The sequence below is a fragment of the Acetobacterium wieringae genome (genome assembly GCF_001766835.1).
In the GTDB taxonomy this organism is placed as follows: Bacteria; Bacillota; Clostridia; order Eubacteriales; family Eubacteriaceae; genus Acetobacterium; species Acetobacterium wieringae.
The window spans coordinates 346,027-403,697 of record NZ_LKEU01000027.1 but is presented as its reverse complement, the minus strand read 5'-3'; the positions used below and the strand labels follow the sequence as shown (position 1 = coordinate 403,697).

The 57,671-nt window shown below is 45.5% G+C and carries 56 protein-coding genes, 3 tRNA genes, 1 other RNA gene and 1 riboswitch (2 of these 61 only partly in view); of the genes, 14 read left to right on the top strand and 46 right to left on the bottom strand.

The window, feature by feature from the left end; translation table 11 throughout:
- The 7 genes from ACWI_RS08690 to ACWI_RS08660 form a co-directional block, all read right to left on the bottom strand.
- Nucleotides 1–1,215: the 5' end (the start) of a type I restriction endonuclease subunit R gene (locus ACWI_RS08690; RefSeq protein WP_070371020.1), read on the bottom strand. The gene continues 1,941 nt to the left of window position 1, outside the view; only the first 1,215 of its 3,156 coding nucleotides appear in the window; the start codon lies at nt 1,213–1,215; its stop codon lies beyond the left edge, outside the window.
- A gap of 38 nt (nt 1,216–1,253) precedes the next feature.
- Nucleotides 1,254–2,468 carry a restriction endonuclease subunit S gene (locus ACWI_RS08685; protein WP_070371019.1) on the bottom strand — a complete coding sequence of 405 codons (1,215 nt, stop codon included), beginning with the start codon at nt 2,466–2,468 and terminating at the stop codon, nt 1,254–1,256.
- Entirely contained in the window at nt 2,461–4,011 is a 1,551-nt protein-coding gene (locus ACWI_RS08680; RefSeq protein WP_070371018.1) for a type I restriction-modification system subunit M, read from the bottom strand. The genes ACWI_RS08685 and ACWI_RS08680 overlap by 8 nt, the downstream gene beginning before the upstream one ends.
- 247 nt (nt 4,012–4,258) lie before the next feature.
- A tRNA-Ser gene (locus ACWI_RS08675) sits at nt 4,259–4,350 on the bottom strand.
- A 45-nt stretch (nt 4,351–4,395) separates the two neighbouring features.
- Nucleotides 4,396–4,484 (bottom strand) — tRNA-Ser (locus tag ACWI_RS08670).
- A gap of 83 nt (nt 4,485–4,567) precedes the next feature.
- The gene (locus ACWI_RS08665) at nt 4,568–5,629 is read right to left on the bottom strand and encodes a branched-chain amino acid aminotransferase (RefSeq protein ID WP_070371017.1); all 1,062 of its coding nucleotides are present in this window, start codon (nt 5,627–5,629) and stop codon (nt 4,568–4,570) included.
- Nucleotides 5,630–5,876: 247 nt separating this feature from the next.
- Entirely contained in the window at nt 5,877–6,953 is a 1,077-nt protein-coding gene (locus ACWI_RS08660) for a 3D domain-containing protein (RefSeq protein WP_070371016.1), read from the bottom strand.
- Between the two features lie 311 nt (nt 6,954–7,264).
- On the opposite strand from ACWI_RS08660, the gene mutY reads away from it, so the two are divergent.
- Complete coding sequence (gene mutY / locus ACWI_RS08655; protein WP_070371015.1) at nt 7,265–8,374, top strand: A/G-specific adenine glycosylase; 1,110 nt, start codon at nt 7,265–7,267, stop codon at nt 8,372–8,374.
- A gap of 3 nt (nt 8,375–8,377) precedes the next feature.
- Here the strand turns inward: mutY and amrA are convergent, their stop codons facing one another.
- The 5 genes from amrA to ACWI_RS08630 form a co-directional block, all read right to left on the bottom strand.
- Nucleotides 8,378–9,811: an AmmeMemoRadiSam system protein A gene (gene amrA / locus ACWI_RS08650; protein WP_070371014.1), complete on the bottom strand. Its 1,434-nt coding sequence runs from the start codon at nt 9,809–9,811 to the stop codon at nt 8,378–8,380.
- A gap of 27 nt (nt 9,812–9,838) precedes the next feature.
- Nucleotides 9,839–11,128 carry a phosphopyruvate hydratase gene (eno, locus tag ACWI_RS08645; RefSeq protein WP_070371013.1) on the bottom strand — a complete coding sequence of 430 codons (1,290 nt, stop codon included), beginning with the start codon at nt 11,126–11,128 and terminating at the stop codon, nt 9,839–9,841.
- A 177-nt stretch (nt 11,129–11,305) separates the two neighbouring features.
- The gene (locus tag ACWI_RS08640) at nt 11,306–11,500 is read right to left on the bottom strand and encodes a DUF6440 family protein (protein ID WP_070371012.1); all 195 of its coding nucleotides are present in this window, start codon (nt 11,498–11,500) and stop codon (nt 11,306–11,308) included.
- 126 nt (nt 11,501–11,626) lie between these two features.
- Entirely contained in the window at nt 11,627–12,856 is a 1,230-nt protein-coding gene (locus ACWI_RS08635; RefSeq protein WP_070371011.1) for a phenylacetate--CoA ligase family protein, read from the bottom strand.
- Nucleotides 12,857–13,368: 512 nt separating this feature from the next.
- Nucleotides 13,369–15,522, bottom strand: coding sequence for an ATP-dependent helicase (locus ACWI_RS08630; protein ID WP_070371010.1), 2,154 nt, complete (start codon nt 15,520–15,522; stop codon nt 13,369–13,371).
- Nucleotides 15,523–15,740: 218 nt separating this feature from the next.
- Here ACWI_RS08630 and ACWI_RS08625 point away from each other — a divergent pair, with 218 nt between their 5' ends.
- On the top strand, nt 15,741–16,049 hold the full coding sequence (locus ACWI_RS08625) for a hypothetical protein (RefSeq protein WP_070371009.1): 309 nt from the start codon (nt 15,741–15,743) through the stop codon (nt 16,047–16,049).
- A gap of 81 nt (nt 16,050–16,130) precedes the next feature.
- Here the strand turns inward: ACWI_RS08625 and ACWI_RS08620 are convergent, their stop codons facing one another.
- The 3 genes from ACWI_RS08620 to ACWI_RS18490 form a co-directional block, all read right to left on the bottom strand.
- Nucleotides 16,131–16,682, bottom strand: a complete 552-nt coding sequence (locus tag ACWI_RS08620; protein ID WP_070371008.1) for a permease — start codon at nt 16,680–16,682, stop codon at nt 16,131–16,133.
- Nucleotides 16,679–17,158: a permease gene (locus tag ACWI_RS08615; RefSeq protein ID WP_070371007.1), complete on the bottom strand. Its 480-nt coding sequence runs from the start codon at nt 17,156–17,158 to the stop codon at nt 16,679–16,681. Before ACWI_RS08615 ends, ACWI_RS08620 begins: the two co-directional genes overlap by 4 nt.
- A gap of 395 nt (nt 17,159–17,553) precedes the next feature.
- On the bottom strand, nt 17,554–17,964 hold the full coding sequence (locus ACWI_RS18490; protein ID WP_084633587.1) for a methyltransferase domain-containing protein: 411 nt from the start codon (nt 17,962–17,964) through the stop codon (nt 17,554–17,556).
- 119 nt (nt 17,965–18,083) lie between these two features.
- Between ACWI_RS18490 and ACWI_RS08605 the strand changes: the two genes are divergently transcribed.
- A complete protein-coding gene (locus ACWI_RS08605; RefSeq protein ID WP_070371006.1) occupies nt 18,084–18,944 on the top strand; it encodes a LysR family transcriptional regulator in 861 nt (286 codons plus the stop codon).
- Nucleotides 18,945–19,044: 100 nt separating this feature from the next.
- Here ACWI_RS08605 and ACWI_RS08600 read toward each other — a convergent pair whose 3' ends face one another.
- The 3 genes from ACWI_RS08600 to ACWI_RS08590 form a co-directional block, all read right to left on the bottom strand.
- Nucleotides 19,045–20,184 (bottom strand): 1-propanol dehydrogenase PduQ, encoded by a 1,140-nt coding sequence (locus ACWI_RS08600; RefSeq protein ID WP_070371005.1) that lies wholly within the window; start codon nt 20,182–20,184, stop codon nt 19,045–19,047.
- Between the two features lie 228 nt (nt 20,185–20,412).
- Nucleotides 20,413–20,678: signal recognition particle sRNA large type (ffs, locus tag ACWI_RS08595), an RNA gene on the bottom strand.
- A 62-nt stretch (nt 20,679–20,740) separates the two neighbouring features.
- On the bottom strand, nt 20,741–21,742 hold the full coding sequence (locus tag ACWI_RS08590) for a DUF3089 domain-containing protein (protein WP_084633586.1): 1,002 nt from the start codon (nt 21,740–21,742) through the stop codon (nt 20,741–20,743).
- A gap of 196 nt (nt 21,743–21,938) precedes the next feature.
- Here ACWI_RS08590 and ACWI_RS08585 point away from each other — a divergent pair, with 196 nt between their 5' ends.
- The 7 genes from ACWI_RS08585 (at nt 21,939) to ACWI_RS08555 (ending at nt 28,904) form a co-directional block, all read left to right on the top strand.
- Nucleotides 21,939–23,618, top strand: coding sequence for a 2-oxoacid:acceptor oxidoreductase subunit alpha (locus ACWI_RS08585; RefSeq protein ID WP_070371004.1), 1,680 nt, complete (start codon nt 21,939–21,941; stop codon nt 23,616–23,618).
- Between the two features lies 1 nt (nt 23,619).
- On the top strand, nt 23,620–24,471 hold the full coding sequence (locus ACWI_RS08580; protein ID WP_070371003.1) for a thiamine pyrophosphate-dependent enzyme: 852 nt from the start codon (nt 23,620–23,622) through the stop codon (nt 24,469–24,471).
- A 24-nt stretch (nt 24,472–24,495) separates the two neighbouring features.
- Nucleotides 24,496–24,930 carry a desulfoferrodoxin family protein gene (locus ACWI_RS08575; RefSeq protein WP_070371002.1) on the top strand — a complete coding sequence of 145 codons (435 nt, stop codon included), beginning with the start codon at nt 24,496–24,498 and terminating at the stop codon, nt 24,928–24,930.
- 288 nt (nt 24,931–25,218) lie between these two features.
- Nucleotides 25,219–26,454 (top strand): iron-containing alcohol dehydrogenase, encoded by a 1,236-nt coding sequence (locus tag ACWI_RS08570; protein WP_084633585.1) that lies wholly within the window; start codon nt 25,219–25,221, stop codon nt 26,452–26,454.
- Nucleotides 26,455–26,688: a MoaD/ThiS family protein gene (locus ACWI_RS08565; RefSeq protein WP_070371001.1), complete on the top strand. Its 234-nt coding sequence runs from the start codon at nt 26,455–26,457 to the stop codon at nt 26,686–26,688.
- A gap of 10 nt (nt 26,689–26,698) precedes the next feature.
- On the top strand, nt 26,699–28,699 hold the full coding sequence (locus tag ACWI_RS08560) for an aldehyde ferredoxin oxidoreductase family protein (protein WP_084633584.1): 2,001 nt from the start codon (nt 26,699–26,701) through the stop codon (nt 28,697–28,699).
- Nucleotides 28,692–28,904 carry a 4Fe-4S binding protein gene (locus tag ACWI_RS08555; RefSeq protein ID WP_070371000.1) on the top strand — a complete coding sequence of 71 codons (213 nt, stop codon included), beginning with the start codon at nt 28,692–28,694 and terminating at the stop codon, nt 28,902–28,904. The genes ACWI_RS08560 and ACWI_RS08555 overlap by 8 nt, the downstream gene beginning before the upstream one ends.
- 62 nt (nt 28,905–28,966) lie before the next feature.
- Here the strand turns inward: ACWI_RS08555 and ACWI_RS08550 are convergent, their stop codons facing one another.
- The 15 genes from ACWI_RS08550 to ACWI_RS08480 form a co-directional block, all read right to left on the bottom strand.
- Nucleotides 28,967–29,470: a GNAT family N-acetyltransferase gene (locus tag ACWI_RS08550; protein ID WP_070370999.1), complete on the bottom strand. Its 504-nt coding sequence runs from the start codon at nt 29,468–29,470 to the stop codon at nt 28,967–28,969.
- Nucleotides 29,471–29,601: 131 nt separating this feature from the next.
- Complete coding sequence (locus ACWI_RS08545; protein ID WP_175440922.1) at nt 29,602–30,069, bottom strand: GyrI-like domain-containing protein; 468 nt, start codon at nt 30,067–30,069, stop codon at nt 29,602–29,604.
- 249 nt (nt 30,070–30,318) lie between these two features.
- Entirely contained in the window at nt 30,319–31,224 is a 906-nt protein-coding gene (locus tag ACWI_RS08540; RefSeq protein ID WP_070370998.1) for an FMN-binding protein, read from the bottom strand.
- A 197-nt stretch (nt 31,225–31,421) separates the two neighbouring features.
- Nucleotides 31,422–32,006, bottom strand: coding sequence for a chromate transporter (locus ACWI_RS08535; protein WP_070370997.1), 585 nt, complete (start codon nt 32,004–32,006; stop codon nt 31,422–31,424).
- Nucleotides 32,003–32,596 carry a chromate transporter gene (locus ACWI_RS08530; protein WP_070370996.1) on the bottom strand — a complete coding sequence of 198 codons (594 nt, stop codon included), beginning with the start codon at nt 32,594–32,596 and terminating at the stop codon, nt 32,003–32,005. Before ACWI_RS08530 ends, ACWI_RS08535 begins: the two co-directional genes overlap by 4 nt.
- 10 nt (nt 32,597–32,606) lie before the next feature.
- Complete coding sequence (locus tag ACWI_RS08525; protein WP_139142341.1) at nt 32,607–33,293, bottom strand: 4'-phosphopantetheinyl transferase family protein; 687 nt, start codon at nt 33,291–33,293, stop codon at nt 32,607–32,609.
- A 157-nt stretch (nt 33,294–33,450) separates the two neighbouring features.
- Complete coding sequence (locus ACWI_RS08520) at nt 33,451–33,660, bottom strand: (Fe-S)-binding protein (protein ID WP_070370994.1); 210 nt, start codon at nt 33,658–33,660, stop codon at nt 33,451–33,453.
- 103 nt (nt 33,661–33,763) lie between these two features.
- Nucleotides 33,764–33,838 (bottom strand) — tRNA-Gln (locus tag ACWI_RS08515).
- 93 nt (nt 33,839–33,931) lie between these two features.
- Entirely contained in the window at nt 33,932–34,714 is a 783-nt protein-coding gene (locus tag ACWI_RS08510; RefSeq protein WP_070370993.1) for a TatD family hydrolase, read from the bottom strand.
- The gene (locus ACWI_RS08505; RefSeq protein WP_175440921.1) at nt 34,708–36,042 is read right to left on the bottom strand and encodes a CCA tRNA nucleotidyltransferase; all 1,335 of its coding nucleotides are present in this window, start codon (nt 36,040–36,042) and stop codon (nt 34,708–34,710) included. Before ACWI_RS08505 ends, ACWI_RS08510 begins: the two co-directional genes overlap by 7 nt.
- A complete protein-coding gene (locus ACWI_RS08500) occupies nt 36,032–36,610 on the bottom strand; it encodes an HDIG domain-containing metalloprotein (protein ID WP_070370991.1) in 579 nt (192 codons plus the stop codon). Before ACWI_RS08500 ends, ACWI_RS08505 begins: the two co-directional genes overlap by 11 nt.
- The gene (locus ACWI_RS08495; protein WP_070370990.1) at nt 36,607–36,792 is read right to left on the bottom strand and encodes a hypothetical protein; all 186 of its coding nucleotides are present in this window, start codon (nt 36,790–36,792) and stop codon (nt 36,607–36,609) included. The genes ACWI_RS08500 and ACWI_RS08495 overlap by 4 nt, the downstream gene beginning before the upstream one ends.
- A 68-nt stretch (nt 36,793–36,860) precedes the next feature.
- Nucleotides 36,861–37,670, bottom strand: a complete 810-nt coding sequence (locus tag ACWI_RS08490) for an aminotransferase class IV (RefSeq protein ID WP_070370989.1) — start codon at nt 37,668–37,670, stop codon at nt 36,861–36,863.
- 1 nt (nt 37,671) lies between these two features.
- A complete protein-coding gene (gene pabB, locus ACWI_RS08485; RefSeq protein ID WP_070370988.1) occupies nt 37,672–39,042 on the bottom strand; it encodes an aminodeoxychorismate synthase component I in 1,371 nt (456 codons plus the stop codon).
- Nucleotides 39,036–39,623, bottom strand: a complete 588-nt coding sequence (locus ACWI_RS08480) for an anthranilate synthase component II (RefSeq protein ID WP_070370987.1) — start codon at nt 39,621–39,623, stop codon at nt 39,036–39,038. Before ACWI_RS08480 ends, pabB begins: the two co-directional genes overlap by 7 nt.
- Before the next feature lie 255 nt (nt 39,624–39,878).
- A riboswitch (cobalamin riboswitch) is annotated at nt 39,879–40,047 on the top strand.
- A gap of 115 nt (nt 40,048–40,162) precedes the next feature.
- On the opposite strand from ACWI_RS08480, the gene ACWI_RS08475 reads away from it, so the two are divergent.
- On the top strand, nt 40,163–40,696 hold the full coding sequence (locus ACWI_RS08475) for an ECF transporter S component (protein ID WP_084633582.1): 534 nt from the start codon (nt 40,163–40,165) through the stop codon (nt 40,694–40,696).
- A 97-nt stretch (nt 40,697–40,793) separates the two neighbouring features.
- A complete protein-coding gene (locus ACWI_RS08470) occupies nt 40,794–41,525 on the top strand; it encodes a hypothetical protein (RefSeq protein ID WP_070370986.1) in 732 nt (243 codons plus the stop codon).
- 114 nt (nt 41,526–41,639) lie between these two features.
- Here the strand turns inward: ACWI_RS08470 and ACWI_RS08465 are convergent, their stop codons facing one another.
- From ACWI_RS08465 to aroF, 3 genes are all read right to left on the bottom strand, one after another.
- Complete coding sequence (locus ACWI_RS08465; protein WP_070370985.1) at nt 41,640–42,251, bottom strand: FUSC family protein; 612 nt, start codon at nt 42,249–42,251, stop codon at nt 41,640–41,642.
- A gap of 175 nt (nt 42,252–42,426) precedes the next feature.
- Nucleotides 42,427–43,320: a prephenate dehydrogenase gene (locus ACWI_RS08460; RefSeq protein WP_070370984.1), complete on the bottom strand. Its 894-nt coding sequence runs from the start codon at nt 43,318–43,320 to the stop codon at nt 42,427–42,429.
- A complete protein-coding gene (gene aroF / locus ACWI_RS08455; protein WP_070370983.1) occupies nt 43,320–44,330 on the bottom strand; it encodes a 3-deoxy-7-phosphoheptulonate synthase in 1,011 nt (336 codons plus the stop codon). The genes ACWI_RS08460 and aroF overlap by 1 nt, the downstream gene beginning before the upstream one ends.
- A 596-nt stretch (nt 44,331–44,926) precedes the next feature.
- On the opposite strand from aroF, the gene ACWI_RS08450 reads away from it, so the two are divergent.
- Both ACWI_RS08450 and metA read left to right on the top strand, forming a co-directional pair.
- On the top strand, nt 44,927–46,210 hold the full coding sequence (locus ACWI_RS08450) for an O-acetylhomoserine aminocarboxypropyltransferase/cysteine synthase family protein (RefSeq protein WP_070370982.1): 1,284 nt from the start codon (nt 44,927–44,929) through the stop codon (nt 46,208–46,210).
- Between the two features lie 29 nt (nt 46,211–46,239).
- Entirely contained in the window at nt 46,240–47,160 is a 921-nt protein-coding gene (metA, locus tag ACWI_RS08445) for a homoserine O-acetyltransferase MetA (protein ID WP_070370981.1), read from the top strand.
- Nucleotides 47,161–47,200: 40 nt separating this feature from the next.
- Here the strand turns inward: metA and ACWI_RS08440 are convergent, their stop codons facing one another.
- The 10 genes from ACWI_RS08440 to ACWI_RS08395 form a co-directional block, all read right to left on the bottom strand.
- A complete protein-coding gene (locus ACWI_RS08440) occupies nt 47,201–47,620 on the bottom strand; it encodes a hypothetical protein (RefSeq protein WP_070370980.1) in 420 nt (139 codons plus the stop codon).
- Nucleotides 47,621–47,937: 317 nt separating this feature from the next.
- Nucleotides 47,938–49,224 (bottom strand): S-methyl-5-thioribose kinase, encoded by a 1,287-nt coding sequence (gene mtnK / locus ACWI_RS08435; RefSeq protein ID WP_070370979.1) that lies wholly within the window; start codon nt 49,222–49,224, stop codon nt 47,938–47,940.
- 108 nt (nt 49,225–49,332) lie between these two features.
- Nucleotides 49,333–50,106 (bottom strand): ABC transporter permease, encoded by a 774-nt coding sequence (locus ACWI_RS08430; RefSeq protein WP_070370978.1) that lies wholly within the window; start codon nt 50,104–50,106, stop codon nt 49,333–49,335.
- Entirely contained in the window at nt 50,106–50,723 is a 618-nt protein-coding gene (locus ACWI_RS08425; RefSeq protein ID WP_070370977.1) for an ABC transporter ATP-binding protein, read from the bottom strand. The genes ACWI_RS08430 and ACWI_RS08425 overlap by 1 nt, the downstream gene beginning before the upstream one ends.
- 43 nt (nt 50,724–50,766) lie before the next feature.
- Entirely contained in the window at nt 50,767–51,591 is an 825-nt protein-coding gene (locus tag ACWI_RS08420; RefSeq protein WP_070370976.1) for a nitroreductase family protein, read from the bottom strand.
- 40 nt (nt 51,592–51,631) lie between these two features.
- Nucleotides 51,632–52,462, bottom strand: a complete 831-nt coding sequence (locus ACWI_RS08415; RefSeq protein ID WP_070370975.1) for an undecaprenyl-diphosphate phosphatase — start codon at nt 52,460–52,462, stop codon at nt 51,632–51,634.
- 228 nt (nt 52,463–52,690) lie between these two features.
- Entirely contained in the window at nt 52,691–53,938 is a 1,248-nt protein-coding gene (locus ACWI_RS08410) for a serpin family protein (RefSeq protein ID WP_084633581.1), read from the bottom strand.
- Between the two features lie 60 nt (nt 53,939–53,998).
- Nucleotides 53,999–54,574 (bottom strand): carbonic anhydrase, encoded by a 576-nt coding sequence (locus ACWI_RS08405; protein ID WP_070370973.1) that lies wholly within the window; start codon nt 54,572–54,574, stop codon nt 53,999–54,001.
- A 133-nt stretch (nt 54,575–54,707) separates the two neighbouring features.
- Complete coding sequence (locus tag ACWI_RS08400) at nt 54,708–56,624, bottom strand: HD domain-containing protein (protein WP_084633580.1); 1,917 nt, start codon at nt 56,622–56,624, stop codon at nt 54,708–54,710.
- Nucleotides 56,617–57,671: the end of a response regulator gene (locus ACWI_RS08395; RefSeq protein WP_070370972.1), read on the bottom strand. 1,936 nt of this gene lie beyond the right edge of the window; the window shows 1,055 of its 2,991 coding nt (coding positions 1,937–2,991); the start codon falls outside the window, past its right edge; the stop codon is at nt 56,617–56,619. Before ACWI_RS08395 ends, ACWI_RS08400 begins: the two co-directional genes overlap by 8 nt.

The window sequence follows — 57,671 nt, the reverse complement described above, 5'->3', positions numbered from 1 at the left end:
AATCGGTTCCTGATACTTGGCTGCAGTGTCAAACTTATGGACAAGTGACGTAATGATATCCGCTTTTCGATCATTAATCAAGGCGATCAGATTTCGACCGCTACTGGCTTTAGCTGCTCTAAGTCGTGAATGATTAAAGGTTTGATGGATCTGATCATCCAGATCAATTCGATCGGTAATTACCAGCACCTGGGGGTGGACATTTGCCATTTCTGAAAGGATATACCGTGCCAGCATCACCATGGTCAAGGACTTGCCCGACCCTTGAGTATGCCAAATAACACCGGACTGACGGTTCCCATTCTTATCAAGTTCTTCAATGGTTCGGATAATTTCTTTAACCGCAAAGTATTGCTGATATCGAGCTATCTTTTTCACCTTATTATCATAGAGGGTGAAGAATCTGATCATATCCAATATCCGCTTGGGATGAAATAAGGCTACCATACTTTTGTCCTGATCAGTTGGAATGCGATTAAAGACGGCCTTATTCAGCTCTTGCTCAAACCATTCGTATTCGCAGGATTCCGCAGCTTCTTTCCATAAAGACCAGAATTTACTTGGGGTATTCACTGTCGCATATTGAGTATCATTTTTATTGGTCGCCATGACGATCTGGACAAATTTAAAGAGATTTGGCACATAATCTTTACCCTGATTACGGATCATCTGGCTAATTCCCTGATCAACAGAAATGGACGCTTTTTTACATTCAATCACTGCTATGGGAATACCATTGACGAAAAGAACGATATCCGGCCGTACTGTCCCGGTTCCATCTTCTTTTTCAACTGAAAATTCCTCAACTATATGAAATACATTGTTTTCAGGATGTTCCCAATCGATATAGTTGATATTAAAAGAACGAACACCATCCGTGTCGGACACTATTTCAGCATAAGATCGGCCAAGCAGTAGAGAATCATAAATCTTCTCATTGGTTTTAATCAAGCCATCAGTAAGAGCTTCATCGATATCATCCATTGATTGTAAAATGTTTTTCTCAGAAAACTGCTGTATAACGCCTTTGTATTCATAGACATTAATAGCCTTTAAACGCTGATACAGGACGTCTTTTAAGATTACATTATGTAGATTTCCACGCATAGCTTGGGCTTCAGCTGAGGGAATCTTGCTATAACCCATCTTTACGAGAACCTCAAGTGCCGGAATTTGGGAGATATTCAGTTCATCATATTCTTTTGCTTTTTCCAAGTGACCACCTCATATATTCTGAATGATTAGTACGCTGTTTAGGATTGCACCCTGACAATGCCAGTTAATAAAAGTTGCATAAGGCCTTTTTTTTGGAGTTTAAGAGCTGAAAGTTCTTGTTCAAGTAGTTCGATCTCTCTATCACTCGTCTTTAGAAGTTTAGCAATTGTTTTCTGCTCTTCAATGGTTGGTTTTTGTATAGTCTCATTTTTATAATCTTTATAATAAACATGCGGGATTGTTGAACCTTTAATATATTTCTTGAAATCAATCAATTGCAATTGTTGATAAAGAAATTCAAAGTCTACATTCTTATTATTGATAATACATCCCATAGTTCCAATTACTGAAGATTCTTTAACTCCTCTACATAACCTTCCTGCACCTGCACCATCTTTGATTATTGCTATATAATCAACAAATACATTGCATTGATCGATGTACTTGTAAATTCCCGTAGCACTATAAACTGGATATAACTCAGGTCCTACATAATTTTCTAAAGAAGAAATACTAATATTTGAAGACTGGTATTTAGTTACATCACCTAATTTAATTTCTTTCCACTTTCCATTAAACCCAGGCAACCTGACTTCGCCGGTTAAAAGTTCCTTCATCAGTCCTTTTTTTTGCTGCTTCTTTTCTTCGATCAGTTGCTCTTTGAGCTCGATGGCTTTATCCCAAGTAGAGAGGATGTCAGTAATTTTTTGTTGTTCTGCTAAAGGAGGTACAGGTATTTTAAGTTTTAAAAATTCATCTTGGCCCAAAGTCTTATTTCTACCAGCGCCTCCTGGCGAAGCTAACTCTAACAGATTATTCCCCCATGGTGATTTAAAAAAATACGTCATAAAATCTAGATCTAATTTATTTCTTTTAGGTTTATACATTGGAAATCGATGAGAGGCTATCATTCCTATTTCTTTATTCGTAGTCTTTCCTATCGCCATTTCCCATGCAAATACAATATTTACTATAAAACAATCTGGTTCTATCCAAAACACTGATTTTTTCCCAAGTTCTTCACCGGTAACTACATTTTTGTAGAATATCCCTTTACCATGAGATCTAATCCCAATTTGTCTATATTCACATTTAGGTTCAACTTTCACAGGCTTTTTTATTTTTTCAATCAAATCACTTATTGCTTCAAAATTCCAATTTTCCGGGATAATTCTATTTTTTTCTATTTTATAACCTTCTAATAACTTACCTTGCTTTATACATTTTATTCTCTCTTTCAGTTCTTTACTCACCTATTATGCCCCCTAATCCGAGCTCCGCGAGATACTTAGCCATCTGAATTTCAACTTCAGCTAATTCCACCTTTATATTAAAAATATTCTTTGCCACTTTATCCATATCAATAAATGATTCTTCTTCAAAGGTATCAACATAGCGGGGTATATTCAGATTATAGTCATTTTCTCTGATTTCCTCCCGAGTGGTGACATAGGTAAATTTATCAATAGTTTCATATTTCTCATAGGCATCTATAATTCGCTGGATATCTTCTTCTCTAAGCTTATTTTGGTTCTTGCTTTTTTCATACATGCCTTCCTTTGAAGCATCAATGAAAAGAACCTCATCTCTGTTCCGATTTTGCTTAAAGACCAAAATACAAGCCGGTATGCCGGTACCAAAAAAAAGATTTGCTGGCAGGCCGATAACAGCATCTAGCAAGTTCATATCAATGATATTCTTCCGGATTCTGCCTTCGCTAGCTCCTCTAAACAGGACACCATGTGGAAGAACGGTTGCCATTCTACCCCCTTCAGCCAAAGAATTGATCATATGGAGTACAAAGGCGTAGTCACCTTTTGATGATGGTGGCACACCCCATTCAAACCGTTTATAAGGGTCATTTCCTTCACTCATTTTAAAGGTCTTATCATCGCCCTCACCGGCAAAACCCATGGCCCATTTATCTAGTGAAAATGGTGGATTTGCAACAACAACCTGAAATTTCATAAGCTTATCATTTTCTAAATGAAGCGGGTTTGAAAGAGTGTCTCCCCAGGCTATTCTTGCATCATCGATATTATGAAGAAACATGTTCATCCGGCATAAAGACTGGGTTTGTCCGTTTCTTTCTTGCCCATAGATCTGTGCTTTTCCTGATGGTATTTTTTTGAATGCCCGAATGAGAAGTGACCCCGATCCACAAGTTGGATCATATATGCGATCATTTTCTTCCGGTTTAACCAGTCGTGACAAAATTTCAGAGACTTCCGAGGGAGTAAAGAATTCCCCCCCTTTTTTTCCGGCATCCGAAGCAAAGTTTGCAATCATGTATTCATAGGCGTTTCCAATAACATCTTCTTCAATAAGTCGAGACGGTCTTAGATCCAGATCAACAAAATCTTCCAACAGGTTTTTAAGCATGGAATTTCGTTCTTTCGTGTTGCCAAGAACTGACTCCGAGTTAAAATCGATATTTTTAAAGACACTTCTTAACTTTGTTTTATTTTCTTCTTCGACGTGTGCCAGAGCCTTGTTGATTGTTTCCCCTATGTCAGATTGATTTCTTTTATCATAGATATAATCAAAGGTAGATATTTCATCTAGGACGAATCGTTCACGCTTCATTTGGCGATTAACCATTTCTTCATCGTTGTCGTATTTTTCCATTAACGCTTCTTTATGTTCTTTATATATATCACTAACGTATTTAATAAATAACATGACCAGGACATAGTCTTTATAAACTGATGAATCAATTTTCCCCCGGAACGTATCACAGGCTTTCCAAAGTGTGCTGTTAACCTCGTCCTGTGTGTACTTTTTAATTTCTTCCATTCCTAAACCCTCCGCTAAGTATTTGTGTCACAATTGCATTATTGATCAACATTCGCTCTAATATAACTTTAATTATACCATCGATGAAAGATATGAAGATATTCTATTTGAAATATTTTTTTCAATTTACGTCTCCTTATCATCTTAGATTTTTTAAATAATGTTCACTAAATTTATTGAACGCAAAAAAACCTGCTACTTTTGTAACAGGTTCTATCTAACATCAATTTTGATGCGTAGTTCATGGTGGCGGAGAAGGTGGGATTTGAACCCACGCACCGCGTTAACGGCCTATACCCTTAGCAGGGGCACCTCTTATAGCCACTTGAGTACTTCTCCAAAGGTAATAATGCAAATGTGATTATTTACTTTTCAAGCATTTGATGGCCGAGAGGGTGGGATTCGAACCCACGTGGGCTTGCACCCTAACGGTTTTCAAGACCGCCCCGTTATGACCACTTCGGTACCTCTCGTAATTCAAAATGCAAGACTAATATTACCAGTGAAAACGCCTATTGTCAAGTGTTTTGATAAACTTTTTTTAAATTTTTAATTTTTATAATTTAACAATCCAGTTCAACGGATCTTCCTTGTTGCCGGTTTGGACATCATAGAGGGTATCATATATTTTTTGCGAGTATTCGCCGATTTTACCGTCGTTAAAGGTCATCTCCACATCTTTCCACCCTAATGTGCCAATCGGCGCAATAACGGCCGCTGTGCCGGTGGCAAAGGCTTCGGTGATTTTTCCCTGCTGATAGGCCTGATATAATTCGTCGATGGTGATCCGACGTTCTTCCACGGTTTCGCCCCAGTGCTTTAATAGTTCGATCACACTTTTTCGGGTAATGCCGTTTAAGATCGTTCCCTCTAGTGACGGGGTAACAAAAACGCCATCGATTAAAAAGAAGACATTACTGGTGCCCACTTCTTCGATGTACTGTCTTTTTTCGCCATCCAGCCAGAGAATCTGTTCAAAACCCATTTCATGAACTTTCTGCTGAGCCGCCAGACCACCAGCGTAATTACCACCGCATTTGGCTTCACCGGTACCACCACGAACCGTTCGGGCAAATTCTGACTCCACATAAATGCGACTGGGAACCATCCCACCTTTATAATAAGATCCCACTGGCGACATGATAATCATAAATTTGTAGCGTTTGGAAACCCGCACCCCGATAAACGGATCGGTGGCAAAAACAAATGGCCGGATATAAAGCGATGTTCCCGGGGATTTAGGAATCCAGCTTTCATCCATCTTAACCAAGGCTTTTAAGGCTTCCAGCAAAAAATTCTCATCGATTTGCGGAATACACATCCGGGCATTGGAGCGGTTCATTCGTTTGAAGTTTTCATCTGGTCGGAACAGCTGAATCTCACCAGCTGGCGTTTTATATGCTTTTAAGCCTTCAAAAACTTCCTGGGCATAGTGAAGCACCATGGCTGAAGGCATGATCTCAATGGGGCCGTAGGGCTTAATGACGGCATCATGCCAGCCAATCCCTTCAGTATAGTCCATCTCAAACATATAGTCCGTAAATTCGACACCGAAGATCAACGAGTCCTCTTCTGGTTTTTCCTTGGGGTTTGCTGTTTTAACAATTTTAATTTCCATGTCTTCCTCCGAGTTCCATAGCAAAACAACACGCTATTTCGTATATAGGAGTAGTATAACAAGCATTGTATACAAAGTACAAGTGTATTTTTTTAGAATAATGTTTTTTCTGAGTACAAAAACGATATCTCTATTTTTTCCCAACATCACCTTTTTCGGTCCGCCATTTTACATTTGCCTCCAAACCACCATTGCTCCGCTAAAAATCGGCAAACAAAAAGACGATGAAAATCATCGTCTTTTTAAACTACTCAACAAAGTATATTTCAATGTTTTGTCGGCCCCAGGCTTCGCATTCAGCTTCGCTATCCATATAAATATCGATAATCCCATAGCCGACTGCGCCTCCCCGATCTTCAACGGTATAGATACCGCCAAGTGCCGGGATATAAACTTTAGTTCCGAAAGGAATTCCTCCCCAGGTGGCAATCGTTCGGCCTGACTGTGGCACAGTTCCCGAAGCGGTGTTATTGCCAGTGGCGGTGTAAGCAGTGGCACTGACTACCATACTCCCTTTAAAACCACTTTCCTGATTTATGCTTGTACTGCCGTCACCGGTAGCACTTTTTTCGACATTGACATTCCCAATAACCGAGGATACTTCTACCGCCTCCGGCATTGTTATGGTTGTCGAGGGACCCACTTCAATAATTTCTTCCACCGCTGGCATGATGACTTCACAGGTAATTACTTCCCGGCTGACTTCGACACCATTTTCGTAGCGGATCTTTTCTTTCTTGTTGGCTTTGCCGTTTTGTCCAACCTGAACAACAATTCGGGTGCCCATCGGCAACTCAGGATTTTCTCTGATGGTGGCCTTCATCGGCACATCTTTAATGCCAGTTGATTCCACGTAGGATATCCGGGTTACTTTGATTGTTCCGGTTTTCTCAGTTAATGGGGTATTTAATCCCGGTTCAACCTTGTCATCCTCATCCGGCTTGACCCCGTTCTCTTCAAGAACATCGCCAACAGTGGCACCGCCTGATAAGTAGGCAATGGTTTTTCCATCAACTTGGATATTTCCGGAAATCTTCTTTTCAATTGTTACATCAATGACATCTTTAAACAAGGTTGTCAACGGTACGCTATATTTATATTCGTCACTGACCGGAAGTTCATTGGCAATCAGAACTTCTTCCAGGGATTCGAGTAGTTTTCCATTGGCAGTGTATACCTTGCCTTCGAAGTTCACTGAAACTTCTTTTTCAACGGTAAAAGCACTGGAAACACCCACAACCAGAAGCAGAATCAAGGCTATGATTCCAATCTTGACGCCGGGATATTTCTTAAGAAAACCACCGGTTTCTCTCTCTCTATTCATAAATAAAACCTTTCATTTTGTCAAAATTGCATAAATAAAAGTTACACGTTTGTTACAGCAAGTTTACCATCCTACCCATTTTATGTCAAGTTTTTTGTGGCGTTTGCGGGTCTAAATGGTGACCCCATCCCAATTACAAACCGTGTTTTTGCCCATTCTAAGGCCATAATGGGGGATGGGGTAAATTCTTGTCCTGGCCTTTTGGGGCTGATTGACACTGGACAAGCTAGTTTTTAGGAAACTGTTCTATACTACATCTTGTGCCTTATTTTATACTTTGAATTGAATGAACTTTAACGAACGGAGACCAAATGCTCGATACCAAAATAAATCAGCAACAAATTGAAATATTACAGACCGATCTACTTAAATGGTTTGAAAAAGCGAAGCGGGATCTGCCCTTTCGCCAAACCCGGAACCCCTATTATATCTGGATTTCGGAAATTATGGCGCAACAAACCCAGATAGATACATTAATACCCTATTATAACCGATTTATAGCAACGTTCCCCACTGTTTTTTCCCTGGCGCAAGCCTCGGTCGATGAGGTCATTAAGACCTGGGAGGGTTTGGGTTATTATTCCCGGGCCCGCAACCTCCATCAGGCGGCCCGGATTATTGTCTCTGACTATGAGGGTAACATGCCCGAAACCTTTGCCAAACTGCTTAAGCTCCCGGGCATTGGCCCTTATACCGGTGGTGCCATCGCCAGCATTGCCTTTAATGAAAAGGTTAGTGCCGTGGATGGCAATGTTCTCCGGGTGATCAGCCGCTATGGCAACAGCTTTGATGATATTGGCGATGCCAAAACAAAAAAGCGGATGACTGGCTTTATTGAAGGTATTCTACCAGATGACGCTGGCGATTTTAATGAAGCACTGATGGAGCTGGGCGCCGTGATCTGTACTCCCCAAAGTCCCAAATGCCTGATCTGCCCGATCCGCAGTGGCTGTCAGAGTCATGCCGCCGGAACCACCGGACAGCTTCCGGTCAAAAAGAAAAAAACGAAGCAGCTCACTAAAAAAATGGAAGTTGGCATCGTCAAACAAAGCAGCTGTCTATTTTTTGTGCGCCGGCCGGATTCCGGTCTCTTATCCGGGCTGTGGTCCTTTCCGATTACCGAAACCGTGGCTGGTCATGGCCAGGACATCACAAAAAAGCTCGAAGAAAATTTCCCCGAGCTAAATGAACCTATCTTTATCGGCACCAACCGTCATGTATTCTCGCATATCATCTGGGAGATGTCCATCTATGGTTTTGATTTGGACAATGCAATCCGGGAACCCGTGTCAACTTCCCACCTCGTCTCCAACCAGGCGCACACACACGCAGACTATCAGTTTAAGGCGCTGTCTGAGATCGATGACCTGGCCTTACCCGTTGCCTTTTCAAAACTTTTAGATCAATTGACCAGTTTTTGATGTTTACTGATGCCGGATCACTTGAAAGCGCTGCAAAATCACATCGCTGTCACTTTCAGCGATACCGGCTTTTCGTTTGGCAATGGCAATCTGTTCTTCCGGCGTGTTGACCCCTTCCAGATCAGGCAGCAGCAAACCCCGATGGAGATCCTTCTCAACAATAACCCCATACTTTTTGGCATCCAGTTCAGCCATACTGTTAACCACTTCGGGCACACCCAGGACATCCACCTTGATTTCCAGCTCCATCAGTTCCTGCTCTTCCACCGGCATAAACCGGGGATCATAGGTTGACGCCTCAATGGCATTGCGGATGATCTCCTGAGCGATGCTTTCGGTCACCGGCCCGGTGGTGCCGATGCAGCCCCGCAGTTCACCATGCTTATGCAGCGAGACAAAAACCCCGGCCTGATTGTTTTCCAGTTCACCCAGAACATCATCTTCGATTTCAACCTGACTTTTGTAATGATCAAAATTCAGCTTCCGGCCCCGTTGCACCCAGGTATTGATGGTCGCTCTGGCCAATGCTACCAGGGGGCTTTCGTTTGAACGCCGTTCTTTATAGGAAAGCACTTTATCTTCTTCATAGCGACTAAGCAGACTGGGAATTTTTTTATCGGTCAAATCGATAAAGGCCGACATGTAACCAACCCCAAAAGGCCCTTCATAAGAAAAGACCGTGGCTTCGGTGTCCAGACCATCAGTGGCGCCCAATCCCATCACGATTGGTTTTAACCCGCATTGACCGGCAGGTTCATAGACCTGGTGGGGAACGGTTAGAATCGAGTAGTAATTTTTGGTTTTGATGCCAGTAACAATATTTTCGTCAAACAACGGCCCCATCGGATTAAAGGCATATGGCCCCTCATCTTTAAGACAGTGCGAAAGATCAGCAGAAACCAGAATCATCGCTTCTTTGCCCCGGGCTTCGATGGCTTCTCGTATTACTGTCCCCATTTTATAAAGCTCAATCAAACTCAGATCACCAATGGTTACATGGACAATCTTATAGCTTCGATAGTATTTTTCGATAAAATAAAGTGGTATCAACACCCCATGATCAAGCTCCAGACCAATTTTATACTCTTTGGCAATTTTATGATTCAAAAAAATAGTGTGGCAGTTATTTTTGGCAAAACCCACATTCAGCTCATCCAGCAGCCCCATATCGCAGTCTTTTGTCAGGCTGATCTCCGGATATCCAAAATTTCGCAAATCACCACTGATCTGATTTTCATAAACCACTGCTGCGCCATCGCGAAATACATTGCCGTGGGGTGTAATACAAACAATCACCTCCGGTTTAATTTCGGCCACCTTCAGCGCCAGATCCCGTAATCCCCGGATCGTTTTTTGTGCTTCATTTTCTCGGCCTTGCCCAACCTCCGGGATCAACACCGGCGGATGACAGGCAATACCCAATCCTTTTAAATACATTGTTTCACTTCCTTATTTGTGTTTTCTTTATTTGATATTATAAAACGCATCTTTCCCAGCGTAGTCACCCAGCAGACCCAGCTGTTCTTCAATCCGCATCAGCTGATTATATTTGGCCACCCGGTCAGTTCGGGATGGCGCCCCGGTTTTAATCTGTCCGGCATTGACGGCCACCACCAGGTCGGCAATGGTAACATCCTCGGTTTCACCGGAGCGATGGGAAACCACCACGGTATAACCGGCCCGTTTAGCCATTTCAATGGTATCCAGGGTTTCCGTCAGGGTGCCGATCTGATTAACCTTAACCAGAATTGAATTGGCCACCCCAGTGTCAATGCCCCGTTTAAGCCGCCCGGTATTGGTGACAAAAATATCGTCCCCAACCAGCTGCACCTTTTTTCCCAGCCGCTCGGTCATGATTTTCCAGCCATCCCAGTCCTCTTCGTCCAGACCGTCCTCAATTGAAATAATCGGATACTTGTCAATTAACATTTCATAAAACGCAATCATTTCCTCGGCAGTTTTTTCAACCCCTTCACCAGCCAAAAAATATTTTTTGGTTTCTTCATTATACATTTCCGAAGCTGCTACGTCCATCGCCAGTTGGACATCTTCACCTGGAAGATAGCCAGCGCCTTCAATGGCCTCTACAATCAACTGCAGCGCTTCTTCATTGGATTTGAGATTCGGGGCAAAACCGCCTTCATCGCCCACTGAGGTGGCCATCCCTTTTTCGCCAAGCACTTTTTTGAGCTGATGAAAGATTTCTGAGCCCATCCGCACCGCTTCCCGAAAGTCCCGGGCACCCACCGGCATAATCAGAAACTCCTGAATATCAACATTGTTGTCGGCATGTTCCCCGCCGTTTAAAATGTTCATCATCGGGGTCGGTAGCAGTTTGGCATTAACGCCACCCAGATATTTATAAAAGGGCAACCCTAATGATTTGGCCGCCGCATGGGCCGTAGCCATGGAAATCCCCAAAATCGCATTGGCACCCAGCTTACTTTTGTTTTCAGTGCCATCCAGAGAAATCAGCACTCCATCAACGGCTATTTGATCGGAAGCATCCATGCCCACCAGAAACTCCTGGGCATAAGCCACACTGTCGACCGCCTTTAATACCCCTTTACCCTGATAGCGACTGCAATCTTTGTCCCGCAGTTCCACCGCTTCAAAAGCCCCGGTGGAGGCCCCTGATGGAACAATGCTGCGGCCCATGGTGCCATCTTCCAGTATCACATCCACTTCAATGGTTGGGTTTCCCCGGGAATCCAGTATTTCTCTGGCAAAAATATCTTCAATATAAGTATTCATTTTTTCCTCCATTTTTTTATTCTGGTCTCTGCCAAACACTTCGGTGCTAAATTCTTGGGTTCAATTTTTTATATCCTTTTTTGTTTATACACCTATTTTATGGAAATAAACTTTTACCGGAAATAAAATGCATACAAAAACCCTGAAAAAGAAAATCTCTTTCAGGGTCTGGGTATTTTATTTTTCAGGGGCAACTAAAGGTTCACCTTCTTCATCAATCAGTACCGTGAGTCCGCCGCCAAATTCATCAAAATGATATAAGTAATTAATTCCTGTTTCGGTATCTTCAATGATCTTACACCCGGAACTCTCGCCAGTGGGTTCGTTGAGAACGATTTTGAATCGGTTTTTCTTTTGTTTTTTTGTTTTCATTTTTTTCTCCTCTTAAATCAAGGTGGCCGAATTCATTATACCCAATTCCGGATAAAAAATCAATTTTTCTGGCAACTTTTTAGAAAGACGGCTTTTCGAAACGATCTGATCCCCGGGGTTGTCTACTTAACTGAAACGACGATCAATGATCCGGATGCTTTTTTTCTCGGATCGGGGCAAGGAGCCAATCGAGCTGGCCTGGGGAATGACACTTAAGCCCACCCGGGATTTAAACTGACGTTTGACCTCCTCTTCGATTGCTTTTTGATCAATGCCGTTTAAGACTTCAAACGCCAGAACAACCCGGTCTTTACCGTCCTGATGATCGACCGTGGCCAGATATTCACTACTGACCCCCGCCACCGTTTTTAAGAGCTCGTCAATCTGGCCAGGGTAAATGTTGACCCCCTTGACCTTGACCATGTCGTCAGTGCGGCCAATAATCCGGTCATGGCGGGGAAAAACGGAGCCACAGGCACAGGGGCCGGGAATAAAGCGGGTGATATCATGGGTGCGGTAGCGCAACAGCGGTGCCCCCTCCTTTCGGAAGGTAGTGATCACCAGTTCGCCGTACTCGCCTTCCGGCACCGGTTTTAGGGTTTCCTGGTCAAGAATTTCAAAATACAGATAATCCGACCAGTAGTGCAGCCCGTCGTGTTCGCTGCAGTCAATGGAAATGCCCGGACCATAGATTTCGGTCAGGCCATAAATATCAAACAGCTCAATTCCCAGCTCTTCGGCAATCCGGCTGCGCATCTTGTCGCCCCAGCGTTCCGAACCGATGACACCCCGTTTTAAATGAATCTGATCGCCCAGATTCTGGTTGGCCACCTCTTCGGCCAGCAACAGAGCATAGGATGAGGTCGAGGCCAGCACCGTAGCTTTTAAATCGACCATCATCTGCAATTGTTTCTGGGTGTTCCCCGGCCCCATCGGAATCGCCATGGCGCCCATTTTCTCGGCCCCGGCCTGAAAGCCGATCCCGGCAGTCCAGAGCCCATAGCCTGGGGTAATCTGAATCCGGTCTTCATCGGTCATCCCGGCATAGTGATAACAACGGGCGAACATTTCCGCCCAATCAGCTACATCGCTGGCGGTATAGGGAATGATCACCGGCTGGCCGGTGGTTCCCGATGAAGAATGAATCCGTACCACCTCACTGTCCGGTACCGCCTGCAAACCGAGGGGATAGGCATTGCGGAGATCACCCTTATCAGTAAAAGGCAGCTGCTCAAAATCAGCCATGGTGTTAATATCATCCGCCACAATGCCAGCGGCTTTAAACCGTTGCTGATAAAAAGGACTCTTCTCTTCCAGTCGCTTGACCAGCGCTTGTAAATTTTTTAATGTTTCCATTGTTCTTTTCCTCTTTCCTGTAATAAAAAAAGACCCATCCCATTATTGTCTGCAACAATAAAAGGATGAGTCAAAATAACCCACGGTACCACCTTTATTCACAGGCTAATCTAACCTGTGCACTTGATCTGCAAATGCCATCACATCTGCCATCCCTTAACGTGGATGAAACGTTGTGAAATACTCAGGCCCTGCCCTTTCCTCACACCCTCAGGTGCCCATTATGCCAGTCCGCTTCCTGTTTGGCTCTCACCATCCCCAACTCGCTTTAAATGCGCTGCTGACTTTACTCCACCATCACCGGTTTGTTTTTTCTGAGTATAGCCCTAATTTATATTTTTGTCAAGAAAACATTGCTGATTTGACGATTTACAACAGCTGTACCAGTAACGACAAATCATGTTGTATGCATCACAGCGGACATGACGATAGCCTGTCCGAGTCTGCAGCATACAACAGATTAACAATTGACCGGTACGGCAGTTTGCCACAACCTGATTAAATACAACCCATCATTTAATCACACCGTTTTCCAGGCAGACAGCCAGATTCATTTTCTTTTCCCCGGCGCTCTCAAAATGGATACTGGCAATATTGCCGTTACGGGTCAGAATGGTACCGGCCCCAAAACGCTGATGGATCACTACCCGACCCTGCTGATAAGCCTGTAGATCGACGGTGGCGCCGCTGGCCGCACCGGTATGATAATCTTGCCATTTACCCTGCTGACGGCCAAAACTCTCACGATGCCGAAGCCCCGGTTTTTCGGTTGGCGATTTTTTTCGGGGCAGGCCATCAATTAAATAAGAAATAAATGGCGATGGTTTGATGTCCTTGTCCCGGTGTTTGACACAGAGAAATATCAGCTCCTGTTTGGCCCGGGTGGCGCCGACATAAAAGAGCCGGACTTCTTCGGCGTAGGCCTTGGCATCTTCCGGGGTATTGGAGACATTGGGAATCTGCCCTTCGGTGGCATCAATGATAAAGACCTTTTCAAATTCCAGCCCTTTGCTGGAATGGAGGGTCGACAGGGTCACTCGGGGTGTTTTCGCTTTTCTGGTTTGAGGCTCCTGCAGCTTTTCAGACAGCCTTTCCAACTTAGCAAAAAAGTCCGGAAAATTGTTAACCCGACCCCCGAGAATTTTAAGCACCGTCAGCTTCTGCTCTATACTTTCTTCTGATTGCCCGGAACTGATCCTGAAATTGAGATAAGAGCGGTACCCCAGGCTATCCAGAATCATCACAATTCCCCGCTGCGGCGGCACCGTCTGTAGTTTTTCAAACCCGGCCTTAAGCTCTTTGAGCCGTTTAACCTGCCAGGCCCGGTCGCCACTGATCTTGATCAGGGTGTCAAGGACATTTTCGCCAGGTTTATGTCGCCGCTCCAGCTGGTTGATGGTTTCCCGGGAGATGGCCGTATCCATCTTATAGTAAACCTGGGTGAATAAATTGATATCATCCGGATTAATTGCAAACTCATAAAAAAGCCGGATATCCTTAATTAGAAAATGACCGAAAAACTGTGGACTATGTTCCTTGATCTGATAAGTGATTCCAGCCACATCGAAGAGATCCACCAGGGGAATAGCCGACTCATTGTTGCGATAAAGCACCGCGATTTCCTTGCCTTCCCGGCGGATTGCTTCAATGATCAGCTGATACTGAGCGTCGCTGGACGTCACCCATTCCCGGGCAATTGGCACCCCAGTAAACGACCTGTCCCCAGGCACCACCATTTCTTTTTGGTAGCGCTCATGGTTTAGCTTGATAAAGGCATTGGCCTTGTCAACTATCTGCCGGGTGCTGCGGTAATTGGTTTCCATCAGCAAGACCTCGCCCTGGGGCCAGGTCTCTTTAAAGGTCAGTAAAGCCTCAGGAAAAGCGCCCCGAAAACCATAAATACTCTGATCCTCATCCCCCACCATAAAAAGATTCCCGTTTTTCCCGGTTAATAGTTCAATGATTTTAAACTGAATCTTTGACGTATCCTGGGCTTCGTCCAAATGGATATAGGTATACTTATTCTGAAAAAAGGCCAGCATTTCAGGGTACTTTTTTAATAGTCCCCAGGCATATTTTAATATGTCATCAAAATCCATCAGTTGTTCCTGGCGTTTATAGCTTTCATAGGCTTCATAGATTGCCAGAAAATCAACCTCCAGTGGTGGCAGCAGTTTTATTTCTGCCTCGGTCAGCATCATGTTTTTACAAAAGCCGATCCGTTGACAAATTTCGCCCAGTTCAACTTCCCCCGGATGCTCCTGAAAAAGCTGCCGGTATAACTCCCGGATCACCGGCGTGATATTCCCCAGTACCGTATGGGCCCGGCGTCGGTAGCTCCGCTCATAATGACGGATAACCCCCAAAGCAAAGCTGTGGATGGTGCTGAAATGGAGGGTTTTTGCCTGGGATTCGCCAAACAGTTTGGTATATCTGGCTTTTAAATCCCGGGCCCCCATCCGGCTGAAAGTCAGGGTCAGAATTTCCCCCGGATCGATTTGTAAAACCTCCAGCAAATAGGCGATCCGGCAGATAATCACTGTCGTTTTACCACTGCCCGGCACCGCCAGCAAGAGTCTCTGACCTCGGGTTCGCACCACCGCCTGTTCCTGCTGGAGATTTAGTTTTATTTGATAGGACTGTTTAAAGGTTTCAAAATTTTTCATGACCCCATTATAGCTGAAATATATTTTTTTATCCAGTCTATCAGCAGTCAGGCTATCACAATGTCTGCGTCAGCGCGCTAAAAAAAACCACATCGTTTCATTTCCCGACCACTAAAATTTGTTAAATCTTGATTTTCTAATAAATTACTCGTTTACAGCTATTCTTTTCGGGTATAATAAACTCAGAAACAATTTTGAAATAGGGAAGGAGTATGATTATGAGTTTTGAAGATGGAATGAAGGGGTTTACCTTTGGCATTATTTCTTTAATTTGTATTGGTGTCAATATCATTTTGACAACGATCGGTCTGAGTACCATCGCCTCAATTGTCAGCCTGGCTGGTCTAGTCACTGCCATCATGGCTTTTGTCTACGGCAAAAAAGAGTATGCCGCTGATCCGGATAATAAAAAAGCCAAGACCGGTAAAACCATTGGTCTGGTGCTGATTATTATCAACATCGTCTTTGCAGTTATTGCCATTGTGGCAATGATTGCACTGTTTGGCTTGGCAGCTTCACTGAGTTAAATTTTTCGAATCCACCATTAAATCAAAAGACACCTTCATCAATGAAAGGGTGTCTTTTTTATGTGGTGCTGCCACCGTTAGCTATTGATTCATCTTGCGGGCCAACTCATAGATCTGCCGCTCATCCGCATCGGTGAGAATTCTTTCCATACTATAGGCAATCACCAGTACCCCGATAACATCCATCACCAAACGGATCAGGGTAAACTGCCAGCCCATGGCCGCCACTTCAAAAAGCAGCAATGGTATTTTCATCGATGCCCAGGCCCCGACGATAATAAAAACATTGGCCAACCGACTGCCTTTGTTTAAGAATACCCCAGCCACCGGAAAGGCCCCGTAAAGCGGACCGGCGGCGGCAGCTCCCAGAAAGAATCCCAATAATACCCCAATAATCCCCGAATCTTTGCCCATGTATTTGACCATTGTTTCTTTTTTTACCCAGACATCCAATAGACCAATTAAAATAAAGATCGGCGGCAGTACCCCCAGCATTTCTAACACACTGCTGATTGCCAGGCTGTAGACCTGAACCCCCATGGCTGGTCTGACAGCCAGTATAACCAGGGTGACCGCAATCATTATCCCAAAAAAGCGATACCGCTTGACCAATTCGACGCTCTTCTTTTTCATGACAAAATCCCTCCAATGACCATTGCAACCAGAATCGAAAAGACCAATCCCATGCCATTTCTTAACAATGTGGCTTTTTTCCCAAAATATAAAACTTCAACCGGCATGGTCACAATTCCCACCATCATCAAACTGGATACAAAAGCACCGATTTGCATATAACCTGCGCCGTTTTGAAGTAGTGCCGCTGCCAGGGGAAAGGCCAGAAAACCCGGTATTAATGTAATTGAGCCAATCACTGTGGCAATGACCACCCCCACCCATCCTGAGTTTTCTCCGATCAATTGCGAAATTTGCTGCGGTGACAATAGGCTGAGGATCACCCCAATCAGCAACACAATCCCCAAAAATTGGGGCAAAATATTCTCAAAGGCTTTTAACGCCTTGATTAAGGCCATTTTTGTTTTTTCCCGGCTTTTGACCAAGGAAAAAACGAGCCCAATGGCCGCCAATCCATAAAAAACAATCGTCATCATATTTAATCCTCTTTTCCTTTTCTACATTCGATCCGGCTATTTCATCCCAATAAAAAATATCCGCTTAAATTCAAACAGAATCTTTCCGTCTTTCTGAACAGTATACCCCTTTTTTACCTCATTCAATACTTTATTATAGAATTCAGCCTTTTGATTCTCTGCGAATCGATTGGCATAAGGCCTTAAGCCGGTACTCATACAAAATTCTAAAATATCTTCATGGCCATTCATCTGATGAAAATAGTTTGTTTGCCATAATTCGATTTTAGAAAAATGATTGGTCAATATATCGTAATAAAATCCCGGTGCATAAGACCGGTGTAAATCTTTTTCAATTCCCTTGAATATATCTGGATCATATGTCTGCACGGCTTTTTTTATACAATCAGCAATCGTCATCGCCGAAAATAGGGGATTTGAACCGCTAATAATCCTTTTGGCAGCAACATGCCACTTAAGTTTTTTATCACCTTTGCCTGATTTTCAAACCATTGCAGGGCAGCGTTTGAAAAAATCAGATCAAACTGTCCTAAATCATCCATCGGTTTGCTGCAGTCTCTTTCCAGCCAGGTTACATCTTCCACCGTTTCTTTTGCTTGAGTTAACATTGATGGTGATGAATCTGCTCCGAAAATTTCAGCTTCTTTAAAGCGATTTCGCAATGGCAACGTACTCATTCCCGATCCGCACCCAATATCGATGATCCGTTTAAAGGAATCGCCTTCGATTCTATTTACCAGATCGATTGACGGTTGTGCCCGCTCTTTTTCAAATTGACGATACAGTGTTACATTCCAATCTTCCATCTTTGATCCTCCCGAGAATTCTTTTTTGGATTGATTGTTTAATTATAGTGGATATTGTATAATTTGTGAAATAGATCTTATCGATCTTATTAATTCGAATTATTGATCAAGGAGTTCTTATGGATACCCAGCATTTAAAAACATTTATCCAATTGTCATCCACCAAGAATTTTACGCAGACTGCCAAATTGCTTTTTGTGGCCCAATCCACCGTTACCAACCGGATCGCTGAGCTGGAAAAATCCCTGGGAAAACCGCTGCTGATTCGGGATAAAAAACAGGTTGTCTTAACACCCGAGGGACAATTATTTTTAGGCTATGCCAAGCGTCTTCTGGAACTGGAAGAAAGTGCCATCGAACAAATCAATGCCTCTAATTTTAGCCGCAAAGTACTACGTTTTGGAACCACCAACTCGATTTATGAAAATTATTTGTATCCCCTGATCCGTTCGGTGCTGACCAACGATCTGAATATGTCTACCAAAATCATTATTAATCATTCCTTTGAAATACTTTCATTTCTTCAGGACGGTTTAATCGACATCGCTTTTACCTATATTCCTTTTACCAAAAACGGCTATATTTGTACACCCTTCAAAGAAGATGAGCTGATTCTAGTAACCGCCAAAAGCAATGCCGATTTTGCTGGCGGCATTGTTCAGAAAGATCTGATTGCTCTTGATTATCTTTTCTGTAATTTTGCTCTCCAGAAAGTTGGGCTGTTCATCCGTGAATTATTTCCACCTCACCATCAATTCAAATTTGAAATTGACAATAGTAGTAAACTGATTCCCTTCTTATTAGATGGTATTGGCTATAGTTTTTTGCCTAAAAGTCTGATTTCTCATTACTTAGAAAACCACTCGCTGATTTCAATCCCGTTATTGGATTTCAACACCCCCACTATCAAAAGTTATTATACCTATAAAGAAGATGATGCCGTTGTTTTATCTAAAATCATTCCGTTGATTAAAGCCTAGTGGGTTATCGAAATAACCCCCTCAAGCAAAAAACACCCAGTTAAAGACAAAGGTCTTTAACCGGGTGTTTTTTGCTTGATACTTTTTTTTGGCAATTTATTTAGAATCCATAATAGGCCTGATCCATAACGCCTCCCAGTTTTTCTCTGGTCACTTCCACCGGGTTGGTCGTGGTGCAGATATCAGCCATGGCCTTGTCGAGCATTTCTTCCCGGGCGCCCAGATAATCCGCTTCCGAAACCCCTGAGGCTTTTAGCGAAGCGGGAATATTTAAAGAAGCACTGAGCGCTACCACACTGTTATAAAGGGTTTCGGTGGCGTTACCGGAGACATTCAAAATACCAGAACCACTTAACAACCGGGCATACTGATGCTGAACCTTTTCGTCCTGACCGTTAAATTTGATCACATAGGGCAGAACAATGGCATTGGCCAATCCATGGGGCAGATGGAACATCGCACCAAAGGCATGGGCAATACTGTGGGTAATACCCAGACCGGCACTGTTAAAAGCAATCCCGGCCATACAGGAGGCAATCTGCATGCTGCCCTTGGCTTCCAGATCGGAGCCATTCACATAACTGGGATAGAGGCTGCGGAAAACCAGTTCCACGGCCTTATTGGCATAACACCGGGCAAAGGGATTGTTCTGGGTGGAAATAAAAGCTTCAATGGCATGGGTCATGACATCCATTCCGGTTGCGGCGGTGGCCCCGGCTGGGACGCTTTCAATCAGCTGCGGATCAAGAATCGCCTCATCCGGCATCATCAGGATATCGGTTAAGGGAATTTTGGTATTCTTCTGTTTGTCGGTGATGACTGCATATTCGGTGACCTCAGAGCCTGTTCCGGCGGTGGTCGGAATAGCAATAAAAGTCGGTTTATGAACATAGCGGTCTTCGAAAAAGATCCGTTTGAAATTGACGCAGTAAAAAATAATCGCCTTGGCGGCATCAATGACCGATCCCCCACCAATGGCTATCAGCGCATCGGGTTTGTTCATGATGATATGCATCAGTCCTTTTTCGACGATTTCGGTAGAAGGATCAGACTCAATGTCAGCAAAAACATGATACGTAATCCCTTTGGCATCCAGTTCATCGGTCAATTTTTTTAGCAAGCCAAACTTGACCATCCCCTGGTCAGTGGCAATACAGACATTTTTAAAATTATGTTTCTCAATTTGTTTCAGGGAACCTTCCCCATAATAAATTGCTGGCTTCACTTGAAAAAATCGCATGGGTTTTTCCTCACATTCTTAATTTAAACTTTCGTTACGGTTCTTTCTGCCACAGCGGTATCCGATTCTGGTCAGATTGAACTTTTTTCATTATAGCAAGAATGCTTGTTAAAATATAGATTATCCCTAATTTTTATTCCATGATGACCATTAAGTATCATGATTCTGCCGCAACGCAAAAAGTCTATCGGATACCAAACTCTGTTTGACATTCAATAGACTTTTTTGTCGTGCACCCCACTTCGACTACCAATTTCCAAGCGTTACACAGGTAGTTGGCTCAAATCAGATAATCCTCCGGCACATAGAAGATCCTACTTACCGCTGCTTCATTCCTGACCTGACGGGGTTCATAAGTTTCTATTGCGAAGGGTCCAACTCTCAACGCCACTTTCCTCTGGCAGACCTCAAACCCTGGCGCCTCGATGGGGAATTCAACCCTGCTACAGCGGATTGCAGGTTACAAAGCACCGCTAACTCTCCATCTAGCACGACCTGTATATTATAGCCTATTAATTTGTAATTGACAAGACAAAATAAATCACTTAAGAAAGTCTCAGGATGCCTTGCTCAGATAATTAGCAATCCGCTGGGTGACGTTTTCCTGGAGGTTGCGATAAAAGAACTGGTAATCATAAAGATGGTACACGCCATCCGAAAAAATATCCAGCACCGGGGGATAATCGGCCACTGCGACATCGGTAACCCGAAGTGTACCCCGGGCGGGATCCAGATAGGCCCCAGTCAGGTTGGGAATCTCTTTGATGATGGCCCCGGTGTAGTCGGTAAAGACGGCCCCCCGATTTTCTGCAGCCGTTGCCGGGGTACTGTCGGTTTTCCAGTTCAAGGGATTAATCCCCAGGGTTTGGTCGGGAACAATTAGCGACGTTTCAACCCCCACCGCCTCGGAATTAAAGCTGACAATCACCCCGGTATCACCGGCCTGCTGGGCCATTTTCAGATGCGGATACTGAGCCAGATCCGCCGGCGTCACCCGCCAGCCAATTAAGTAGGCGGCCACCAGTTGCTCGCTTAAGGCCGGATCGGAAAATTTCTCTTCCAGCAACCGCAACAGCATTTCTGATCCCTGACTGAACCCAGCCAGCACAAAGGGGCGGCCCTGATTGTAATCTTCCATGTAAATATCAAAAGCTTGAGCGACATCGGCATAGGCCAGATCAAAATACGGCTCGGCTTTATCCGGATCCATAGTATAGGCATTCAGTCCGGCCTGGCGGTAATAGGGGGCAAAAAAATTGGCTGACCCGTCATACAGTCCCTTTTCCATGGTGGTAGCCCCCAAAAACTGGGCTTTGGTAGTTTCGTCGGTCAGATCCATGGAATGAACCTCAGCCGTGCCCAGATAAACAGTCGGCGCCACAAAAAATACATCGCACGCCTTGATACGGTCGCTTTCAATCGGCAAATAGGCCCAGTTCTCCGGCTTGCTGTAATCCACCGACACTGCTGACTGGACACAACCTCCCAGAAGCATCCCCATGAGAATCAGAACCGATAAAACTGCAAGCGATCGCTGGCGCTTTGTTTGTGTTGACATAATTTTCCCCCTTTTATTTCGAATTCATTGCTACTACCTATTCTATCTTTTTTGATCAGCCAAATCAAAACTTTTTAGCCATCCTGAATTAAAATGCAAGAAAATCAGAATCATTCTTTTAGAACTCCAATAATTGGGTAATCAGTAACAAAGCCTATTTTCTTTTGGGCTATTATCTTTGAATGGAGGGTTTTGTATGTATAACATACTTTTAGGCGGCGCCGCTGGCGATGGCATTGAAACAATGTCCGCAATTTTTGAAAAAATGCTGAAACAATCGGGTTGTCATCTTTTTACAATCCGTGATTTTATGTCCCGGGTCCGAGGTGGCCACAATTTCACCCAGATCCGCTTTGGTAATCAACCCTTTCACGCCCATCGGGACACCTTGAACGGAATCTTTGCCATCGATGAGACCACCTATTTGGAACACCAGTCCCGATTATCCTATGATGGCTTTATTTTATGCGATGAATCGTTAGCAATTGATGATTTCAGGGCCATTAAATGCCCCCTGAAAAAGACTGCTGCCAACCTTGGCAATCCCAAGGTTATCAACAGCGTGGCTACCGGAGCCCTGCTGAAACTTTTTGATATGCCCCTTGACCAGGCTGCGGATATTTTAAAAGCCAGTCTCCGGGATGATCTGGTCGAAGTCAACCTGTCCGCCATCAAAATGGGTTATGATTTATTAAACGCCACTCATCATCTATCGCCAGTTGAAACGTCAGAACAGCTTTTACTGTCCGGCAATACCGCCATTGGCCTGGGGGCGGTAGCCGCCGGAATCCGGTTTTACTCGGCCTATCCGATGTCACCATCGACCAGTCTGCTTGATTTCTTTAATGCTCAAAGTAGCGCCATGGCCATTGCCGTCGAACAGGCTGAAGACGAAATTGCCGCCATCAACATGGCCATTGGAGCCGCCTATGCCGGAGCCACTGCCATGACTGGCACCTCCGGCGGAGGCTTTTCGCTGATGGTGGAAGCCCTGGGCTTTGCCGGTATTGCTGAAATCCCGCTGGTGGCAGTTGATGTCCAACGTCCCGGACCGGCCACCGGTTTTCCCACCCGAACTGAACAAAGTGATCTGAAATTTGTCATCTCGGCCTCCCAGGGGGAATTCCCCCGGATGGTCATCGCCCTGCGGGATCATGCCGATTGTTTCTATCAGACTGCCCGGAGTCTGGCCCTGGCCAAGAAATACCAGCTCCCGGTAATTCTCTTAAGCGACCAGTATCTGGCCGATTCCACCACCACCGTCCCGCTTTTTGATGTCAATAAAATTGTCCACTTTGACCAACCAGGCCCGATGGTTCCGGCAACGGATGATTTGCCATATCAACGCTATGCCCTCACTGAAAACGGCATCTCACCACTGGCCATCCCGGGGAAAAGCCCGGCCCTGGTCCGGGTGGACAGTGATGAACATGATCCCTGGGGCCAGATTACCGAATCGGCAACCATCCGCAATCAGATGGTCAATAAACGGCAAAATAAACTAAACGCCCTAAAAGAAGAACTGATCGAACCGGAATTCTGGGGCTCCCATCAATGCCAGTCGCTGCTGGTAGGGTTTGGTTCCACCAGCGGAGCCATTAAAGAAGCCATTGATATTCTCAATCAGAACGAAAATAACTATGGGGCCCTGATTTTTGGCGATATTTATCCCCTGCCAACCGAACGGCTTCGTCATTTTGCCGCCCAGGTGGTCGATATAATCAATGTCGAACAAAACGCCACCGGCCAACTGGCATCGTTAATCCGGGAAGAAGCGCTGATCAACTGCGACCACAGCATTCTCAAATATGATGGCCGCCAGTTATCTGTAGACGATATTCTCAATGGTATTAAAAATCTTAAAGGAGGCTTTTGACATGAACAAACCAGCATTTACCACCTACGATACCGCCTGGTGCCCTGGCTGCGGCAACTACGCCATTCTCGAGACCCTCACCGGAGTGTTGAATCAGCTGGCTACCCCACCCCATCAGGTGGTTCTGGTCGGAGGGATCGGTCAAGCCGCCAAAACCAATCAATACATCACTGCCAATGGCTTTAGTGGGCTCCATGGCCGTTCTCTGCCAGCGGCGGCCGCCATTAAAATTGCCAACAATGATCTGACCGTTATTGTTAATACCGGTGATGGTGATTCCTACGGCGAAGGGGGTAATCACTTTCTTCATAACATTCGCCGTAACGTCGATATTACTCATTTTGTCCACGACAATCAGATCTATGGCCTGACCAAGGGCCAGCCCTCGCCCACCTCCGACCCCTGCGATCCGCTTCATAAAGCGGCTGCCTGTAACATGGGCGCAACCTTTAATCCACTGTTGGTTGCCCTGGCCGCAGGCGCCACCTTTGTGGCCCGTTCCTTTTCCGGCGACAAAAAACATCTGGCCGACATGATGGCCGCCGCAATTAAGCATCCCGGCTACGCGTTGGTCGATATCCTCCAGCCCTGTGTCAGCTTTAATAAAATCAACACCTTTGCCTACTACAAGCAACGGGTGAAACCCCTGGATGATCGCCATGATCCAACTAATAAACTGGCCGCCATCGAAAAGGCAATGGAATTCGGTGACACCATTCCGATTGGCATCCTTTATCAACAAGCCACCCCCACCTACGCCGATAAGCGCCCGGAACTTTTTGATAATATTCCCCTTGCTGATAAACACGTTCCCCAGAACGCTATCGAGACCTTGATTAAAAGCTATATCTAAAATCAAGAAGAAAGAGGTAATCGTATGGATCCCAAGTTATTTTACCAATGCAACGACTGCAACGCCGTGCTGTTGGAACTAAACGGCACCCTAACTCAATACTGCAATCACTCGCAGACGCTACTGGCCCCCAATACCGTTGATGCCACCAAAGAAAAACACCTTCCAGTGCTTGTTTTTTCGGACCACCAGCTTCAGGTTAAGGTAGGAAGCATTCCCCATCCGATGACAACCGATCACTCCATTTTATGGATCTTCGTCCAAACCCGAAACGGTGGCCAATATGTGCAATTGACCCCCGAACATCCGCCGGAAGTCTTTTTCACCGTCGAATCACTGGATGTTATCCGGGTTTATGCCTATTGTGATGTTCATGGCCTCTGGATGGTCAACAATGCCGAGCTGGATTATGAAGAAATTGTCTGCTCCCCTGAGTTCCCCCAGGGCTGTATTGAATAATAACCCGCCTTTTTTGGTGTCGTTACTGGTTTACTTAAGCCTTTATGATGACCTGTCATCACCGGGTTCCGGGTCGAAACCGACCCGATCCCGGATTTATCCCAAAAATGTCAAAATTCTTTATAAAAACTTAAGTTTCAGCCATTTAATTTCTTTATTTTTCGTTGTGATATAATGAATAACATATTTAAGCCAAGGGATGATTCCTGAACGATAATAAACTTGACCTTGTGCTTTCGATCCCTAAAGCTCTAATCAATGCTACCGTAACAAAATGGAGGTTATCTGATGCAAAGAGTACTTAAGACCATTCAAAATGCTCCTTACCGCAGTTCTCAGTTAGTCATGAAGCAAGTCGCCCAGGTGTTGCCCCTGCCGATTCCTCCGGTCCTCCAGGGCCCTGGCATGGTTCGCCGTTTTCCCGAAATCATTGCGATTTCCGGGGTGAATAAAGTTCTGGTTGTCACCGACAAACCCCTGCATAAAATGGGTTTGCTGGATTCCTTTTTATGTGCTCTGGAAACCAATGGCATCGACGCCATCGTTTTTGACAAGGTTCAACCCAATCCCACTTTCGAAAATGTCGAGGACGGTCTGGCTCTGTATTACAGTTCCAACTGCCAGGGTGTAGTCGCTTTTGGCGGTGGTTCTCCCATCGACTGCGCCAAGATTATTGCCGCCAAAGTCACCAACCGCAAAAGTATTGAAAAAATGCGGGGGCTGTTTAAGTTGACTCGGAGATTGCCGCCTTTTTTTGCCATCCCCACCACTGCCGGTACCGGTTCTGAGGCAACCATCTGTGCCGTAATCACCGATCTTAAAAATCATGAGAAATTTGTAATTAGCGATCCCAAACTGGTTCCCCTGGCTACGGTTTTTGATCCGGAGCTCAGTGTCGGTCTGCCCCCTTCCCTGACAGCCACTACCGGAATGGATGCCCTAACCCACGCAGTGGAAGCCTACATCGGAAAATACGACACTGCTTTTGTTAAAGAAAAAGCCCTGAATGCCACTGAAATTATTATCAATAATCTTGAAGATACCTATCATAATGGCCAGGATTTGGAGCTCCGTCTGAAAATGGCTCAGGCTTCCTTTGATGCTGGATTGGCTTTCACCCGAGCCTATGTGGGCTATGTCCACGCCATTGCCCATGCCATGGGTGGCTTTTACGGGGTTCCCCACGGTTTAGCCAATGCCATTATTTTGCCCTACATTCTTGAGTTTTCCAAAAAAGCCGCTGAAAAAAAACTGGCCGAACTGGCTTTCTATGCCGGTCTGGGCGAAGCCATGTATGATGACGAAACCCTGGCGGAACTCTTCATCGAAAAAATCAAATCGATGAACCTCCATATGGGTATCCCCACCACCATTTACGCTCTGAAGGAAAAGGATATTCCCGAACTGGCCAAGCGGATTCTAAAAGAAGGGAATCCCACCTACCCGGTTCCCCGGATCATGAATTATCAGGAATGCTGCGACATCCTGAGACTGCTTTGCCCGGAAAGAACTCCCGAGGCTTAGATGAAAGTCCAGGTCTTTCCCCCACCCCTTGCCAGCCTGACCCATCTGGATGAGGATGGTATGATGACATTACCCCCAGGCGCTCGATTATTGACTGTTTACCGCCAGCTGAAAATTCCCCTGGTGCTGCAGCCGCTGCTGATCTGCCATGTCAATTACCAACGAGTCAAATTAAGCACCCCGTTAAAACACGGCGATGTGATCAGTTTTATACTGCCCCTGGCGGGAGGATGAGAGGTATTTTTTGAAAGGTTATTGCGGAACAATCCTGATGGTGGATCTCTCAAATTCCACCTTTGACGAAATCAAAATTCCCGATACGGTATATGAACATTTTCTTTCCGGGGTCGGTCTGGGAGCCTATATTTTATACAAATATATACCTGGCGGAGCTGATCCCCTGGGGCCTGACAATATTCTCGGCTTTGTCAGTGGTCTCCTCACCGGCACTGGTAGTTTTATGACTGGCCGCTGGCTGGCAGTCTGTAAATCGCCACTTACCGGGGGCTTCGGTGACGCCAATTGTGGTGGCACCTTTTCGCCAGCCATTAAACAATGCGGTTATGATGGCATCTTTTTTAAAGGCCAGGCTCCCAAACCGATGCTGCTCTATATTGATAACACCGGCCCCCAGCTCATGGATGCCGGTATGCTCTGGGGGCTGGATACCGTCGCCACCGAAGCGGCCATCAATCAGATGATTACCGCCAACAAAAAGCTGGCAATTGCCACCATTGGCCCGGCTGGTGAACACCAATCGCAAATCGCCGGGATTTCCAACGATGGCGGCCGAATGGCAGCCCGTTCCGGGGTAGGTACGGTGATGGGTTCTAAAAAACTGAAAGCCGTTGTTCTGGCAGGTTCAAAGATGATCCGTTCTGAGAATCCAGAAACCCTCAGAGCCATCAGCCAGGACTATGCCCGAAAAATCAAAGCTTCCAACTTACCACCACTGACGACCGGGGCAATCTTACCTTTGATGGGCAAATCCATGGTTGCCACGGATAAAGCAATCCCCATCGACGGTATGTTATCCACGGCTATCATCAAAAAATGGGGAACTGGTTTTACCAATACGATGGGGATGTCCATGGGTGACACGCCTGTAAAGAATTGGAAGGGTTCGATCACCGATTTCCCTTATCGCAAGTATCGTCAAATGAATCCGGATCTTATTCAAAAACATGAAAGGCAGAAATATCACTGTTATTCCTGCGTCATCGGCTGTGGGGGCCTGTGCGATATCAGCGCGGTAAGCAAAGGTCGCTTCACCCATACCCACAAGCCCGAGTATGAAACAGTCGCCGCCTTCGGTGCCCTGCTTCTCAATAAAGACCGGGATTCCATCTTTATGATCAATGAGCTCCTCAATCGGGGTGGGATGGACAGCATCTCTGCGGGAAACACCATCGCCTTTGCTATGGAGTGTTATGAAAAAGGCTGGTTAAGTCCGAAAGTCACCGGCGGCCTGGATCTCTCCTGGGGCAATGCCGCTGCCATTATTACCCTGGTTGAACAGATGATTGCCGGAACCGGTTTCGGGGCAATTTTACAACACGGTGTTAAAAAAGCCAGTGAAATTTTAGGTGTCGAATCAGCGCCCCTGGCCGTCCATGCTGGTGGTCAGGAACCCGGTATGCATGATCCCCGGCTCGATCCAATCCTCGGTATTCATTATTCCTGCGACCCCACCCCCGGCCGCCACACCATCGGTGCTGGCAGCTATTACACCTATATGCGAATCTGGGAGGATGTCACCTGGGCGCCCAAGGTCAAACTGGGGGAGGATAAAAATAGCGAATACGAGGCGACCAATCAGGTCGGCCTCAAGTCCATGATTAATGCCTGCAACAAACAAATTCTGGATGGCTCCGGTGGTTGTTTTTTTGCGCTGGTCAGCGGACTGAATCACTTTAAACTATTTAACTATCTCAATGCTGCTACCGGCTGGAATAAGACCCCCAACGAATACATGACCATCGGTCTGCGGATGCAAACCCTGCGCCAGGCCTTTAACGTCCGGGAGGGGATCAATCCCAGGGATTTTAAAATGAATGACCGTCTCAGCGGCAAACCGCCCTTGACTGAAGGACCATTAAAAGGTAAGCAGTTTAACATGGATGAAATGATGAGCATTCACTACCAGTTTATGGGTTGGGACAAAAAAACCGGCATCCCCACCAAAACGACCCTGGAGGATCTGGGCTTTTGCGATCTGGAAATGGAGGGCATAACCCATGGCTGATAAGAAAAAACCGGTTATCAACTATGAACTCTGTATGGCCTGCGGGATCTGCTCCGGCGATTGCCCTTTAAGCTGCATTGTCCTACGAAAAACCGACATCGACAGCTACCAGAAAGCCTATCCGGTGCTGGATGAATACTATCGCTGTACCGGCTGCACCCGTTGCGCCAAAGCCTGCCCGATGGAAGCGATACAAATGATCTAATCAAAAAGATGCTGAATGATTTTTACCTCATCCAGCATCTTTTTGCCATTTTATTATTCTATTTATTTAATCAGGGCATACATGCAATAGTCAGTGATCTTACCGTTTTTGAATATCGCTTTCTTACAGATTCCTTCCAGCTGGAAGCCTGCCTTTTCCAGCGCTCTTCGGGAACCGATATTATCAACGAAAGGACGACTATAGATTCTAAAAATATCAAAATTGGCAAAACCATTTTCACAGGTTTGCATAATCGCTTTGGTCATAATCCCTTTTCCCCAGAAAGGTTCGCCCAACCAATACCCCAATTCGGCCGTCTTGCAGCTGACATCATCCTGCAGCAGCAATCCTACCGAACCAATCGGTTCATTGTCAATGACAATGGCTTTAATTGACTGTTTGGTCTGGTCACGGTGCATACACTGGTCAATAAACATATGGGCATCATCCAACGTGTAGGGTGATGGAAACGAGTTTCGCAAGAAGCAGGCAACCTTGGGGTTATTGGCATAGCGAACCAAATTTTCCGCATCATCCAGTTTCCAATCTCTTAATTCAAATTTCATCTTTCTTCCTCCTGTATAGAATTAGTCATGCTATGTCAAACCAATGCCCTGGTAAAAAAAAGAGCTTTTGTCTGGCAAAAACATGCGAGTTGACATTTTTTGACAGAGAAGTTACCTCTTTGTAAAGCTGATTATTCATTCTTAATCGGCATTACAATTTTAGTGAGCCATTCGCTTTCCGGAAACGCCGGATCATTATAATAATATTCGTAGGCAATTCCTTCCGGTTGACAGTGATTGGTCTCAAACCATTGTGCCATCTCCCCATAAACCGGTTCCATTTCGGCGTAAGGCCCCCGATACATACAAAAGATGGTTTTTCCTTCCGGAATCAGGCCCGGTTTGACATCGCCCTGTCCGGGAAATGGTTTGGCGACCGGAAATCCGATTTCTACATCAAGTTGCTGCATATCCATGTTATGATAAGCAACAAATGGTACATCAGTCATCAATTCCCCGATCTCGTTGAGATAGGCAACAATCTTTCCGTAGCTCTCACCGATTAACTGCGGCAATTCTTCGACCCTGGTAATCGTTCGAATAACCAGAGTGGGCTGTTCCCTCTGTTTGATCGTTTCAATATTTGACATTTTCGGCATGTCTGACCCTCCTTAAAATTTTTTAACTAAACTCAAATTGCGCTTTTTAAATATTGTTACCCTCTTTTTGCCTAAATATTGAAATAATTTTATATTAAAAAACACCCCTGTTCTTTAAATTTCATTCGTTAAGAAACTTAAAGAACAGGGGTGTCTTGTCGTTTATGACCACAACTGAAAAGACTTTCAATTGTCTAAACAGGTTATTCTGATTTTTTATTCGTGGTGACTAACATCAACTTTACCATCTTACAGGCTGGGTAAGGTTCCCGAAATCACGGCTGGCTCCAGCGCATTGATAACAGCCTGCATAATTCCCGTTGAGGTGTAGGTTGCCCCGGAAACGGTATCAACCAGCGGAGTCTGGGCGGCAATGATGGCGGCCGGTACCGCATCAATGGCCTTGCCATAATATTTGACATTGTTTTCATTATGAGAAACCACCGACACATCAGTAATCACATTTTCAGCCACCGTCACACTAACGGTCAGCTCCGGTCCGTAACCTTCGGCCACCCCGGTATAGGTGCCATCCTGCAAATCGACGCTGCCCAAAAATAGATTGGCTTTGGTCACCACCGTATCGGTCACCGAGGCATCCGGTGTCGTTACCGGGGTGCTTTCCGTTGTCGATGCACTGGAATTTTCTGTGGTTACGGAATTGCTCTGATCAGCGGCTGTCGCCGAAACCGTTTTTGTGCCATATAATTTTTCCACCGAAGCCTCCACTTCCTTTAACGAACTGTTAAAAAAAGCTTCTGGGCCCATGATTCCGCCAACCTCCCAAAGATGAACCCCCAGAAAAACAATCAGTACCACGGTTAACCAGCGGTGTGGTTTAATCCAGGCACACTTACCCCGCAGCATTTTTCTGAGAAAATAGGTTAGTCCCAACAGAACTCCCATGACCATACAGAGGGTTCCAAAGTTAAATGACAGAATTGCTCCCGAGGAAAAGAACCCATGAACACAGGCGGTGATCACAAAAGCGATTCCCATGGTTTTATGTGAATTTCTCAGATTTCGATTGATTTTTGCGATGAATTCATTTTTTCTGGTGCCCTTATTGACAATTCGCAATAAGTAGATGATGGCCAACAAAGCGGCAAAAATGACGCTTAGCCAGGCCGTTAATACATTAATGATAACAGTCATCTCAATTCCTCCTTTTTTATTTATCATAGCAGGCGATTATGACATCTTTGTGTCAATTTCATTAATATATCATGCTTTTGTGATGTTTCTGTGATCATCACACCCTTTTAATTATTCCTTAAGTCATTTCTGCCAAAATCGCATCGGCGTTTTTGACAAAAAAATAAGACCTACTGCATAGCAGTAGATCTCGGTACCTAATAAAACATCGGCACTACCCCAAAAAACAACATCCCCAAGGCCGCAGAGATCAGAATCAGTTTGATCGGATGGAGTTTGTAGCGGAAATAGACAAAGACACCAATACTAAAAATAATAATTTCCAGATATTGGAGACTGGCAAAGAAATCGCTGACCGAGTGAATTTTGGCCTCATGACCAATAAACCCACTGGACATCAACAGCAATACTGCCGAGGCAATCAACCCGATTACCACCGGTCGCATTCCATAAAGAGCGCCCTGCACCCATTTGTTCTGCTGAAAGTTGGTAAACGCTTTGGCAATCAGCAAAATAATGATAAATGAAGGCAACACCACCGCTGTGGTGGTGGTCAGTGCTCCCGGAAGCCCCCCCATCTCCATGCCCACAAAGGTGGCAATATTTACCGCAAAGGGCCCCGGAGTCGATTCCGCCACGGCAATAAAATCAGTCAGCTCCAATAGCGTCAGCCATCCGTGAGCCACCACTTCCTGCTGAATCAGCGGAATCATCGCATATCCGCCGCCGATGGTAAACAAGCCGATTTTGAAAAAGGTGATAAATAAATCGAGATACATCATTTTTTCACCTCGTCACGTTTATCATGCGCTTGTTTTCGGTTTAACCAGACCTGATATAAAAGGCCCGATACAGCACCACCCAGTAACAGGTAAATGACATTGATGTCAGTAAAGGAAGCTAGACAAAAGGCCAGCATCAAGATCAACACCGTCAGGGGTGTGTACTCCCCCTTTTTGCCCATTTTAACCACCGCCCCCAGAATTAACACAATAACCCCGGCCCGAATCCCTTTAAAGGCATACCCTACCCATTCCAGGCTTTGAAACTCCTGGAAGAACAGAGCAATTACACTGATAATTGTAAAGGACGGAATCACCACCCCAAGGGTTGCCAACAAAGAACCCCAAAAACCAGCCACTTTGTAACCAACAAAGGTTGCCGTATTGATGGCAATGACTCCGGGGGTGGCTTCGGCGATGGCAAAAATATCCAGAATATCCTCGCTTTTTATCCACCGATGCCGTTCGACTGTTTCGTATTCGATCAGTGGGATCATCGCATAACCGCCACCAAAGGTGAACAGACCGATTTTAAAAAAGGTAATGAACAGGGTTTGCAGTTTTTCCTTTTGATTTGTTGATATTCCCATTAATTCGCTCCTATAATGTGATCCATTCCAGACACTCCTGAAAAGCACCTGTATCCGTGACAGCCCAGATAACATAACCTTCCAGCTCCGGATAATTTTTAATCACCACGGATATTCTATCCCCTTCAGAGATGCTAGCCGTTGCGGCGGTTATTGCCGTTTCCCGGTGACAATCGATCGCAAAAGTATGTAGCGGTAAAGCAAAGCCCTTGCCAGTGTATTTCATATACGCTTCTTTTAGCGCCCAGAGATCATAAAAACCCTGCTGCTGTTTTTCCTGTGGCAAAGTCAGGAGCCAGTCTACTTCACTCGGGGCAAAAAAACGTTTAGCCAGCCTTAGTTTCGGCTGAGCCATTTTTTGAATGTCCACCCCCACCGGTCGGGAACCCAGACCGCAGACCACATAATCGCAGGAATGGGAGAGATTAAAGCAAATCTCCGGATAATCAACCAGCCATGGTTTACCAGCTGCTCCGGCCGAAAGCATAAGTGGTCCATCGATACCATAACTCTGGGCTACCGCCTTTTGCAATAATATTTCAGCACCCACCGATAGCGCCTTGGCTGCCGGGGTTTTTAACCGCCGGGCTTTTTTCTGCCGTTCTGTTGATACCGCCCTCAGGGCTGCTGCTAAACGGTGGGGTTTAGATAAGCTGCGGACATCGGCGATAAAAATCCGGTTTTTTTGGTTTTCCATTTCTTCTCCCTTGCTGACCTGATTCTTTCGTTGGCCAATCCCGCTTACCACAGGTCAATCTTCATCAGACGAGTCGGGATCATTTCTTTGTATCGATATTTAGATTATACTAAAAAAGATAAGAGCGGGCAAACAATGCTGATTGTTTGCCCGCTCTTTAGTCTCTGGTTACATCGATCAGTGTCTGAATTTCCTGGCGGTTTTTTTCATACTGGTCACCTCTAAGGGCTGAACAGCCGCCAATGTTCTTTTTACCCTGCAGCAGTTTTTCAGCAAAAGCCATACAGTTATTTTCACCACAATTTTTACAGTTGGTATGCGGCAAATACTCATAAATATCAAAAGCGCTGATTTTCTGATCCGTCATCTTGTTCTCCTGATTATTACTTTGTGCAACGGGTCTTTCCAGCTGCACAGATATAACAAAACCTGCTTTTTAAGGTATCTTAAAAAGCAGGTTAGCTTTCATTTGGCAGAGGTAGCAGGATTCGAACCTGCGAGTGATGGAGTCAGAGTCCATTGCCTTACCGCTTGGCGATACCCCTTTATTCATTTTCTGTCCCGAAGGTACGCTAAACATTTTATCTGAATTTACATTGATTGTCAAGGAAAATGAATAATTGATTTGCTTTTTTTATTTATTTCGTCTTTTCGCTGATACCAAACACTCTTTTGGCATTACAGGTGGTAATTTCGGCCACCTCTTCCACCGCCATCCCCCGGATCCGGGCAATTTCGGCCGCCACCAAACCCACATAGGCTGGCTCATTCCGTTTGCCGCGATGCGGGGTGGGTGTCAGATAGGGACTGTCGGTTTCGATCAGTAACCGCTCCAAGGGCATCATGGCGACGACTTCCGGCAGTTTCCGGGCGTTGCTGAAGGTCAGTGGCCCGGAAATCGATAGATGAAAGCCCATCTCCAGAAAGACCTTGGCCATTTCCACCGAGCCACTGTAGCTGTGCATGATGCCACCGTACTCCGGCGCAAAATATTCCTTTAAGATCCTAATCATATCCTCCATCGATTCCCGGTTATGAATCACAATCGGCAGCGCCACCGCTTTGGCGATGATCAGCTGGCGGATAAAGACCTCCTGCTGGACATCCCGGGGGGAATAGTCATAGTGGTAGTCCAGACCAATTTCGCCAATCGCCACCACCTTTTCTTTTTTTGCCCATTCCCTTAACAGAGCATCGTGTTTGTGAGCGTCGTAATCCTTGGCATCATGTGGATGAATCCCCACAGTGGCATAAACCATCGGGTATTTTTCACTCATGGCCACGGCCCGGAAGCTGGAGGCTTCATCCGCACCGGGATTAATGATCAACTCCACTCCGGCAGCCCGGGCGTTTTCCAGCACCGCTTCCCGGTCCTCGTTAAATTTCTGATCGTCAATATGAGCATGGCTGTCAATTAGCATTTGTGTATCTCCTTTGCTTTTTCCATTAAACTTTCTTTTTCGTTTTGATAAACTTCATCCATAACACCGGCCAGCAGACGGTTGAGAATCCGGCCGATTTCAGCCCCGTTGGTGATCCCCAGGCCAATCAGATCATGACCGTTAACAGCCAGATCTTTTAGTGAAAAGCAGGCCGCTTCGGCAATCACCTGATCCAGCAGCACTTCCAGTCTTTGCAGCGATGCCAACCGATCACGATACTCTGGCGCCTGGGCCAGGTTATCACCCCGCTTAATTGCAATCAGATCCCGAAACAGGGGCTCCGACAAACGGTTCAGCCACCGCTTGACACTCTTTTTATCAGACTCAATCAGGGTATCGTGGTATTTTATCAGCAGACAGACCGAATCAATAATACTTTTACGGATCCGCAGAGCAGTTAATCGCGCCCGGGCCATCGCTTCCGATACCTTGCTATGACCTTTAAAATGACCAACACCAGCTTCATCCCGGGTAAAGGTTGCAGGTTTTCCCAGATCGTGAAACAACATCGCCCAGCGCAACCGGGGCACCGGCGCCAAGGTTTCCATGGCCACCGCCGTATGGGTCAGGACATCATAGCAGTGGTGGGGATTCATCTGATCAAAGTTTTTAGCTGGCAACAGCTCCGGGATCACCACCCCCAGCACGGCGGTTTCTGCCAGGATGATTGCTTTGACATTTTTTCCACAGATCAGTTTATCCAGTTCAGCGGCAATCCGCTCGGCCGAAATATGACAAAGTTGTCCACAATTCTGCCGGATTGCCATGCCGGTTTCCATTTCCAGGGTAAAGCCCAGAACTGCGGCAAAACGCAGGCCCCGCAGAATCCGCAGGGCGTCCTCGGCCAGTCTCTGGTGCGGATCGCCAACACAGCGGATCATTTTATTCTTAATATCCTGACTGCCCGCAAACAGATCAATTAGACCTTTTTTAGGATGATAGGCCATCGCATTGATGGTAAAATCCCGCCGGGCCAGGTCATCGGCCAGATTTCGGGTAAATGCTACCGTATCCGGACGGCGATTGTCCGAATAATCACCTTCAATCCGATGGGTGGTTATTTCAATCGCCATTCCTTCAATCATGACGGTTACGGTACCGTGGCGGATGCCTGTTTCAACGACCCGATGGTCAGAAAAACAGGCGATAATTTCATCTGGGGTGGCGTCGGTGGTCATATCAAAGTCCGTCGGCGGGGTGCCCAGCAGAAAATCCCGGACACAGCCGCCCACCAGATATCCACAGAATCCACAGCTTTCCAGTTGTTTAAAGGCCTTTTCTACCGCAACCGGGAGATTAAGCTTCATTACTTCCCAGGCCGATCTCATCGGCCACGGCCCGCATACCCAGAATCGTTTCCTGCATCAGCTCGTCCAGCGAATAACCGGCCATTTCGGCGCCTTTGGTAACCACCTCCCGATTAACCCCGGCGGCAAAACTGGCAGTTTTAAATTTCTTTTTCACCGATTTCAGTTCCAGATCATTAACGCTTTTGGATGGCCGCATATAGGCACAGGCAGTAATCAGTCCGGCCAGCTCATCGGTTGCATAGAGAATTTTTTCCATCTGGTGGGTGGGCTCAACGTCAGCGCAAAGACCAAAGCCATGGCTGACCACACTATTGATAAAAGCGCGCTCGTAATCGTTCGCTTCCAGAATTTCGACCACTTTAACACAGTGCTGATCGGGGTACTTTTCATAATCCAGATCATGCAGCAGTCCGACAATGCCCCAGTACTCCGGATCTTCCCCTTCCAGTCTGGCAAAATGTTCCATCACCCCCGAAACCGCCAGGCCATGATTAACCAGAGATTCACTTTCATTATATTCTTTTAATAATGCCAGTGCTTTTTCACGATCCAATTGTGTACTCATTTTATCACCTCATGCTTTTTAAAATTAATTGATAACTTGCCATTTTCCAATGCCAAAACAACCATTGCCTTGGTTTTGCTATTTACTTCGCTTATTAAAGGTATTTTAACACAGTTTTCGTCCAATCGACAAAAGCTGGCACAAATTATTAGGCTTTTTTCATCAACAAAAAGCCCTGCCATGAATTTTTCTCTCCATGGCAAGGCTGGTGCTTAATTTCGTTAATTAATCATTCAAACTCTACAACTTCTCAACGCTGCCCCCAGGCTTGTTGAAATAACCCATCAATCCGGGCGGTCAGGGTTTCCGGGCCAATCCTGTAGCATCGTTCATCAACCTGATTCACCGACATGATTTCCATTAGTGAATTGGTGATAAAAACTTCATCAGCTGCCAGCAATTGATCCTTAGGATAATAACCCTCGGCAATCGGGATGTGATTAGCTTTTAGCAGCTCGATCACCCGGTTGCGGACAATCCCGGCCAACAGCCCGCAATCTCTTGCCGGGGTGTAGACGGTTCCGTTTTTGATCAAAAAGAGATTGGTCATACAGCCTTCGGCCAGATGGCCCTGGGTGTTATAAAAAATGGCTTCGCTAAAACCGCGAGCCTTGGCCTCATTTAAAATCAGCAGATTCTCGAGATAATTGTTGGACTTAATGCTCACCAGCCGGGATGTTTCATTGCGGATCGTATCACTGGTGCAAATCTTTAGACCCTGCTCAAACATCTGGCGGGTATAATGGTTTTCCCGGGCCGTAATCAGCAGGTTATCGGCGGTTAACCCCTTACTGAGGGTGACCCGCAGACCGCCGCGCTCCATCGCATTTTTGGCGATGATCTGCTGACACTCGCTCCGGATCTGCTCAGGATGAATGGTCAGCTTCAGGCCCATCACCAGGGCACTCTGCTTAAGCCGCTCCATATGATCATTAAAGAAAACCAGATTGCCCTGGGCCACGTTGATGGTTTCAAACACCCCATAGCCATAAAGAAAGCCCTGATCCAGAGGTATCTGGGGTTTCTTGGAAATTTCCCCGTTATAACAGACGTAATCCATTTTAATATCGTTTCAACGCATCCATCAGGGCGCGACCCTTATCGAAGGTTTCCTGATACTCAGACTCGTTGTCGGAATCCCAGACGATTCCGCCGCCGACCTGAAAATAGCCTTTGCCATCCTTACAGACAATCGTCCGGATGACAATATTCAGATCCAGATCACCGTTAAAACCAATATAGCCAATCGAACCGGTATAAATGTTTCGCTGGGTCGGCTCCAGTTCATCAATAATCTCCATCGCCCGAATCTTTGGTGCCCCGGTAATTGAACCGCCAGGGAAGGTCGCCTTAACACAGTCAATGGCATCCAATTCGTCCTTCAGTTCGGCCTTCACTGTGGAGACCAGGTGAAAAACGGTCTGATATTCTTCCAGCTTAAACAATTCCGGTACCTTGACGGTGCCGGTTTTGGCAATTTTACCGAGATCATTCCGTTCCAGATCGACAATCATCAATAGCTCGGCTTTGTCCTTTTCACTGTTGACCAGGGTCTCACGATTGGCCGCATCTTCTGCCGGAGTTTTGCCCCGGGGCATGGTGCCCTTGATCGGTCGGGTTTCAATGTTTTTTCCCTGAACCAGAATAAAACGCTCCGGCGAACTGGAGACAATCTGACCGACCCCAAAATCGATATAGCTGGCAAAGGGAGCCGGGTTGATTTTTCTAAGTTCACTGTATAATTCCAATGGGCTTAACTGTAAATCAGCATTAAAGCGCTGAGTCAGATTGGTCTGGTAAATATCTCCAGCTAAAATATATTCATGCACCGCATCCAGGGCTTTTAGATATTCCGGTTTGGTAAAATTACCCCGGAATTCGACATTTTCATTGATTTTAAAGTCCGAACGAATGGCGACCTTGGGATCACCGGCAAATCGAGCGGCTAAGCGGCTGACAATATCGGCTTCGTTTTCTTCAATCCCCAGAGCCGCCGCATAGGTTTTTTCTTCTTTATGATCGATAATCACAATGCCATCGTAAAAGCCCATAAAACAATCCGGGACATTAACATCATCCACTGCCGTCCGGGGGAAGGCTTCCAGATGATGACAAAGATCATAGCCAAAATAACCGACCGCCCCGCCAATAAACGGAAACGGCGATGAATAATCCATTTTATACTGTTTTAATAGTTTTTGCAGTTCATCAAAAGGATCGCCAGTAACCGTTTTCGTCTCCGTCTTGGTTTTAATGGTGATGTCTTTATCCTTGCTGGTAAAGACCAGCAGCGGATCCCCGCCGATAAATGAATAACGTCCCAAGCTGTCCGGGTCTCTCCCGCTGTCGAGGAAGAAACTGTAGGGCTCATCCTTAAATAAAAGATAGCTTTCAAAACTTGTTAGGTCGGTTTTTATTTCTTGTATTAGCATCGCACACCATTTTCTTTTGTCGCTTGAAAAAAGTTATCCAGTAATTCCATGCCCATTTCGGTGAGAATCGCTTCAGGATGAAACTGCACCCCTTCGATATGATAATCCTTATGGCGCATCCCCATAATCTCATTTTGATCGGTTCTGGCGGTAATCTCAAAAAAATCGGGAATATCCCGGTTTTCCACCACCAGAGAATGGTAGCGCGTCACCTTCAGGGGATTATTAAGACCGTCAAAGACTCCGACATTGTCATGGGCAATGGCATGAACCTTGCCATGCACTGGCTCCAGCGCTTTGGTAATCGTACAGCCAAAGGCCTGACCAATGATCTGATGTCCCAGACAAATTCCCAGAATCGGGATTTGTCCCTTAAAACGGTGAACCACATCCAGACAGATGCCGGATTCGTTGGGGGTACATGGCCCCGGCGATAAAACAATCATCGACGGTGCCATCGCAGCAATCTCGTCGAGAGTGATTTTATCATTTCTTTTTACGATCACCGTTTCATTGAGTCCCTCCAGATACTGGACTAAATTATAGGTGAAAGAATCATAGTTGTCGATCATTAGAATCAATTTTTATACCTCATAGTATTAATCATTTTGAGCTGTATTGTATCATACTCCAAGGGTTTTAGACAATGAATTATAGCTGGAATATTTGGCGATAATTTTCGGTTGGTCCGGTTTTTTCGGGTTTGATTTACACCAGAATTTACCCCCAATCCCGAAATTCTTAATTCCCGCTTTGCTTTTTTTACTTACAATGATTACTAGCCCCGGACAATTTCAATTTGACAAAGCGATTCCCGATGTGCTATTATTCTTCCAAGTAAATAAAGCTTTTTTGGTGCCTTGTAAAAGGAGAATAGGGAAACAGGTTAAAATCCTGTAGGGACCCACCACTGTATCGTTGAGCACTTGTCATCACCACCTCACGGGAAGGGACAATACTGCGATGAAACGGACTCAGGAGACCTGCCAAAAATGATTCCATTTGGACGACGGTAAAGTTCACATCTGTATTGGATGTGGGCTTTTTTGTTTGGCACCGGAATCGGTTCGTCTTTTCTTTGGCCATCAAATGCTTTATAATAAAAATCAAGGAGTTCGTTATGAAAATCAACACCCGACAATTAGTTTTTATGGCACTTTTAATTGCCCTTTCTTTTGTAGGCGCCCAGTTAAAAGTTTTTGGCACCATTGCCTTTGATTCACTACCGGCTTTTTTAGGCACCCTGCTGATGGGACCTGTGGCGGGCGCAATTATTGCGATTATTGGTCATCTTTTAACCGCCCTTACCTCGGGATTCCCGATGACCCTACCGGTTCACCTGGCCATTGGCCTGGGAATGGGGTTAATCATGGTAGCCACTTGGTATACTTATGTTTTTGTTAAAAAGGCCAGTAGCGAAATTGTCGCTCTGATTGTCAGCGTTATCGTTGCCGCCGTCTGTAACGGCCCGATCCTTTTGTTACTGTGTTCGCCGCTACTGATTCCAATGTTAACCTGGCCTGGAGTTATCGCAATGATGTTTCCCCTGGCGCTGGTCGGCGGCATCAACGCTCTGATTGCCGCTCTGATCTTTAAAGCCTTACCACTGTCAGTTAAAAATCAGGTCGCTTCGGTAACCTCAACCCAGGTTTAACTGGCTAGTGTTTACCCTACTGCCGCTATTACCAAATGACTCACCAAGCCCAGGACACTTTCACTATTAGCAAACCAATCCCCCAAAGGAGGATCTGATGAAAACTTATCAATATCGTGACCTGTCGGTCCTTGAGCTTCCCGATACCCTCCTGGTCACGGCCTGTGACAGCAGTGGTGGTGTCGGAGAGAAGCCCGGGGACGAATTGTGTGTTCCTACAAAATATATTTCGATTTTTGCCGCCCGGGTCTGTCTTTTTGAGCTGCTATCCTGCGGCACCGAGATTATCAGTCTTTCCAACACCATCGTCGGTGAAATGGAGCCCACTGGCGCTGCCCTGATCCAGGGAATTAAGGAAGAACTGGCGCGGGCTGGCATCGGGGAACTACCCATTAACGGTTCAACTGAAGAAAATTTCAAAACCTGTATGACCGGCTTTGGCATTTTTGTTGTGGGCATCGCCAAGCGATTACGAATCACCCCCTCTGCACCCGGGGATTTAGTGATCTGCATTGGCAAACCCAAATTCGGGGCCGCTCTTGTTCTCGAAGGTGATCCGGAAATCGCCGATTATCAGGATCTTAAAACCTTAACCGAAAATCCCGCTGTTAATGAGATTGTCCCCTGCGGCTCCAAGGGAATTTTATACGAAGCCACCAATCTTGCCGCCATTCATCAGTACCAATTTGAAGCGATGCCCAATAATCTGAATGTAGTGGATTCTGCCGGTCCGGCCACCACCGTAATTGCCAGTATCAAACCTTTTGCCTTACCCGAACTGGCGGCGGTCTTCAACGCAAAACTGACGGTAATCGGTCATCTTAAATAATTTTTTTTACTAAAAAAAGACCACCTGGTATTCGGGTGGTCTCTTTTTTAAGGGGAGGGGTAATTATATTTTAGTTTGTCCAGACGTCACAAAAATCCAGAATAAACGTAAAACCTATGGTTTGAATAGCATATACAAAAAACTTGATACTTTAAACTTCTGATGGTCATTACCCGGTTTTTCTGCCTCGGTGACCAGCTCTTTTTCTGTTTCTGATCCCTCATCAGCTGACTTTTCGTCGCATTCCGGAACCTTGATAAAACGATTGATTAAAAACGCCACAATGATCCCAAATGCTGTTTCCAGCAGCCTTAACATTGCCAGCATGTAGCTGCCAGCGTCCTGGGGATAGGTGGTCATGACACTGAGAAACATCACACAGGTAATAACAATGGCACCTGCTTTATGAAAATTATTACATAGATAGATCAGTAACATAATACCCAGCGGAATAATAGCCACATAGGCAAATTCATAAGGAATTAAGTTAGCGGCAAAAATGCCCAGCAGTCCCGCTGCTCCACCAAAGATGGTTCCCAATATCCGATTCCAACCAGTTTCGATGGAATTTTCAATGCTCGGCCCCATGGTAAGCACCGCTGCAATTGCAGCAAACAGTGGATTAAACTCCGGTCCCATTATTGCAAATACCACCACACAGATGAATACTGCCAGCACCGTTTTTATGTTTCTCATACCAAGGGATGGCAGATGACATAATTTCATGATCTTTTTGCTCCAATTATTTATTTAACTTTTACCCTCTTCGTTTTGTTCCCACTAAAAATTATGATTTCAAATGTTTCTTTACCTAGAGTATACTCCCATATTTAATTAAGTCAATAGCGTAATCATTTTCAGGCTGATGTAATAGTTTTCACAGCGCATCTCTTAAGCAAACTCACAGATTTTTTAAGCTTTTCGCCGCCCGAATCTCCCCCATGGCAATGCGTTTTTCCCGTACTGATTGAAGTCGATCAATCAATTCTTCCTTTTCATCCAAACGGATCATGTCTTTCATGGCAGCCAGGCTGGTCTCAAATTTCTCAATCTGATCAAGCAAATTTTTACGGTTGCACATAAACAATTCCGTCCACATGGGGGCATTGATCATGGCAATCCGGGTCAGATCACCAAAGCTGCCGCCCTCAAAATCAGTAATCGACAGATCATCCTCACAATCAACCAGGGCCGCCGCAATCACATGGCAAAGCTGGGAGGTGAAGGCTATTTTCTGGTCGTGAATTTCGGTGGTGGTTTCAACAATATGATTAAAACCCAGATCCGTAACAATGTCCCGGATCAACCCAATATTCTCCGGCTGATTGGAGGGTAAGGGGGTCAAAATATAATTCCGGTTCTTAAAGATCCGATCATCGGCCCCGCCGAAGCCTTCTTTTTCACTGCCGGCCATCGGGTGTCCGGGAATATAATCGATATCTTTGCGCAATAGATTGCCGAGGTTTTTAAAGACCACTTCTTTGACCCCGATAATATCCGTGACAATCGCCCCCGGCTTGAAGTCTTCCATGTACAGGGCTAAAAAAGCCAGGGTGTCCATTGGGGTCAGGCAGATAAACACCAGATCGCATTGGGGCAGCATTTTTTGAAGCCCCGCTGAGTCCCAGACCCCTTGATCAATCACGCCCTGATCCAAGGCCTTTTTAATCACCGACGGGTTTAAATCATGAGCCCAGATTTCTCGGGGCCCCTGCTTCCTGAGTCCCATGGCCAAAGCCCCACCCATCAGACCCAGGCCGATAAAGCCAACGATGGAATCTTCACGTTTTTTCATTACATCACCTTGTTCTCAAATTCGGCGTATTTTTTGACCGTGATCATAATTTTATGGAATTGTTCCGGGGTAATCGACTGTTCGCCGTCACACAGGGCTTCTTCCGGATTGTTATGAACCTCAATCATCACCCCATCGGCACCGGCAGCGATGGCGGCCTTGGTCAATGCTTCAACCGTCCAGGACAGCCCGGTGGCATGACTGGGGTCAATAATAATCGGTAAGTGACTCTTTTGCTTGAGCACCGGAATACAGCTGATGTCCAGGGTATTTCGGGTGGCGGTTTCAAAGGTGCGAATGCCCCGTTCGCAGAGAATTACCTTATCATTGCCCTCCTTCATGATGTATTCAGCCGACATCAGGAATTCCTGCATCGTCGATGACATCCCCCGTTTAAGTAAGATCGGCTTGTCAATTTTTCCCAATTCCCGGAGCAAATCAAAATTCTGCATGTTTCTGGCACCTACCTGAATAATATCGACATCTTCAAAAGCTTGCAAATGCTCCAGCGACATCAGTTCGCTAACAATTGGCAATCCGGTTTCTTTTCTGGCGATCTTAAGTAACTCCAATCCTTCATATCCCAAGCCCTGAAACGCATAGGGTGAGGTTCGTGGCTTGAAAGCTCCGCCCCGCAAAAAGGTTGCTCCGGAAGCTTTGACACTTCTGGCAATCGCTACAACCTGTTCTTCGCTCTCCACCGAACAGGGGCCAGCCATCACACTGATTGTCCCTTCACCGATTTTTCGGCCCTTGACGTTAATGATGGTATCATCGGGATGAAAGAGACGATTGGCTTTTTTATAGGGTTCCTGAACTCTAAGTACATTTTCTACAATACGGTTTGAACGGATTTTTTCCACATCTGCCAAGGTTGTATCCCCTACTATTCCTAGAATGGTGTGATCCACACCTTTTGAGTAATGAATGTTTAATCCCTGTGTTTCAATCATCTTGATTAACCTCTGAATATCTTCTTCTTTGGTGTTGGGTTTAACAACTATTATCATTTTCTTCCTCCATTAATTTACGAACTGATCACTCGGCCCCATTTTTATCTTCTGTGCACCGAAGACCACCAGAAAGCGCCTTACTGATTTCTGGTGATTCGCAGTCAGCATCCAAATTGCCAGCATGATCTTTGGCCTTTGACTTGCGAAAAAAAAGGAGACTTCCTAAGAAGCCTCCTAAAAATCAACTTTTATTCAATACACCGGTATCGCTAAAAATTTCTCATGGGTTGGGATTCTCAAAGGAACTTAATTGATTGTACGCAAAATAACCAAAGCTAAAAAACCAATAGCTTTGGGTGTTAACGTAATAATATTCATTTAAGTTTCTTCTTAACTCTGCCATGATATTCCTCTCAGGACACCTTACAACAAAGAAAATGAACTTTTCCACAACCTTGTTGACCTGTAACGTGTATTTTGGTTTATTATAGACCTAATTTTTATCAATGTCAAATAAATAGTGATTAAAAACGTGTTAATTTTTCATTCTTTGCTTTACATATTGACAAGATCTGGTTATTTATGTTATATTGCTTATAATTCCTACTGGAATGATATGTAATTTATTAATAATGATATAAGGAGATACGATTATGAAGGATACCCGAAAATTTGAAACGCTCCAACTCCATGGCGGTCAAAGCCCTGATCCCACCACCCATGCGGTGGCGGTTCCCATTTATCAGACCACCTCTTATGTTTTTGACAACAGCGAACACGCCCAAAGGCTATTTGGCCTGGAAGAACCGGGCAATATCTATACCCGGATTATGAATCCCACCACCAGTGTGCTAGAAGAACGGATGGCGCTTTTAGAAGGCGGCGTCGGTGCCCTGGCCTTTGCTTCCGGCTCGGCAGCCATTACTGCCACCATTCTCAATATCGCCGGTACCGGAGATGAACTGGTGGCCGCATCCACCCTTTATGGTGGTACCTACAATCTCTTAAGCGCCACCCTGCCCCGGCTCGGCATTACAACGACCTTTGTTAACCCGGATGACCCTGAGAATTTCCGCACTGCCATCAATGAAAATACCAAGGCCATCTATATCGAATCACTGGGGAATCCGGCTATTAATATTGTTGATGTCAAAGCCGTGGCCCAGATCGCCCACGATAACGGATTGCCACTGATCGTCGACAACACCTTTGCCACCCCCTACTTATTTAGGCCACTGGATTTTGGTGCTGACATCGTGGTTTATTCGGCGACCAAATTTATCGGCGGACACGGCACCACCATCGGCGGCATCATCGTTGACGGCGGCAGCTTTGACTGGGCTGGCAGCGGCCGCTTCCCGCTGTTTACCACCCCCGATGCCAGCTATCACGGCATTACCTACGCCACCGACATTGGTGCTGCGGCCTTTATTGTCAAAGCCCGGGTTCAGTTGCTCCGGGATACCGGTGCCTGCATCAGTCCCTTTAATGCCTTTCTACTGTTACAGGGTCTGGAAACCCTGTCGTTGCGCCTGGATCGGCATCTTGAAAACACTCAGAAAGTGGTCTCTTACTTGACCAACCACCCTCAGGTTTCCTGGGTTAACTATCCGTCGCTTTCTGATAATCCATATAAGTCTCTTTCTGACGAATACTTCAAAAAAGGCCCTGGTTCGATCTTCACCTTTGGCATCAAAGGCGGCATCGCCGCCGCCCGTAAATTTATTGATAGCCTGACCCTGTTTACCCATCTGGCCAACGTTGCCGATGCCAAATCGCTGGTGATTCATCCCGCCACCACCACCCATCAGCAATTGTCTGGTGATGACCTGATTGCTGCCGGTGTTACTGAAGATATGATCCGATTGTCGATTGGACTGGAACACAGTGACGACATTCTGGCTGATCTCGATCAGGCCTTTTCTCAGGCGCTTTAGTTTTTAATCAATCACCCGGAGGTGAACCAATGCCGATAAAAATACCCACTAATCTGCCCGCCAGCCAGATTCTGACCAATGAAAACATCTTCGTGATGGATGCTGACCGGGCCAGTCATCAGGATATCCGGCCCTTAAAAATTGCCATTCTCAATCTGATGCCGACTAAAATCACCACTGAAACCCAGCTGTTGCGGCTTTTAGGAAATACACCGCTGCAAATTGAGGTAACCCTACTGCAAACAAAAACCTATGAAAGTAAAAACACCCCGTCCGAACATCTGGGCTCTTTCTATTGTTATTTTGAAGATATCAAAGAGCAGCGGTTTGATGGCCTGATTATTACCGGCGCCCCGATTGAAACCCTGCAATTTGAAGCGGTAGACTACTGGGACGAGCTCACCGAGATTATGGACTGGAGCAAAACCAATGTCTTTTCCACCCTGCATATCTGTTGGGGTGCCCAGGCCGGACTCTATTATCATTATGGAATTGAGAAGTATTTGTTGCCCGAAAAAGCCTTTGGTGTTTTTGAACACCACCTGGAACAGGCCTATGTCAAACTCTTTCGGGGCTTTGACGATACCTTCTATGTGCCCCATTCCCGACACACCGGAATCCGCCGGGAACTACTTGAGGCCCATCCCGATCTGGAAATCATGGCGGCATCCCCTGAATCCGGGGTCTATATTGTCATGGCCCAAAACGGTCGCCAGATTTTTGTCACCGGCCACAGCGAATACGACCCCCTAACCCTAAAGGGTGAATATGACCGTGATGTTTCCCAGGGTAAACCAATCAATATTCCCATCAACTACTACCCCAATGACGACCCGACTCAGCCACCGGTGGTGCGCTGGCGGGGCCATGCCAACCTGCTGTTTAGCAACTGGCTGAATTACTACGTTTATCAGGAAACACCGTTTGAATTATCTAACGCAGCCTTTTAAGGGCATTATAAAAGCGCAGGCGACCTGCGCTTTTATTTTTTTACTTAACCGTAAATTCAGTAACCGTATCGGGATCTTCCCGGTCATCAATATAAATTTCAACAGCATAATTGCCTGGTGTGGTGACTAGCTCAGCGGGAAGGATTCCCCATAGAGGTGCATCGCTGACATCACCGTTATTGATGGTCACAGAATCGACTACCTGATCTTCCAGATACCAGATAAAGGTAATATCGGTATCATCCGGGGCGTTGTGGAGTTCCGCTGCTACATAAACGTCGGTATTGACTGGAAATGAAGTGACTTCATCAATCGGCAATGAACTGTCATCTACCCCGGTTGTCATCACTGCATTGCTGACGTTGGCTGATGTTGCGCTGCAGCTGGCCCCCATCAAAAGAACCGAAACCATCATAATCGTTATGGCCACAAGATAAAGTGTTAATTTATTTTTTTTCATGACTTTTTCCTCCTGAATGATAATTTTACGCGAATAGCTGGAATCCCCTTTCTGCCTGTTATCCTAAATTCTTAACTGCAGCTTGACCGGCTAATTTACTTGCAACCGATTTCAGACATGCTTTCAGTTACTCATCCGGCTTTTTATAACCCCTTGTTTCTCTTAGCCCTCCTTTTTTTATAAAAAAGATTTCCGTTCGTTCCAACCTATTTTCGTATTCTTATTCTACCACATTTCCGTAAAAATAAACATTCCCCTGCCGACATTTCAGCAAACAAAAAACTCAAGCCAAAAATCGCTTGAGTTTATGATTCCTTCTAATTTGCCTGGCCGCTTTTACTGCGGTTCTTTAACGCCTTCATCACATCAAAATAGCGGTAGGTAATGGTTTCGATTAAGGAAATGATGTCTTCTACCGATTCCATTTCTTCCCGTTTCATAACCAACGCATCAGCAATCAGCAACGACAGACGTCTTGCACAGTTGCGGCTGACCGGGTTTTTAATCACATCAAAATCCGGCAGTGGCACAATGTTACCGACACGACTGATAATCTGGCAACCAGCGAAACCGCAGACCTCTTTGATGTAGGTACGTAACAGCTCATCGCGATATTCGGTATACTCACGATACATTGGTTTAGCATCCTGATCCCAGCTTGCACAGTAAACCCGCTGATACTCGCTGATGAAATCGCGGATGTAGCCCAGTATTTCCTGACGATAGGCTTTCCGAGACGATTTGGTTCCTTCATCATGGTGGAACCAGGCAATATATTCATAGATCAGGTTCCCCAACAGATAGCCGCTATCAGATGAGGACGGCCCCATGAAGGGATATTCCATGTCAATGATCTTCATTTCATTTTCGTCAATCATAATGTTGGAGGTATGCAGATCGCCATGCACCAGACACTCACTCTTTTTCATGAAAATGCCCCGCAGCTTCAGGAGCTCAACCCGCAGTTCCCGTTTTTCCCAGAGCAGATCACTCATCACCAGATGATTGGGATCTCCCGGCGGTAAATCGACTTCCCCCTCAATAAAAGATTCCCGCAGGAACAAAATGGTTTCCATAATCACCCGCATTTCCGGGTTCATAAATTTACATGCCAGTACCTTGTGGGCAACCTGATCCAGATAGATCTCAGAGGTATAAAAATTCGATTTGGCCAAAAATTCACCCATCTGTTGGGGGAATTTAGGAAATCGTTTCCCCTTGGTCAATTCAAAACGCATAATTTTCAGGCGTCCGCAGTCTTCATAAATAAAAAGATTATTGTCTGGATCAAGGTGATACATTTCCGGCAGATATTCCGGAGTGATAGCCGTTCTTAACTTGATCATTTCCGATTCCAGCTGGTTGCGCTTGGCCGTCAGCGGAGCCCCTTCGCCAAATAGTTTCAGGTAGGGTTTGGCCTGTTTGAGAATAACCGATCGCCCTGTTTCATCCCATACCCGATAGATGTGATTGACAAAACCATCGCCGTCGTCTTCGCCGCCGCCAACTTCATAAACTTCAAGTTTGGCCGCAGCTGGAAAAATATCCGTATTTGCTTTGATGTACTCAATGACGGTACTGGGTGTTAAATCTTTATAGGACATCTGCTACCTCGCATTTTTAAACGAATTCAATATTTTATAGTTTATCACGTTGCGAGGGCGAAATAAATGAACTAATTATTTGACTAATGGGAATTTTTTGCATCGATTCTACCGGATTAACCGATCATAGTCATCAAAGGCCTGCTTCCGGGTTAATAAAATCGAGAAATGAATGCCGAAATAACGGGAAATCAGAATCGCACCCATGATCACAATCTGGTAGACAATGGCTGTCATCGGCATCGAACCGCCAAGAATCTGGCCCGTCATCATGCCGGGCAGGGATACCAGACCAATAGTTTCGGTGGAAGCAATGATGGGGTTCATACAGGCAATAACGGCTTCTTTATACCAGGGCAGGGTGGCTTCCCACTGATTGGCGGCTAAAGCCAGCCGATACTGATAGAGCCGTTCATTTTGCCTTAAGCCATTGTAAAAAGTATTGATGCCGATAATGTTGCCGCTGAGGCTGTTGCCCAGCAGCATTCCCATCAGGGGAATATAATACTGGGCGTCAAAGATGTTGTCCAGGCCGATGACAAATTGATTGATAAAGAGAATCATCCCCAGGTTGGGCAGACCAAAGCCGATGACAATCGGTAATAACTGTTTTTTGACGGTTAATCCACAGGTTTTAACGGTGGATAAACCGGCCGCCCCAATCATAAATAAAACATAAGCCGAGTTTACCCAGAGGTTGTTGAACAAGAAGATGTACTGCAGAAAAAAGCCCACCAGCACCAGCTGGATGGTCATCCGGAAGAGGGCATAAATCGTCCGTTTATTAAGGCCGATTCCCAGTTTAAAATTGATAATGGCCATCGGCAGCACAAAAATCAGCAGATAAAAAGGGGTATAAAAGGGTATTTCCTGAACGCCCATTACCAGCTCACCTCCCGGAGTCTCTGATTTTTATAAATATCGTCGTGGGAGACCACTAAAATGGTTTTGTCGTAGCTTAAAAGCAGCTCCACCATTTTTTTCTTCAGCTCCTGATCCAGACCGGTGGTAATTTCATCAAGAATCCAGATCTCCCGATCCAGCAGAATCCCCAGAACCAGGGCCAGCCGTTGCCGTTCGCCGCCGGAAAGGGCATCGATGTTTTTCTCGAGGGTATCTTCCGGCAGGGACATGGTTTTAAGCCAGTCCCGTAAAACCGTTTCCTGATAACTTAAATGACGGTTGACCGGAAAATTAAAAACGCTCGCGAAAACTTCACTGACTATTCCCCTGGGAATATCAGCATCCTGACTCACATAAGCAATTTTGCGGCGAATGTCATGAACCGTTTTCCCGGTCAGCCGCATCCCGTCAACCAGGATTTCCCCGGCTTCCGGTACCACAAAACCCAGCAGCATTTTAACCAGACTGGTCTTGCCCCGGCCGGACGGCGCACAGAGCAGAACCTTTTCCTGACGCTCAATTTCCAGATTAAAACCGGAAAAGATCGTCCGCTGATCATAGTTTAAGAAAATATTCCGAAATTCCAGATAGGCCATCTTTTACCTCATTTTAAACGCTGTTACACTCCGGCTGATCGCCTTATCGCCAGGATACTACCGGCTTCTTTCGGGGCACGGTGCGCTGATAAGAGACCTTGGGATAGCCCATCACCTGACAGGCAATCACTTGTTTGTTGGTCTCTTCAATCCCCAGAAAACGTCTTATTTTTTCGCTGTTGGCCGCAGCCCGGACAAAAAAGCCACTGTAGAACATTCCCAGTCCTTGGGCATGGGTCATCAGTTCCATCGACGATGCAGCCAGGCCACCATCAATGGGTGATTCCGAGACGATAATCACAACGGCTTGGGCATTAAAAAACAAATCGGTGGTTTTTTGCGGATTTGCCAGATAGCCTTCATACATCTGCAGCCACCGCTCCGCATAATAGGCAATCAGCGGTGGGGTCTTTTCCCTATCGGCCAGCAGCACTTTTCCCAGATTGTTAAGGCTTTCCAGGGCCAGTCCGGTCAACTCTGAAAGTTGATCCTGAACCACCACAAAAGACACCGGCTGACGGTTTCCGCCAGTTGGGGTAAATCGGCCAGCCTCAATAATCGTCTCCAGTTTTTCTTTTTCGATGGGCTGGTCTTTAAACTGTCGGACCGACCGCCTAAATTTAATGAAATTCAGCAGATTTTCCGGTTCGATGTCAAAGCTGGCGGCTTCATATTCCTTCACTTCGCTCATGTCGTAGTCGCTGATGCTGACGGCATTTACCGGACAGATGGCGATACAATGGCCGCATTTAATACAGGTTTTGTTAAGGACTTTGGCCTTGTCCGCTTCAATCACCAGATCCCGAGTAAAGCAATCTTCAACACATGCGCCACAACCAATACATTTTTCCTGATCAATCTTAATCATTTTTTCTTCCTTTCAACATCAAATGCCATTTCAAATTATCCTAATTACCGGTGATAAAGAAATAGAACAACACGATGACACCCAGTACAATGCGGTACCAGCCGAAAATTTTAAAATCATGCTTTTTAATATAGGTCATCAGAAATTTAATGGCCAATATGGAAGTAATAAAGGCCGAGATCATTCCTACTAATAATATTACCACTTCCCAAAGGGTAAAGGCAAAACCAAATTTAATCAGTTTTAATAAACTGATCCCGAACATGACTGGAACGGCCATAAAAAAGGTAAATTCGGCAGCCACCGTTCGGGATGTCCCCAAAATCATCCCCCCCAGAATGGTTACCCCGGATCGAGATGTCCCCGGTACAATCGATAAAGCCTGAAAGGCACCAATCTGCAGGGCCCGTTTATAACTGAGTTCCGATAACTTGACAATCTCCGGTTTACGCTTTTTGTTGTAATTTTCAATCACAATAAAAAGAATCCCATAGAGAATCAGCATCGCTGCCACAACGATTGAATTCATAAAATAGGTATCGAAGAGACTATCCAGCAGCAAATAGGCCAGGATTCCCGGAATACAAGCCACCGCAATTTTTGACCAGAGGATGACCGTGTTTTTACGGATCATTATTTTTTTATCTTTAAATGAAAACGGCACCAGTTTATGCCAATAGATATAAACCACTGCCAGAATGGCGCCCAACTGAACGACGTATAAAAACATTTCAATGAACGGGTCGGACATATTCAGTTTTATAAAATCATCCACTAATATCATATGCCCAGTGCTGCTGATTGGCAGCCACTCGGTTACACCTTCCACAATCCCCAGAAAGATTGCCTTTAAAATTTCTACAAACCCCATTTTTTCCTCTCTCTTGCCTGTAATTTTAAGTCGCTTTGTCTCGAAGACCGATCCGATTGCGATCACATCTCCTTGAAACAAAAAATAAACTCATATCATTTAGTTTACTTTTTTATGCCCGAAATTACAATGTTTTTATGGAATAATGCTGAAAACAGACCGGAATCTTAAATAAAACCAAAGAAAAAAAACCGGTGCTATCAGTCATAATAACACCGGAATTAATTATTATTTACTTGGGTCAAACACCGTTCCCATAAAAACAATGGCTCCGGTTTTGCTGTCCTGAATGACATAGAAAAATGGTCGGTCGAATTTAAGTTCAAAATCATAGGCAGGCATGCTGGTAACGCTGATTTCCACCGAGGTCACGGCGGCGGCTTCGGTACCGGCCTCATCTACCTGAACAAAGGTCTTGTGCTTAACATCGCTGATATAAATATCAGCTGCGGTGTCGGTTGCTGCCATTCCTGAAAAATCCGCTTTTCCCGGTTGGAAAGCAACTCCCATCCCCAGATCCGTTAAGGCCTGGTTCAATGAATTTTCATATTCCAAAGTAAACTTCGGCAGCATCAGGCTGCCCTCTTTTTTTTCAAAAAGACTCATCCAGTTTGACCAGTTATCCTGATTGAGCTGCTGCTGGAAGTCACTCAGGCTGGAATCTTCGTTGGGTAAAAATAACACCATGGCCATCTGCTCATTTTCACCATAGGGAAGCCGCAAGGCCTGAAAACTGGCTGTTTTTAAATAGTCAAAGGAACCGGTCTGGTACATTGTCGGCACCGTCACGCTCTGTCCATCAGCCAGAGTAAAACTCTGATCGCTGGTAAGATCCTTTTCAAAAGGACTGCTCCAGGCTCCTTTAAAATAGACGGCATTTATCAAAAACATGATCGTTTCCGGGTCAATGGGCGGGGTAACAATCTGATCAATATTGCCCTGAGTTTCATCTTTAACCCATTTGTTAATGACATCGGCCGACTTGGGATCAGCAAAATCCAATTTTTGGGCATCCGCCTGATAATCTTGCTTCACGGTTTTGACAAACGCTTCTGAAAATTTAAAGTCTTCCCTCATCCAGATCGAATTGGCAATATTTAAGGTCAGCTTGGGGTCTGTCGAGGTTAAAAAATACAACAGGGCCTGATTGTTTTCGTTTAGACGGTCACCATCAATGCCCTGAATATTTAAGGCTTTTGCCATCGCCTCCCGGGTTTCTCCGGTTGCGCCATTATAGGCCATTTCCATGGCCAGGGAGATGCCAACAGGTGAGATCATGCTGTTTTTCTTTTCCGTTGCCAGCTTTTTATAGAGATTGAATCCAAAGTCATTGGTCTTTTCAACCAAGGATGTGTCAAACGAATTCAACACCTCTGTCGATGGTTTTGATATCTCGTTTTTTTTGCAACCAGAGCCCATAAATAACAGAGCCGCCATTCCAAACACGCCCATCAGTATTAGCAGTTTTCGTTTCATCTTGGTCTCCTTTTTCTTTAACCCCACTGGCACACCATAACTACGTTTTACTTTAAGCGATTACCCGAAAAACTCCACGACTCCCGATTCCAGATTGTATTTTGCACCCAAAACCCTGACCTCGCCCGCATTGATTCGTTCATTAATGGCCTCACTTTGAAGAATTCTCTTAATGCTATTATCAATGTTAAGGTTTTCACATGTAGCAACATTTTCCTCGCCTACAATGGCTGGTTGTATTTCTTCCACAATCGATGTAATATACCCGTGACCATGCCCCTGCATGGCGGCAGCCACTGCCCCACAGTGATTATGCCCCAGCACCAACACTACGGATGTCCCCAAATGACCAACGGCATATTCAATACTGCCCAGTTCAAAATCACCAATCACATTGCCAGCCGTTCGAATCACAAACAACTCACCGATTCCAGCCGAAAAAATATGTTCCGGCGGCACCCGGGAATCCGAACAGGTCACAACTACCGCATCGGGTTTCTGACCCGCTTCCACATTTTTGCTTCGTACCTTTGGAGAAACATCACCAGGGTTTTTTTCCGCTGTCACAAAGACCTGATTCCCCTGTTGTAACTTCTTTATTACCGCTTCAATGACATCCTGTTTTTTTTCACACATAGCAAACCTCTTTTCAAATTTAGTCGTGATTTATATATTTCATTGAGTGATCTACTCAATGGAGGTTATCGACGCACTTGCTTAAAACCCTGCCTGGAGTTTTATCGTATCAACAATCGCCATTGAGTATTTTTTAATCAATCACTTGGGCGGGATACTCATTTAAAACTTTTTCGATAAAGACATTGGCGACTTCCGGATCAAACTGACTGCCAGCACATTTTTTTATTTCAGCCACCGCCTCATGAACACTCAACCCTTTACGATAAGCCCGGTCACAGGTCATCGCATCAAAGGCATCCGCCACCCCGATAATCCGAGCCTGGATTGAGATTTCTTCCCCCATCAGTTGTTTCGGGTAACCTTTTCCATCCCAGCGTTCCTGATGCTCCAGTACGTATCTGGCCAACTCTGAAAATTCGCTGGATGAACTTAAAATCCGATAGCCAATTTCAGGATGTCGTTGGATTTTTTTCCATTCGTCCGGATTCAGTCCCCCAGGTTTATTGAGTATTTTTTCATCGATCCCCATTTTTCCAATGTCATGAATTAATCCGGCGGCCTTTACCTGACTGATATCATCCTGATCAAAATTCATTTTTGCTGCGATTTTTTCGCAGATTTCACTGACTCGCTGAGAATGCAGCATTTCACGGCTGCTTTTTTCATAAAGCGTATTCATAATCAAATCGATGGTTCTGTTTTTAATGCTGGCACTTTCATAGAGTTTGTGACGATACATGTTATCTTCAGCGTTCTTTAGCACCTCCTGAATAGTCTGGTGACTTTCGGTTTTGGTTTCATAGCCAAACGAAATCGAGAAATCAATGTTTCCAACGGATTGTTCCAGTGCTGCGACTTTCATCCGTTTGACAATTTTTGCCGTTTGATCCTCATCCGTCTGGGGTAGCAGTACAATGAATTCATCCCCACTAAGCCGGGCCACCACGTCCTGATTCCGGCACTCTGCCTGGATGATCCCGGCCACTTTTTTTAGCAACTCATCACCCAAGGCATGCCCAAACGATTCATTAACCAGCTTTAAACCATTGACATCAGAAATAACCAGACTCAGCGGCAGATTTTCATCCCGATCAATGTTAATCAGGGCTTCTTCATAATAGCGGCGATTGTAAACCCCGGTGAGATAATCATGATTGCTTAAGTAGCGGATCTTTTCTTCGGTCTGTTTTCTTTCGGTAATGTCGGAAATAATCACCGCCACCTGCTGGGGCTCTGGGGAATAAGCCACCACTTCAAAGTATTTTGCAAACTGCTCAAAATACATTTCATAGCGCATTGATGCGCCTGTTTTGATTAGTTGCGCATATTTTTCAACCAGAAAATTCGTTGAATCGGGCATGATTTCTGATAGGGTTTTCCCCAGAATATCCTGACTTTTTAATCCGGTCAGCCGTTCAAAGCTGGGGTTAACATACAAAAAGTTGCAATCTACTGGTTTCCCATTATGATCGACCAGAACCTCATGTACGGCCAGGCCCTGCTCCATCTGAGTAATCAGTCGGCGGTTTCTTTCTTCACTGATTTTAAGGCTGTTAAGCAGTTCCATGGTCTTGATATGGGCGGCCTTCAGGGCCGCCGTTTTTTCTTCCACCATCTGGGTCAAGCGGCCTTGTTCGTCCTGCTTTTGACGGTTGGCGGCTTTTATTTTGACCATCGCCCGGAGTTGGGCAGTCAATTCTGATTCATCGATGGGTTTGGCTAAAAATGCTTCCGCACCAGACTCAAGCGCCAGAATACGATGCTCCCGATCCCCTTTAATGGCGGTGACAAAAACAACTGGAATTTCTTTTGTCTGAGGATCGCTCTTAAGTCTTTGACATACTTCAAAGCCATCCATTTCCGGCATCACAATGTCCAGTAGAATGACATCGGGATCTTCTGCCCCGGCAATCGCAATCCCCTCGATTCCGGTGGTGGCTGTCAGCACCCTGGCTTCGGAAAAGGCTTCCCGGATCAGTGCCCGCATGGTGATCAGATTATCCTGATTATCATCAATTGCTAAAAATTTCAATTGTCTATCAGCCATAGAGTACCTCCCGTATTACTTTTAAAAACTCCCGTTCAATGATCGGTTTTGGGATAAAGGCATCAAAGCCCTGGGCTAAAATTCCTTCCCGATCCTGGGTCATGGCACTGGCGGTTAACGCAATGATCGGGATCTTCTCCAATCCCGGCACGGCCCGAATCGCTTTAAAGGCCTGGACCCCATCAATTCCCGGTAGGGCAATATCCATCAAAATCAGATCGGGAACAAACTGTTTGGCCATCTCAATACTCTCCTGACCATCGGCTGCTTCCAACACCCGAAAATGATCGCTTAGCAAAGCTTTCACCGTGATCATATTGTCCGGGTTATCTTCCACCGCCAGCACCAATGGCTTACGCTGATCCGTCCGGGGTTTCCGGGGCTTAATCTCTTTTTTATGCGTTACCGGATAAAGCATGGAATCGATGGCTTTTTTGAGTTCATCCCGGTTGACATCACCTTTTTGAATCAATTGATGAATGTTATTTCTAGTCAGACAGTTGAGCTCATCCTGGGTAATATGCTTAGCAGTCAGAATCAGCACCGGTACATGCGCTGTCGCTTCAGCTTCCCGGAGGGTCTGAAGCAGTTCAAATCCATCAATTCCCGGCATCATCAAATCCAGAACCATGGCATCCGGAATCACTTCTTCCATGATTTCAAACGCTTCTTGGGCATTCCGGGCTACCTTAATCGTATGGCCGCTTTCAGCCAGCAAATCTCTAATCTGAATCACCGCCGGTTCGCTATCCTCAACCATCAACAGGGTTTTGCTTGAGGGATCTGCTGAAGGTTTTCCGGACAATTGGGGTGCTGATATACTCGTTGCTGATTGACCGCTTCCCCGTTGTCCTTGATAGGCGGGTTCTCCTACCTTTTTATCCGGTGCGTAATTCATCGGTAGTGACAAAATAAATTCAGATCCCTCATTGACCACGCTTTTCACACGAACGGTTCCCCCTAACAGGTGGGCATATTTTTGTGCAATGGCCAACCCCAGCCCGGTGCCCCCAAACTTACGGGAAGTACTACCATCTCCCTGTCTGA

Coding starts and splice junctions, on each gene's coding strand:
- ACWI_RS08565 (WP_070371001.1), top strand. CDS start 26,455: ATGAAAGTCCAGGTCTTTCCCCCACCCCTTGCCAGCCTGACCCATCTG.
- ACWI_RS08520 (WP_070370994.1), bottom strand. CDS start 33,660: ATGACGGATCAGAAAATCAGCGCTTTTGATATTTATGAGTATTTGCCG.
- ACWI_RS08575 (WP_070371002.1), top strand. CDS start 24,496: ATGGATCCCAAGTTATTTTACCAATGCAACGACTGCAACGCCGTGCTG.
- ACWI_RS08615 (WP_070371007.1), bottom strand. CDS start 17,158: ATGATGACGATTGTTTTTTATGGATTGGCGGCCATTGGGCTCGTTTTT.
- ACWI_RS08405 (WP_070370973.1), bottom strand. CDS start 54,574: ATGTGTGAAAAAAAACAGGATGTCATTGAAGCGGTAATAAAGAAGTTA.
- ACWI_RS08625 (WP_070371009.1), top strand. CDS start 15,741: ATGAGTTTTGAAGATGGAATGAAGGGGTTTACCTTTGGCATTATTTCT.
- ACWI_RS08605 (WP_070371006.1), top strand. CDS start 18,084: ATGGATACCCAGCATTTAAAAACATTTATCCAATTGTCATCCACCAAG.
- ACWI_RS08555 (WP_070371000.1), top strand. CDS start 28,692: ATGGCTGATAAGAAAAAACCGGTTATCAACTATGAACTCTGTATGGCC.
- ACWI_RS08440 (WP_070370980.1), bottom strand. CDS start 47,620: ATGAAAAAAAATAAATTAACACTTTATCTTGTGGCCATAACGATTATG.
- ACWI_RS08550 (WP_070370999.1), bottom strand. CDS start 29,470: ATGAAATTTGAATTAAGAGATTGGAAACTGGATGATGCGGAAAATTTG.
- ACWI_RS08540 (WP_070370998.1), bottom strand. CDS start 31,224: ATGACTGTTATCATTAATGTATTAACGGCCTGGCTAAGCGTCATTTTT.
- ACWI_RS08590 (WP_084633586.1), bottom strand. CDS start 21,742: ATGTCAACACAAACAAAGCGCCAGCGATCGCTTGCAGTTTTATCGGTT.
- ACWI_RS08475 (WP_084633582.1), top strand. CDS start 40,163: ATGAAAATCAACACCCGACAATTAGTTTTTATGGCACTTTTAATTGCC.
- ACWI_RS18490 (WP_084633587.1), bottom strand. CDS start 17,964: ATGGAAGATTGGAATGTAACACTGTATCGTCAATTTGAAAAAGAGCGG.
- ACWI_RS08660 (WP_070371016.1), bottom strand. CDS start 6,953: ATGAATAGAGAGAGAGAAACCGGTGGTTTTCTTAAGAAATATCCCGGC.
- ACWI_RS08490 (WP_070370989.1), bottom strand. CDS start 37,670: ATGGATTACGTCTGTTATAACGGGGAAATTTCCAAGAAACCCCAGATA.
- ACWI_RS08470 (WP_070370986.1), top strand. CDS start 40,794: ATGAAAACTTATCAATATCGTGACCTGTCGGTCCTTGAGCTTCCCGAT.
- ACWI_RS08585 (WP_070371004.1), top strand. CDS start 21,939: ATGTATAACATACTTTTAGGCGGCGCCGCTGGCGATGGCATTGAAACA.
- ACWI_RS08630 (WP_070371010.1), bottom strand. CDS start 15,522: ATGAAAAATTTTGAAACCTTTAAACAGTCCTATCAAATAAAACTAAAT.
- ACWI_RS08505 (WP_175440921.1), bottom strand. CDS start 36,042: ATGAAGCTTAATCTCCCGGTTGCGGTAGAAAAGGCCTTTAAACAACTG.
- ACWI_RS08680 (WP_070371018.1), bottom strand. CDS start 4,011: ATGGAAGAAATTAAAAAGTACACACAGGACGAGGTTAACAGCACACTT.
- ACWI_RS08450 (WP_070370982.1), top strand. CDS start 44,927: ATGAAGGATACCCGAAAATTTGAAACGCTCCAACTCCATGGCGGTCAA.
- ACWI_RS08500 (WP_070370991.1), bottom strand. CDS start 36,610: ATGAGTACACAATTGGATCGTGAAAAAGCACTGGCATTATTAAAAGAA.
- aroF (WP_070370983.1), bottom strand. CDS start 44,330: ATGATAATAGTTGTTAAACCCAACACCAAAGAAGAAGATATTCAGAGG.
- ACWI_RS08530 (WP_070370996.1), bottom strand. CDS start 32,596: ATGGGAATATCAACAAATCAAAAGGAAAAACTGCAAACCCTGTTCATT.
- ACWI_RS08400 (WP_084633580.1), bottom strand. CDS start 56,624: ATGGCTGATAGACAATTGAAATTTTTAGCAATTGATGATAATCAGGAT.
- mutY (WP_070371015.1), top strand. CDS start 7,265: ATGCTCGATACCAAAATAAATCAGCAACAAATTGAAATATTACAGACC.
- ACWI_RS08535 (WP_070370997.1), bottom strand. CDS start 32,006: ATGATGTATCTCGATTTATTTATCACCTTTTTCAAAATCGGCTTGTTT.
- ACWI_RS08420 (WP_070370976.1), bottom strand. CDS start 51,591: ATGATTAAGATTGATCAGGAAAAATGTATTGGTTGTGGCGCATGTGTT.
- pabB (WP_070370988.1), bottom strand. CDS start 39,042: ATGCTAATACAAGAAATAAAAACCGACCTAACAAGTTTTGAAAGCTAT.
- ACWI_RS08425 (WP_070370977.1), bottom strand. CDS start 50,723: ATGGCCTATCTGGAATTTCGGAATATTTTCTTAAACTATGATCAGCGG.
- ACWI_RS08465 (WP_070370985.1), bottom strand. CDS start 42,251: ATGAAATTATGTCATCTGCCATCCCTTGGTATGAGAAACATAAAAACG.
- ACWI_RS08510 (WP_070370993.1), bottom strand. CDS start 34,714: ATGCTAATTGACAGCCATGCTCATATTGACGATCAGAAATTTAACGAG.
- ACWI_RS08665 (WP_070371017.1), bottom strand. CDS start 5,629: ATGGAAATTAAAATTGTTAAAACAGCAAACCCCAAGGAAAAACCAGAA.
- ACWI_RS08545 (WP_175440922.1), bottom strand. CDS start 30,069: ATGCCGAAAATGTCAAATATTGAAACGATCAAACAGAGGGAACAGCCC.
- metA (WP_070370981.1), top strand. CDS start 46,240: ATGCCGATAAAAATACCCACTAATCTGCCCGCCAGCCAGATTCTGACC.
- ACWI_RS08570 (WP_084633585.1), top strand. CDS start 25,219: ATGCAAAGAGTACTTAAGACCATTCAAAATGCTCCTTACCGCAGTTCT.
- ACWI_RS08495 (WP_070370990.1), bottom strand. CDS start 36,792: ATGGCAGGGCTTTTTGTTGATGAAAAAAGCCTAATAATTTGTGCCAGC.
- amrA (WP_070371014.1), bottom strand. CDS start 9,811: ATGTATTTAAAAGGATTGGGTATTGCCTGTCATCCGCCGGTGTTGATC.
- ACWI_RS08525 (WP_139142341.1), bottom strand. CDS start 33,293: ATGGAAAACCAAAAAAACCGGATTTTTATCGCCGATGTCCGCAGCTTA.
- ACWI_RS08415 (WP_070370975.1), bottom strand. CDS start 52,462: ATGGGGTTTGTAGAAATTTTAAAGGCAATCTTTCTGGGGATTGTGGAA.
- ACWI_RS08600 (WP_070371005.1), bottom strand. CDS start 20,184: ATGCGATTTTTTCAAGTGAAGCCAGCAATTTATTATGGGGAAGGTTCC.
- ACWI_RS08580 (WP_070371003.1), top strand. CDS start 23,620: ATGAACAAACCAGCATTTACCACCTACGATACCGCCTGGTGCCCTGGC.
- ACWI_RS08620 (WP_070371008.1), bottom strand. CDS start 16,682: ATGAAAAAGAAGAGCGTCGAATTGGTCAAGCGGTATCGCTTTTTTGGG.
- ACWI_RS08430 (WP_070370978.1), bottom strand. CDS start 50,106: ATGGGCGTTCAGGAAATACCCTTTTATACCCCTTTTTATCTGCTGATT.
- ACWI_RS08635 (WP_070371011.1), bottom strand. CDS start 12,856: ATGGAAACATTAAAAAATTTACAAGCGCTGGTCAAGCGACTGGAAGAG.
- mtnK (WP_070370979.1), bottom strand. CDS start 49,224: ATGTCCTATAAAGATTTAACACCCAGTACCGTCATTGAGTACATCAAA.
- ACWI_RS08460 (WP_070370984.1), bottom strand. CDS start 43,320: ATGAAAAAACGTGAAGATTCCATCGTTGGCTTTATCGGCCTGGGTCTG.
- eno (WP_070371013.1), bottom strand. CDS start 11,128: ATGAATACTTATATTGAAGATATTTTTGCCAGAGAAATACTGGATTCC.
- ACWI_RS08640 (WP_070371012.1), bottom strand. CDS start 11,500: ATGAAAACAAAAAAACAAAAGAAAAACCGATTCAAAATCGTTCTCAAC.
- ACWI_RS08410 (WP_084633581.1), bottom strand. CDS start 53,938: ATGAAACGAAAACTGCTAATACTGATGGGCGTGTTTGGAATGGCGGCT.